Origin of the sequence: Pseudarthrobacter phenanthrenivorans (assembly GCF_000813845.1) — a bacterium.
Classification (GTDB): Bacteria; Actinomycetota; Actinomycetes; order Actinomycetales; family Micrococcaceae; genus Arthrobacter; species Arthrobacter phenanthrenivorans_B.
The window spans coordinates 1-56,739 of sequence record NZ_JWTB01000025.1; the positions used below are offsets into that span (position 1 = coordinate 1).

Genomic DNA, 56,739 nt, shown 5'->3' on the forward strand with positions numbered 1-56,739 from the left:
GTGGCGATGGTGTGCGCGAAGGTCATGCCTGCGGCGGGGGTTCCCTTGAACCCGCCGGTCCCCCAGCCGCAGTTCACGAACATGTTCTCCACCGGTGTCAGGCCCACGATCGGGGACGCGTCCATGGTGGTGTCCACGATGCCGCCCCAGGTCCGGAGCACGTGGGCCCGGGCGAAGATGGGGAAGAGCTCGACGGCGGCCGCCATCTGCTGCTCGATCACGTGGAAGGAGCCGCGCTGGCCGTAGCCGTTGTAGGCGTCGACGCCGGCGCCCATGACAAGCTCGCCCTTGTGCGCCTGCGAGACGTAGACGTGGACGTGGTTGGACATGACCACCGTGGGGTGGACCGGTTCGTGCAGTTCGGACACCAGTGCCTGCAGCGGGTGGGACTGGATGGGCAGCTCGAAGCCTGCCATCCCGGCCAGGACCGAGCTGTGGCCGGCGGCGCACAGGCCCACTTTTTCGGTGTTGATGGTGCCGCGGTTGGTCTTGACGCCCACCACGCGGTCGCCGTCCTTGAGGAAGCCGGTCACTTCGCAGTTCTGGATGATGTCCACGCCCATCTCGTCGCACTTGCGGGCGAAGGCCCAGGCAACGTGGTCGTGCTTGGCGATGCCTGCGCGCGGCTGGTAGGTGGCGCCCATGACGGGGTAGCGGATGTTGTCGCGGATGTTCAGGATGGGGCAGAGTTCCTTGACCTGCTGCGGGTCCAGCCATTCGGCGTCCACGCCGTTGAGCTTGTTGGCCCCCACGCGGCGGATGCTCTCCCGCACGTCACCGAGGGTGTGGGCCAGGTTCATCACGCCGCGCTGGCTGAAGAGGAAGTCGTATTCGAGTTCCTCGGGCAGGATCTCCCACAGCTTGAGGGCGTGCTCGTAGATGGCGGCGCTCTCGTCCCAGAGGTAGTTGGAGCGGATGATGGTGGTGTTCCGGGCCATGTTTCCGCCGGCCAGCCAGCCCTTTTCCAGGACGGCGATGTTGGTCATGCCGTGGTTCTTGGCCAGGAAGTAGGCGGTGGCCAGGCCGTGGCCGCCGCCGCCGACGATGACGGCGTCGTAGGAGGACTTGGGCTCCGGGTTGCGCCAGAGGAAGTCCGGGTGCTCCGGAAGGTGATGGGTGCTCACTTGGCGGCTCCAATCAGGTCTGCCTCAGCACCGGCCAGGGTGGCGTCGTCGTTGAGGTGCGGGTAGAGGGGGAATTTTTCGGCCAGGGCCGTCACGCGTTCGCGGAGTTCGACGGCGGTGTCCCCGGGCAGGGTGCCGCTCCCGGCGGAGGCGATCAGCGCCGTGGCGATGATGTCGGCAACCTCGGTGAATTCGGCGGCGCCGAAGCCGCGGGCGGCGAGGGCGGGGGTGCCGATCCGGAGTCCGGAGGAGACCATCGGCGGGCGGGGATCGAACGGGACGGCGTTGCGGTTGACGGTGATGCCGATCTTGTGGAGGGCGTCCTCGCCCTGCTGGCCGTCGAGTTCGGAGTGGCGCAGGTCCACCAGGACCAGGTGCACGTCGGTGCCGCCGTTGACCACGGAGATGCCGGCGGCTGCAACATCATCCTGCAGCAGGCGTTCGGCCAGCAGCTTGGCGCCCTGCAGCACGCGTTCCTGGCGTTCCTTGAATTCGGGGGCTGCGGCCAGCTTGAAGGCCACGGCCTTGGCGGCGACCACGTGTTCCAGCGGTCCGCCCTGCTGGCCGGGGAAGACGGCGCTGTTGATCTTCTTGGCGTACTCTTCCTTGGCCAGGATCACGCCGCCGCGGGGGCCGCCCAGGGTCTTGTGGGTGGTGGTGGTGACCACGTCCGCGTAGGGGACGGGGTTGGGGTGCAGCCCTGCGGCCACCAGGCCGGCGAAGTGGGCCATGTCCACCATCAGGTAGGCGCCCACGAGGTCCGCGATGCGGCGGAATTCCGCGAAGTCCAGCTGCCGGGAGTAGGCGGACCAGCCGGCCACGATCAGCTTGGGCTTGTGCTCGAGGGCCAGGGCCTCCACCTCTGCCATATCGATGCGGAGGTCTTCTTCGCGGACGTGGTAGGGCACCACGTTGTACAGCTTGCCGGAGAAGTTGATCTTCATGCCGTGGGTGAGGTGTCCGCCGTGGGCCAGGGACAGGCCGAGGATGGTGTCGCCCGGGTTCAGCAGGGCGAACATGGCGGCGGCGTTGGCCTGCGCGCCTGAGTGCGGCTGGACGTTGGCAAATTCGGCGCCAAAGAGGGCCTTCACGCGGTCGATGGCCAGCTGCTCGATAACGTCCACGTGTTCGCAGCCACCGTAGTAGCGCTTGCCCGGGTAGCCCTCGGCGTACTTGTTGGTGAGGACCGATCCCTGGGCCTCCATCACTGCGGACGGAGCGAAGTTCTCCGAGGCAATCATTTCCAGCGTGGACTGCTGGCGGTGCAGTTCCTGTGCAACGGCGGCGGCGACGTCGGCGTCCACCGTGGCGAGCGAGGCGTTCAGTACGTCCTGCATGGTTCTCCTTCTAGGCCCTTTCGGAGTTACTGATCCATAACTGATCTGTAACTGATATATTAGAACTGACGTAATAGTATGTTGCAGATCACTAAGCAGTCAATAGCTACCTCGGGAAGGCTCGAAATGAGCGTCACACTGGAGAACCACCTCGCCGGGGACGGGGACCTCTCGCTCGCCGAGCAGGCCTACCGGCACCTTCGGGACCGCCTCATCATGCTGGACATCCGGCCGGGCGAGGCCATCAATGACGGCAAGCTCGCCGCCGAACTGGGCATCGGCCGCACGCCGGTCCGGGAGGCCCTCAAGCGCCTGGAAAGCGACCACCTGGTGGTGTCCTACCCGCGCCGCGGGACGTTCGCCACCGTCGTCGACATCACCGAGCTTGCTGATGTCTCCGAACTCCGCGAATCGCTGGAACCCCTGGCCGCCCGCCGCGCCGCGAAGCTGGCCACCCCGGCGATCCGGGCGGAGATCCGGGAAACCGCCAAGGCGATCGCCGCAATGGACCCGGACGGCGACCCCTACGACCTCATGCGCTATGACATCAATGTGCACCGGCTGATCTACAAGGCGGCGGCCAACACGCACCTCGAAGACGTGCTGATCCGCTATGACAACCTGGCCACCCGCATCTGGTGCATGGTGCTTGAAAAGGTGCCCTCCGTCGCGGAGCATATCTCCGAGCACGTGGAGCTGCTGGAGGCAGTGGCCGACGGCGATTCCGAACGGGCAGGCAAGCTCGCCCTGGAGCACGTGACCAGTTTCGAGCAGGCCATCCGAAGCGTCCTGTAGGCCGCAGCCCCGTCACGATACCCCCAGGGCGCCCCGTCAGGAGCGCGCAGCCCTGGGATGGAAGGACGTTGGTTCCTGCCTGATCCGCGCCAGGGCGGACTCCACAGCACCCCGGACCACAGCTTCTGCCCCGAGGCGGCTCGCCACGAGGGCCGGAACCGGAAGGCCGGAGTCCGTGGGCAGCAGGCTGCGCGCGTGTTCCAGGACCGGCTCGATGGCACGTGCTATTCCGCCTGCTATGACGACGCGCTCGATGTCGAGAAGACTGGAAAGCACCACCGCGATCCGTGCGAGCCGTTCACCCAGCCTGGCGATGATATCCATGGCAAACGGGTCTCCCCTGCGGGCCGCGTCGAAGACGTCCTCCGCCTTGATGCCAGCTTCCGGCACCTGCCGCAAAACGGTGGGTCCGTCGTAGGCATGGATCCGGGCACGCGCCCATTTCCGCGCAAGGGCCCCCAACCCGTCCGAGCCCCCCTCATCGGGTACGAGCTTGTTATCCACGGCACCCAGGAACCGCATCTCACCGGCGCCACCCCGGCTTCCCCGCATCAGTCGACCATCCACGATCAGGCCGGCACCAAACCGCTCCCCGGACAGCAAGGTGGCCACGTTGGCCGACGGCTCCTGCGCCTGCTCGGCAATTGCGGCGAGGTTCGCGTCATTTTCGACAACAACCCTGCCGGGAAGGAGCGGGGCGAACCCGGAGTTCATCAAAGTCCAGAATTCCCCTCCGCCAGGGGACATCCCATCCACATCCACCGGCGCGGGAACGCCAACCACCGTGACCAGGACGTCGCCGGCGTCGCAGCCGGCATCCTCGAGTGCCCGGCTGACCAGCTCCTGCGCGCGCACCCCGCGGCCGGCCCTGCCCAGCACGTGCGAGTCAATGCCGAGACGCCGCTTGCCAAGCTCACGGCCGCGAAGGTCGGCCACCATGGCGGTGAGGTGGCTTTCGCCGGCGTCCAGCCCGACCACCACACCCGCTTCCTCACGCAGCTGGTAGCGGCGGGCCGGGCGCCCCTTGTTCGTCCGTGCGGCATTGTCTCCGTCGGTCACTTCCTCCAGCCAGCCCGCGTCGACCAGGCCGTCGCAGACGCCGAGCACGGTGGCGCGGGTCAGCCCGGTTGCGTCCATGGCCGACCCTGCGGTGAAGATTTCCTCCTGGAGGGCGTAACGCAACAGTGCATCTGAGTTTATTTGCCGCAGCAGCTGGGTCGAACTTGCGGTGGCTTCCTTCATCTCTTGACGATATCCCCATCCTCGGGCATCCTCATTTAGGTCCTAAATATAAGATCCAAATAAATCTAGTTCGAGAGCTTCAGGAGCCGATGTTGCCACCTTTGCCGTCCGTCGGGACGCCACTCTCCCGACGTACTTTCCTTGCCGCGGCCGGAGGTGCGCTTACGGCTTTAGGCTTGGCCGGATGCGCCACGGCTGAATCCAGGCCAACCATTACGTTCCACCAGTCGAAACCGGAAGCAGTCCCGTACTTCCGCGACCTGGCAGCGAAGTTCACGGCATCGCAGGACCGGTTCCGCGTCCTGCACGATATGGCAACGAACCTTTCCGCCAGTTTCGTCCGCAGCAGTCCCCCGGACCTGGGCTGCCTCAACTACAACCTGGAGATGGCCCGGTTCATGGAGCGCGGCGCCCTTTCGGACCTTTCCGATCTCCCCGAAGCGGATTCCATCCGGGACGACGTACTCGACCTCACCAATTGGTATCCCACCTACGCAGGCCGGACCAGCGTCATCCCCTACTCGGTCATGGCCGCGTCCGTGATCTACAACCGCCGCATTTTCGAAGAGCACGGCCTGGCCGTCCCAACCACGTGGAACGAACTGATCGAGGTGTGTGAACGGCTCAAGGCGGCTGGCATAACCCCCATCTACGGCACATTCCGGGACCCTTGGACCGTGGCGCAGGGCATGTTCGACTACACGGTCGGCGGCATGGTGGACGTCCGGGCCTTTTATCAGAAGATGCACGGAACCGGCGAAAACGTCGGCCCGGGTTCCGAGGTGTCTTTCCAGAAGACGCTGCTGGAACCGGTGCGGCGCATGGTCCAGCTGACCGGCTACGTCAATCCCGATGCGTCCAGCCGCGGCTACGGGGATGGAAACACCGCCATGGCACAGGGCCAGGCCGCAATGTATTTCCAGGGGCCATGGGCCTTCGGGGAAATCGAAAAGGCCGGCACGGACGTAGACCTCGGCACGTTCCCGCTGCCCATGACCGATGACCCCGCCGACCTCAAGGTGCGCGTGAACATCGACCTCTCGCTCTGGGTTCCGGAAGCCGCGAACGGACAGGAGGGCGCACGTGCCTTCCTTCAATACCTTCTGCAGCCGGAAATCCAGGACCCGTACAACGCCAAATTCCTGGGGTTTGGCACGGCCAAGGACGCGCCGCCGGTCGCGGACCCCCGGATTGTCGAGATGCAGAAGTACTACGACGAGGGCCGGTTCTACATGGGCGCCTCACAGTTCATCCCGAACACCATTCCCGCCGCCAACTACATCCAATCGATCATCGGTGGCGCCGATCCCGAGAGCACCCTGCGTCGGATGGACGCTGACTGGGCCAGCCTGGCGTTCCGGGCGTAATCACAATTCCCTATCCGATGCACGAAACGAGGATTCACCCATGTCATCAATGACGAAACCCGCCACCCGGGCGGTGGTGACGGACCCGGCAGGGATGAAGGCGGCCAGCATGCGCAAGAGCCGGGTCGACCCGCTCTACTACTTGTTCCTCTTCCCTTCCCTGCTGATCTTCACCCTCGCCGTCACGCTCCCCGCTGTGCTCGGATTCATCTACAGCTTCACGAACTCCGTTGGCTTCGGTGACTTCGGTTTCATCGGCGTCCGGAACTTCATCGCAGTCTTCCGCGACGAAGGAATCCTCGGTGCCTACGGATTCACGCTCGCCTTTTCGCTGGTGACAGTCATCGTCGTGAATGTCCTGGCCTTCCTCCTGGCCCTGGGACTGACGGCACGTGTCCGCTTCCGCACCGCCCTCCGCACGGTGTTCGTGATCCCGATGGTGATCTCCGGCATCGTCATCGCCTTCGTCTTCCAGTACCTTTTCTCGAATTCGCTGCCCCTGCTGGGCAAGGGCCTGGGGATCGAACCCCTTGCTTCGAGCATCCTCGCCAACCCGGACCTGGCCTGGCTGGGCATCGTGTTCGTCACCGCGTGGCAGTCCGTCCCGAGCGCCATGCTGATCTACATCGCCGGGCTCCTGACGGTCCCGCCGGAGGTCTATGAGGCGAGCTCCATCGACGGCGCATCCCCCTGGCACAACCTGCGCCACATCACCCTGCCGCTCGTTGCCGGGTACGCCGTGATCAATACGGTGCTCGGCTTCAAGAACTACCTCAACGCCTATGACATCATCGTCGGCCTGACGGACGGCGGCCCCGGGGTGGCGACCCGCAGCGTCGCGATGGCGATCTTCCGTGGCTTCGAAGGCGGCGATTACGCCTACCAGATGGCCAATGCCGTGATCTTCTTCCTCATCAGCGTGGCCATCGCGCTCATCCAACTCCGCTTCACCCGTGGCAAAGGAGGGATCGCAGCATGAGCACGGCGACCCGCACCGTCCCCGCAGAACCAGTGACCCCAGGATCAACCACCTCAGGCCAGCGCCGGCCCCGTACCGGCCGGGAGCGCACCAATTGGCCCGCCACCGTCATCCTCATCGTCTGCACCCTTGCGGTGCTGGTTCCCCTGTACGTCACCATCAGCATGGCGTTCAAGACCACCGGCCAGGCTGTGGACGGCAATGCCTTTTCGCTGCCCGGTCCACTGACCCTCGACAGTTTCGCCCAGGCCTGGACGCTCACGAACTTTCCCCGCGGGTTCGCGATCTCGGTGTTTGTGTCCGTGACCGCAGTCATCGGCGAGATCGTCGTTTCGGCGCTGGCGGCCTACGCAATCGTCCGCAACTGGGACCGGCGCCTCTTCCGCTGGTCCTTTTTCTACCTGCTCGCGGCCATGTTCATTCCGTTCCCCGTGGTGGCGCTGCCGCAGATCCAACTCACCGGCCTCGTCGGACTGGACAATCCCCTCGGCGTCGCAATCCTGCACATCGTCTTTGCCCTGGCGTTCAACACGATGCTCTTCACCGCTTTCCTGCGCTCGATCCCGCTGGAGTTGGAGGAAAGCATGCGGATGGACGGGGCCGGCACCTGGCAGGTGTTCTGGCGGCTCATCTTCCCCCTGCTCGGACCCATGAGCGCCACCGTGGGCATTTTCGCCTTCATCGGATCCTGGAACGACTTCATGATGCCGTCACTGATCATTTCCGATCCTGAACTCCAGACCATTCCCGTGCTGCAGAAGATCTTCCAGACGCAGTTCAGCAACAGCTACAACGTGGCTTTCGCCTCCTACCTGATGGCCATGGCACCGGCGATCATTGTCTACCTGTTGACCCAACGCTGGGTCATGTCCGGCCTCACCCAGGGCGCAGTCAAGTGACCCAGCCACGTGGACAGGCAGTCATGGAACTGGGCGTCCCGTCCCCCGCGGCCGTCGTCGACGCTCCGGGTGGCCCGGATGTCCTGATCGGAATCGACGTCGGCGGAACGTGGATCAAAGGGGCCGCCATCGACCTGGGCGATGGCAGGCCTGCCGGTGGGGTCCGGCGCCTCCCGACGCCACCGGCAGGGTTGATGATGTTGCGGAAACGCTGGAGCATCTCATCCGCGAACTCGAGGGCGACAGCCCGGAGCAGCGCGGCCGCGCTGTCGGCGTCGCCGTTCCCTCGATAATCCAGCGGGGAGTGGCCCGGTCCGCGGCGAACATGGACGGCGGCTGGATCGGGTTGGATGTCCAGTCTCATCTGCAGTCCCGGCTCGGCAGGCCCGTTTGCCTGGTGAACGACGCCGACGCAGCCGGCATCGCAGAAGCCCGGTATGGCGCGGGCAGAGGTAAGCACGGCGTCGTCCTGGTCCTGACCCTGGGGACGGGTATCGGATCGGCGCTCATCGTTGACGGCAGGCTGGTGCCCAACATCGAGTTGGGCCACTTGGAGATCGAGGGCCGCAAGGCGGAGTCCGGGACATCGGCCGTGGCCCGCGAAACTGAAGGCCTCAGCTGGCAGGCGTATGCCGGCAGGCTGCAACGGTACCTGGCCCATGTGGAGTTTCTCTTCTCGCCCGATCTGATCATCATCGGCGGCGGAATTTCAGCGTGCAGCGACGAGTACCTCCCGCGCCTTGCACTGCGGACCCCGATCATTCCTGCACGCCTGGAGAACGCTGCAGGCGCCGTAGGCGCCGCCCTGCACGCCGGCGGTATGATCACGGCCGCAGGCAGCGAAAGTGACGTGGAATACTTCGGTACAGATACCGCAGGATGCGCCCGCGGTGGGCGGAAGGGGCTGTTGCATGCAGGGAACGGTTAACGAAGACGAAGAGGCGCGCCGGCATGTGCTGTCCGCTGTAGTACGGGAACGCGAACTCGGCCTGCGTCCGGACGCGGACTTTGACCGGCGCCTCGAAGAGCACTTCCCCACCCTCCGCAGCCTGTTCCACTCCCTGTACGGCGCACGCCGGGACTGGCTGGACCAGCTCTCCGCCCTGGTGGTCCAGAGCGCACGGTCCTGGCAGGAGCGCCCCCAGGATTTGAAGGCCCTCGACGCGGAACGGGAAGGTAACCCTGACTGGTTCCAGTCCAACCGCATGCTCGGCGGCGTCTGCTATGTGGACCGCTATGCCGAGAGCCTGGAGGGGGTGCGGGCCCGCATTCCCTATTTCAAGGAGCTGGGCCTGACCTACCTGCACCTCATGCCCCTGTTTTTGGCGCCCGAGCCCCACTCGGACGGCGGTTACGCGGTCTCCAGCTACCGCCAGGTCAACCCGAAACTGGGCTCCATGGAGCAACTGCGCAGCCTCGCCGCCGAACTGAAGGCCAACGGGATCAGCCTGGTGGTGGACTTCATCTTCAACCACACCTCCGATGAACACGAGTGGGCCCGCAAGGCGGCAGCCGGAGACCCGGAGTACAGCGACTACTACTGGATCTTCCCGGACCGCACCATGCCCGACGCGTTCGAGGCCAACGTGCGCGAGATCTTCCCCGAGAACCATTCCGGGTCCTTCATCCAGATGGAGGACGGCCGGTGGGTCTGGGCTACGTTCCACACCTACCAGTGGGACCTGAACTACTCCAACCCGGACGTGTTCCGGGCCATGGCAGGAGAAATGCTGTTCCTGGCCAACCAGGGCGTGGACATCCTCCGCATGGATGCCGTGGCCTTCATCTGGAAGCAGCTGGGCACCCCCTGCGAGAACCTGCCCCAGGCGCACACCCTGCTGCGGGCCTTCAACGCCGTGTGCCGGCTGGCAGCGCCGTCGCTGCTGTTCAAGTCCGAGGCCATCGTGCACCCGGACGAGGTGGCGCTCTACATCGACCCCAAGGAGTGCCAGCTTTCCTACAACCCGCTGCAGATGGCACTCATCTGGGAGTCCCTGGCCACCCGGGACACTTCGCTCCTGGCCCAGGCACTGGAACGGCGGCACAACATCCCGGACGGTACCGCCTGGGTGAACTACGTCCGCAGCCACGACGACATCGGCTGGACCTTCGCGGACGAGGACGCGGCGGAGCTGGGCATCAACGGCTTCGACCACCGACGCTTCCTGAACTCCTTCTACGTCAACCGGTTCCCCGGCAGCTTTGCGCGCGGCGTCCCCTTCCAGGACAACCCAAAGACCGGGGACTGCCGGATTTCCGGCACGACGGCGTCCCTGTGCGGCATGGAGGTCAACCCGGCCGAGGCGGTGGAACGGATCCTCCTGGCCCACTCGGTGCCGTTCAGCACCGGCGGCATCCCGCTGCTGTACCTGGGCGACGAGGTGGGGCAGGTTAACGACTACGGGTACGCCTCCGAGCCGGGCCATGAAGAGGACAGCCGCTGGGTGCACCGCCCCCACTTCCCCGCTGACCAGTACGCCCGGCGGGAAGACCCTTCCACGCCCGGGGGCGCTGTCTACGCAGGACTGAAGCGGATGATCGAGGTCCGCAGCGGCACCCCCGAACTGGCAGGCACCACGCTGGTCGATTTCGCCACCCACAACCGGTCGGTGCTCGCGTACCAGCGGCCGGGCGAGGTGGAGGGCGGCAGCACCATCCTGGCGCTGGCGAACTTTAGCGACTCCGCCCAGGCCCTGCCGGCGGAAACCTTCGGCGGTTTCGCTCCTGCCGCCGTCGACCTTCTCTCCGAGGCAACCCTGACGCTGGACGACGGCGTGACGCTCCTCCCCCGGCAATACCTCTGGCTGCGCGTCACTCCGCGGTAATCGGGAGCCGGCGATTGGGACCTGGCACCGGGGCGTGAAACCATACGGATCATGGCCTCCAAGATTGCGTACCAGGGTGAGCCCGGCGCCAACTCCAATATCGCGTGTCAGCAGATGTTCCCGGACATGGAAAGTGTGCCGTGCGCCAGCTTCGAGGACGCCTTTGAGCTGGTGACCACCGGCGAGGCGGACCTGGCCATGATCCCCATCGAGAACTCCATCGCGGGCCGGGTCGCGGACATCCACATCCTGCTGCCGCAGTCCAACCTGCAGATCGTGGGCGAGTACTTCCTGCCCATCCATTTCGACCTGCTGGGTATCCCGGGCAGCACCATCGAAGGCGCCACCGAGGTGCACAGCCACATCCACGCACTGGGCCAGTGCCGGAAGCTGATCCGCGAGCACGGCCTCAAGCCCGTCATCGCCGGCGACACCGCAGGGTCCGCCCGCGAGGTGGCCGAGTGGAACAATCCCCGCAAGCTTTCCCTCGCTCCCCCGCTGGCCGCGCAGATCTACGGTTTGGACGTGCTGGCCTCGCGCGTGGAGGACGATCCCTCCAACACCACCCGCTTTGTGGTCCTGGCCCGGGAAACGGCACTGCCGGCCCGGGATGAACTTCCCGGACCGGCAGTCACCAGCTTCGTGTTCCGCGTCCGCAACGTGCCCTCCGCCCTGTACAAGGCACTGGGCGGCTTCGCCACCAACGGCGTGAACATGACCCGCCTGGAGAGCTACATGGTGGGCAATGAGTTCGCCGCCACCATGTTCATGGCCGACGTTGAAGGCCACCCCGGGGACCTGCCGCTGAAACTGGCCCTCGAGGAACTGGACTTCTTCACCACCGAGGTGCGGATCCTTGGCGTGTATCCGGCGGCCGACTACCGGGCGGCGGCTGCCACGGCCTGACGCGGCTTGGCCGGCGTGGCCTGCAGTACCGGTGCAAAGAACGCGCCGAGTTCCGCGGTTGCCGTCAGCGGCAGGACGTTGGCAACGTACTGGTCCGGGCGGACCACCACCACCACACCGTTGCGGTCCAGTCCGCGCAGGTCGAAGATGTCCGCCGTGGGATCCGTGGCGTAGACCTTTTCGTAGTCGGTCAGCTTGAACGGGCCCACCAGCGGTTTGAAGACGGCCGGCACCGAGCTGATATCGACGGCGGTGTGCGGCTGCTGGTAAATGACCTTCAGGTCGAACCACGCGTCCGGGTCGGCGCCGGCAGGGGTGGCGGCCAGCGGAGACTCGGGCGAATTGGCAAACCACTCGGCGAGCATGTCCGTGGCGGAGCCTGTGCCGGGCAGGGCGGAATCGGCGAACACGTAGATCCGCCAGCGCCCGTCAGCGGTGGCGTGGTGGCCAAGATGGATCGGGTTGGTATCGCCCACGCGGACCACGGGCGCCGATTTGAAGCGCTTCCCCACCGGGAAGCCGGTGGCCAGGTCCTGGTGGTCCGCCGGACCAACGATCAGGGAGGGCGTGTACTGGGTCATGAAGCCGGCAGGGAATTCCGCGGTCTGCACGTAGAAGTCCTCGAGGTCGGACGGGTGCTCGAACTCCTCTGGCTTCTTGGCCATCATGGTGGACCATTCCTTGTCGAAGTCGATCAGGTTCTTGGCCACCACCTGGCGTTCCTCGGAGTAGGTGGTCAGCAGGCTTTCCGGGCTGCGGCCCTCGAGGACGTGGCCCAGCTTCCAGGCGATGTTGAAGCCGTCCTGCATGGAGACGTTCATGCCCTGGCCGGCCTTGGCGCTGTGGGTGTGGCAGGCGTCGCCGGTGATGAACACCCGGGGAGTCCGGGTGCCGCGCTCCTCCGGCAGGACGTCGTCGAACCTGTCCGTGAGGCGGTGGCCCACCTCGTACACGCTGTGCCAGGCGATGTTCCGGACGTCCAGGGTGTAGGGGTGGAGGATCGCGTTGGCCTTGGCGATGATCTCCTCGATGCTGGTATTGCGCACCGAGTGCTGGCTGGCGGGATCGACCTCGCCCAGGTCCACGTACATGCGGAAAAGGTGGCCGCCTTCGCGCGGGATGAGCAGGATGCTGCCCTCGGCGCCCTGGATGGCGCACTTGGTCCGGATGTCCGGGAAGTCCGTGACCGCCAGCGCGTCCATGACGCCCCAGGCGTGGTTGGCCTGGTCGCCCGCCAGCGTGCAGCCGATGGCCTGGCGCACCTTACTGCGGGCGCCGTCGGCACCCACCACGTACTTGGCGCGGACGGTGCGCTCCTGGCCCTCGCTGGGTCCGGCCGTGTGGCGGAGCGTCACGGTGACCGGGTAGTCGCCCTCCCGGGCAACGGTCAGACCCTGGAATTCGTAGCCGTAATCGGGCTTGAGGCGGGTGGGCGAATTTGCGGCGAACTCAGCGAAGTAGTCCAGCACGCGGGCCTGGTTCACGATGAGGTGCGGGAATTCACTGATCCCCATCTCGTCATCTACCGCGCGGGCAGTCCGGATGATGTTGGCGTGGTTGGCAGGGTCCGGCTTCCAGAAGGCCATTTCGGTGATCCGGTAGGCCTCGGCGATGATGCGCTCGGCGAAACCGAAGGCCTGGAAGGTCTCCACGCTGCGCGCCTGGATGCCGTCGGCCTGCCCGATGGCGAGCCGGCCGGGGCGGCGTTCGATGATCCGGGTGGTGATGTTGGGGAACATGGAGAGCTGCGCGGCGGCAAGCATTCCGGCGGGGCCGGTGCCGACGATGAGCACGTCCACTTCCTCCGGAAGCTCTTCGGGGCGGTCAAGGCCAACGCCTGCCGCGGGCTGGACACGGGGGTCGCCGGATACGTATCCGTGGTGGTGGAACTGCACGGGATGTCCTCACTTCGTCGTGGCTGGAACTCGATCACTAGTTGTTCTATATCAGAACATCCGATTCGATAATCGAAACATAGGTCTTGGCATCCACTGTACGCCTCCTGTGATCCAGGCGACAAGTACTCCGGGCGGGTGGCCGGGGAGAGGCGGAAATCCAAGGGTTGACGGACGTCGATGGATGGGTAATAGTGATCGTATACGATTTCGTACCTGATGAGGAGAAGGCTTTGGAGCAGGTCAACGGCGACACCCTGGCAGCAGCACGCAAGGTGATCGCGGTGCACATCAACTACCCCAGCCGGGCTGCCCAGCGCGGCCGTACCCCGGCGCAGCCGTCCTACTTCCTCAAGCCTTCCAGCTCGCTGGCACTGACGGGAAGCCCAGTTGAGCGCCCGGCCGGCTGTGAACTGCTCGGCTACGAGGGCGAGATCGCCCTGGTGATCGGCAAGGCCGCCCGCCGCGTTTCGATTGAGGACGCCTGGAGCCACGTCGCCGCCGTCACCGCCAGCAACGACCTTGGCGTCTATGACCTGCGCTGGGCGGACAAGGGCTCCAACCTCAGGTCCAAGGGCGGGGACGGGTTCACGCCGGTGGGCCCGGCACTTCTTCCGGCAGACGCCGTCGACCCTTCCCGGCTGCGGATCCGCACCTGGCACAACGGTGACCTGGTGCAGGACGACACCACCGCGGACCTGCTCTTCCCGTTCGCCCGCCTGGTGGCGGACCTGTCCCAGCTGCTCACCCTCGAAGAAGGGGACATCATCCTCACCGGCACGCCCGCCGGGGCATCCGTAGCAAAGCCGGGCGACGTGCTGGAAGTCGAGGTCGGTACCGTTGACGGCACCCTCACCACGGGCCGGCTGGTCACCACCGTTGAGGAAGGCACGACGGCGTTCGCGGACTTTGGTGCCCAGCCCAAGGTTGACGACCTGCAGCGGGAGGAAGCGTACGGGTCCCGGGAAGCTGCCGGCCTGGCGGCCCCTGCGGGTGTTCTGTCCCCGGAGTTGAAGGCCAAGCTTGAGTCCGTGGCCACCGCCACCCTGTCTTCCCAGATGCGCAAGCGCGGCCTTAACAACGTCAGCATTGACGGGCTGCAGGCCACCCGCCCGGACCGGCGCGTGGTGGGCGTGGCCCGCACCCTGCGGTATGTCCCCAACCGGGAAGACCTCTTTAAGACCCACGGCGGCGGCTTCAACGCCCAGAAGCGCGCCATCGACTCCGTCAACGAAGGTGAAATCCTGGTCATGGAGGCCCGCGGCGAGAAGGGCACCGGCACCGTGGGCGACATCCTGGCCCTCCGCGCCCAGGTCCGCGGCGCCGCCGCCATCATCACCGACGGCGGGGTCCGCGACTACTCCGCCGTGGCAGACCTTGAGATGCCCACCTACTTCGCCAACCCGCACCCCGCGGTGCTGGGCCGCCGCCACATCCCGTGGGACACCGACATCACCATCGCCTGCGGTGGTGCCACGGTACAGCCCGGCGACATCATCGTGGCCGATTCGGACGGCATCCTGGTCATCCCGCCGGCCATCGCCGAAGAGCTGGTGGAGGACTGCATCCAGCAGGAAAAGGAGGAGGCGTTCATCTTCGAGATGGTCAAGCAGGGCAACAGCGTGGACGGCCTCTACCCGATGAACACCGAGTGGCAGGAACGCTACAAGGACTGGGCAGGAAAAAACGATGACTGAGACAGCCCTTACCGAGGCGGCCGCCACCCCCGGCAGCAAGTCGGAACAGGCGTACCAGGCCGTCAAGGGCCGGATCGTGGAGGGCACCTACACTCCCGGCTACCGGCTGGTGCTGGGTTCCATCGCCAAGGACCTGGGCTTCAGCGTGGTACCGGTCCGGGAAGCCATCCGCCGGCTCGAAGCCGAGGGCCTGGTGACGTTCGAACGCAACGTCGGCGCCACCGTCGCCGGGATCGACCCCACCGAATACCTCTACACCATGCAGACCCTGAGCATCGTGGAAGGCGCCGCCACCGCCCTGTCCGCGCCGCTGATCGACGCCGCCGCCATCGCCCGGGCCCGCGCCGTGAACCAGGAGATGCGTGACTGCCTGGACCACTTCGATCCGGTCCGGTTCACCCAGCTCAACCAGGACTTCCACTCCGTCCTGTTCGAACACTGCCCCAACCCGCACATCCTGGACCTGGTGCACCGCGGCTGGAACCGGCTCGCTTCGCTCCGGTCCTCCACCTTCCGCTTCGTCCCCGGCCGTGCCCGTGACTCCGTGGAGGAACACGAAAACCTGCTGAAGCTCATCGAAACCGGAGCCGACGCAGAACAGATCGAAAAAGCCGCCAGGCTCCACCGTTCCGCCACCCTGGACGCGTACCTGGCCCAAACCAACCACTGACCCACTGACATCCACCCAGTTAGGACTTCAACGATGACGACCTCGGTAGAAACCAGCAAGCACTACATTCCCGAAGACCTGCCCACCCACATCCAGCACTACATCAACGGCCAGTTCGTCGACTCCGTGGGCGGCAAGACCTTCGATGTCCTGGACCCGGTCTCCAACCGGAACTACGCCACCGCCGCGGCCGGCCAGAAAGAGGACATCGACCTCGCCGTCGCCGCCGCCCGCGACGCCTTCACCAACGGTCCGTGGCCGAAGATGAAGCCCCGCGAGCGCGCCCGCGTCCTGAACCGGATCGCCGACGCCGTCGAAGCCCAGGAAGCACGGCTGGCCGAACTGGAGACCTTCGACACCGGCCTGCCCATCACCCAGGCCAAGGGCCAGGCCCTGCGCGCCGCCGAGAACTTCCGTTTCTTCGCGGACCTGATCGTGGCCCAGTTCGATGACGCCATGAAGGTCCCCGGCTCGCAGATCAACTACGTCAACCGCAAGCCGATCGGCGTGGCAGGCCTGATCACGCCGTGGAACACGCCGTTCATGCTGGAGTCCTGGAAGCTCGCCCCGGCGCTGGCCACCGGCAACACCGTGGTCCTCAAGCCCGCCGAGTTCACCCCGCTGTCCGCCTCGCTGTGGGCCACCATCTTCAAGGACGCGGGCCTGCCCGACGGCGTCTTCAACCTGGTCAACGGCCTGGGTGAGGAAGCCGGCGACGCGCTGGTCAAGCACCCGGACGTTCCGCTGATCTCCTTCACCGGCGAGACCACCACCGGCCAGACGATCTTCCGCAACGCAGCCGCCAACCTCAAGGGCCTGTCCATGGAACTCGGCGGCAAGTCCCCGTGCGTGGTGTTCGCCGACGCGGACCTGGACGCCGCGATCGACTCCGCCCTGTTCGGCGTCTTCTCCCTCAACGGCGAACGCTGCACCGCCGGCTCCCGCATCCTGGTGGAGCGCGCCATCTACGACGAATTCTGCGAAAAGTACGCCGCCCGGGCAAAGAACATCGTGGTGGGCGATCCCCACGACCCCAAGACCCAGGTGGGCGCCCTGGTCCACCCGGAACACTACGAAAAGGTGGCCTCCTACGTGGAAATCGGCAAGTCCGAAGGCCGGCTGCTGGCCGGCGGCGGCCGCCCCGGCCATCTGCCCGAAGGCAACTACATCGCACCCACGGTGTTCGCCGACGTCGCCCCCGACGCCCGGATCTTCCAGGAGGAGATCTTCGGACCCGTCGTGGCCATCACCCCGTTCGAGAACGACGACGAGGCCCTCGCCCTGGCCAACAACACCAAGTACGGCCTGGCCGCCTACATCTGGACCCAGAACCTGACCCGCGCCCACAACTTCTCGCAGAACGTCGAGGCCGGCATGGTGTGGCTGAACAGCCACAACGTCCGCGACCTGCGCACCCCGTTCGGCGGCGTCAAGGCTTCCGGCCTGGGCCACGAGGGCGGCTACCGCTCCATCGACTTCTACACCGACCAGCAGGCCGTGCACATCACCCTCGGTACCGTCCACACCCCCAAATTCGGCGCCTAAGCCAGCCGGCCGCCGTCGTACCTTCCAAGCCCCTTTCAAAGAAGAGAGACTCCAATGACCAACTTCGTCCCCACCCCCACCGTCCCGGCACCGGACATCGTCCGCTGCGCCTACATGGAAATCGTGGTCACCGACCTCGCCAAATCCCGTGAGTTCTACGTGGACGTCCTGGGACTGCACGTCACCGAGGAAGACGACAACGCGATCTACCTGCGCTCCCTGGAGGAGTTCATCCACCACAACCTCGTGCTCCGCAAGGGCCCGGTGGCCGCCGTCGCCGCTTTCGCCTACCGGGTCAAGTCCCCCGCGGAGGTTGACGCCGCCGAGGCCTACTACCGCGAGCTCGGCTGCCGGGTGGAGCGCCGCAAGGAAGGCTTCACCAAGGGCATCGGCGACTCCGTCCGCGTGGAGGACCCGCTGGGCTTCCCCTACGAGTTCTTCTACGACGTGGAGCACGTGGAGCGCCTCACCCAGCGCTACGACCTCTACTCCGCCGGCGAACTGGTCCGCCTGGACCACTTCAACCAGGTCACCCCGGACGTCCCGCGCGGCCGCAAGTACCTTGAGGACCTGGGCTTCCGCGTCTCCGAGGACATCAAGGATGCCGACGGCGTCACGTACGCCGCCTGGATGCACCGCAAGCAGACCGTGCACGACACCGCCCTGACCGGCGGCAACGGCCCGCGCATGCACCACGTCGCGTTCGCCACGCACGAGAAGCACAACATCATCCAGATCTGCGACAAGATGGGCGCCCTGCGCATCAGCGACCGGATCGAACGCGGCCCCGGCCGGCACGGCGTGTCCAACGCCTTCTACCTCTACATCCTGGACCCGGACGGCCACCGCATCGAGATCTACACCCAGGACTACTACACCGGCGACCCCGACAACCCCACCATCACCTGGGACGTCCACGACAACCAGCGCCGCGACTGGTGGGGCAACCCGGTGGTCCCGTCCTGGTACACCGAGGCCTCCCTGGTCCTGGACCTGGACGGCAACCCGCAGCCCGTGATCGAGCGCGAGGAAAAGTCCGAAATGGCCGTCACGGTGGGCGCCGACGGCTTCTCCTACACCCGGAAGGACGGCGCGCCGGAAGGCGACCGGACGGGATTCAAGCTGGGAGTGCAGGTCTAACAAATGCTGGAGCCAACGACGATTGAGGCCATCGCGGACGAGCTGGTGGAAGCCGGCCGCACCCGCACCCCTGTCCCCCGCCTGACCGCCCGCTATCCGGACATGACCGTGGAGGACTCCTACGCCGTCCAGCAGTTGTGGCGCCGCCGCAACGAGGAGGCCGGCCGGACCCTGGTGGGGCGCAAGATCGGCCTCACGTCCAAGGCCATGCAGGCCGCCACGGGCATCACCGAACCGGACTACGGCGCCATCTTCGATGACATGGTCCTGGACACCGGCTGCTCGGTGGAATGGGAAGAGTACACCCACCCCCGGGTGGAGGTGGAGCTCGCGTTTGTGCTCAAGGATGGGCTCAAGGGCCCGGGCGTGACCATCTTCGATGTCCTGAAGGCCACCGACTACGTGGTTCCGGCCCTCGAGATCCTTGATTCCAGGATTGAGATGGAGGGCCGGACCATCGTGGACACCATCTCGGACAACGCCGCGATGGGTGCCATGGTGATCGGCGGCAACCCGGTCAAGCCGGACGCCGTGGACCTGCGCTGGGTCTCCGCCATCCTTTACAAGAACCAGACCGTGGAGGAGACCGGCGTGGCCGCCGGCGTCCTGGACCACCCGGCCAACGGCGTCCACTGGCTGGCCAACAAGATCGCGGCCCACGGCGATTCGCTCAAGGCCGGGGACATCATCCTGGCCGGCTCGTTCACCCGCCCCATGTGGGTGTACAAGGGCGACACCGTCCACGCCGACTACGGACCCCTGGGGAGTGTCACGTGCCGCTTCGAATAGAGGACACCTTCCGGTCCGCGCTGGCTGAGGCGGACCGGCCGCTGGCGGGCATGTGGGTCTGTTCCGGCAGCCCGCTGATCGCAGAACTGTGCGCGGGGGCGGGGCTGGACTGGCTGCTGGTGGACGCCGAACACAGCCCCAACGGGCTCGAATCCATCCTCGCCCAGCTCCAGGCCATCCATGGCTACCCGGTCCACGCCATGGTCCGGCCGCCGGTTAATGACACTGTGGTGATCAAGCAGTACCTGGATCTTGGCGTGCAGAACCTGCTGATCCCCATGGTCAACTCCGTAGCCGAGGCGGAAGCCGCGGTGGCAGCCACTTGCTACCCGCCTGAAGGCGTGCGGGGCGTCGGTTCGGCGCTGGCCCGGGCTGCCCGCTGGAACCGGGTCCCTGACTACCTGGCCCGCGCCAACGACACCATCAGCGTCACCGTCCAGATCGAATCCACCGCCGCGGTGGATGCGGTGGAGGACATCCTTGCGGTGGAGGGCGTGGACGCCGTCTTCATGGGCCCCTCCGACCTCGCCGCCTCCATGGGCCTGCTGGGACAGCAGGAACACCCCGAGGTGCGTGCCGCGGTCAAACACTGCCTGTCCGCCGCCAAAGCGGCCGGCAAGCCCGCCGGCGTCAACGCCTTCAACCCCGACACAGCCCAGCACTACCTCGCCAACGGCGCCGCGTTCATCCTGGTGGGCGCCGACGTCGCCCTCCTCGCACGCGGCTCAGAAGCCCTCGCCGCGACATACATTCCCCAGGCCGGCAGCGACAGCCGCGCCAGCTACTGACCACTTTAAGGACATCTTCGATGACAGTTACTACTGCGCTGCCCACCGCCCTTTCACCCGCGGCCGTTTCACCGGAGCGTGAGGCCGCGCTCCTCGCATCCGTGCCCACCGGCCTGCTGGTCAACGGGCAGTGGGTGGACGCGTCCGACGGCGGCACGTTTGATGTGCACGATCCCGCCACCGGGGAAGTGCTCGCCACCCTCGCCTCCGCCACCAGCCAGGATGCGATTGCCGCGCTGGACGCGGCCGACGCCGCCCAGGCCTCCTGGGCACGCACCGCACCCCGGACCCGCGCAGAGATCCTGCGCCGGGCCTTCGAGCTGGTCACCGAACGCGCCGAGGACTTCGCCCTGCTCATGACTTTGGAGATGGGCAAACCCCTGGCTGAAGCCCGCGGCGAAGTCACCTACGGCGCCGAGTTCCTGCGCTGGTTCGCCGAGGAAACCGTCCGGGACTACGGCCGCTACCTCACCACCCCCGAAGGCAAAAACAGGATCCTCGTCCAGCACAAACCCGTCGGCCCCTGCCTGCTGATCACCCCGTGGAACTTCCCGCTGGCCATGGCCACCCGTAAGGTGGCCCCCGCCGTCGCGGCCGGCTGCACCATGGTCCTCAAGCCCGCCAAGCTCACACCGCTCACGGCACAGTACTTCGCCCAGACCATGCTCGACGCCGGCCTCCCGGCCGGGGTCCTGAACGTCGTCGCCTCCTCCTCCGCGTCCGGGATCTCCGGGCCGCTGCTCAAGGACTCCCGGCTGCGGAAAGTCTCCTTCACCGGCTCCACCCCGGTCGGGAAACGACTGATGGCCAACGCCGCGCAGAACGTCCTGCGGACCTCGATGGAGCTCGGCGGGAACGCCCCGTTTATCGTGTTCGAGGACGCCGACCTGGACGCCGCCGTCGAAGGGGCCATGGCGGCGAAGATGCGGAACATGGGCGAAGCCTGCACCGCCGCCAACCGGTTCCTCGTCCACGAAACCGTCGCCCAGGAATTCACCCAGAAGTTCGCCAAAGCGATGGGCGCCCTCACCACTGGCCGGGGCACCGAACCGGACACCAAGGTGGGCCCGCTAATTGACGGCGGCGCCCGCGACGACGTCCACGCCCTGGTATCAGCGGCTGTTGACGCCGGAGCCGTCGCCGTCACCGGCGGCGCCCCGGTGGACGGGCCCGGCTACTTCTACCAGCCCACCGTCCTGGCCAACGTCCCCAACGACGCGGCGATCCTGGGCCAGGAAATCTTCGGCCCCGTTGCCCCCGTCACCACCTTCAGCACCGAAGAAGACGCCATCAAACTCGCCAACGCCTCCGAGTACGGGCTCGCCTCCTACCTCTACAGCCGCGACTTCAACCGCCTCCTGCGCGTGGCGGAACAGATCGAGTTCGGCATGGTCGGGTTCAACGCCGGCGTCATCTCCAACGCAGCAGCACCCTTCGGCGGCGTCAAACAATCAGGCCTCGGCCGCGAAGGCGGCTCCGAAGGCATCGCCGAATACACCACCACCCAGTACATCGGCATCGCCGACCCCTACGCCGGCTGACGGGTTCGCCGAACTGGCCCAGTTTCGAGCAGCGGGACCCGGGAAACACCCGGGTCCCGTGGTACATAATCCCCAAAACCGGGCCAATACGGCACTGCGCCAATTACGCGCGCAGTCAGCAGAAGCACCTGCCGCCCCTGGTAAAACGGGGAGGCAGGTGCTTTCTAGTGCTGCTCAGGCGGCAGGGCGCGGCTGGTCCCGGTCGCCCCCGCCGCCGGCGGCGGGAAGAGTCACGTAGGTGCCCTGCGGCCTGATGCCATGTCCGGAAACGGCTCCGGGCAGTGAGACATAGCTTCCCTTCGGCTGCGGCGGCACCTCCGGGCCGGCCGGCAGCGTGACGTAACTGCCCTCCGGCTGCGGCGGCACTTCCGAACCGGGAGGCAGGGTGACGTAGGTGCCCCCTCGGGAGTGGTGGGTGGCGGCTGTTGCGGGCGCTTCGGTGAGCTCGAACTCCAAGGTCATGATGTCTCCTGCTGGTCGGGGGCATCGACGGCGCACAAGACCCAGCACCTGTGCACCGTGGCGCAACAGGAGCGGTGCTGTCCGCTGCTGGGGTTTGGCGGGGTCGTATGCCTGGTTCCGGGGAGGAGTTACCCGGCGGTTCTCGAGGGCTTCGCCGGCCTGAACCGATTCTAGGGCTTATTCTGACCAGTTCACAATAAGGGGCCGAAATTTTTACGCCGTTCCCTCAACGTCAACGGTCCTGCACCCAAAGACAAGAGTGGGGACCGCGCTCCCGCCCAGACTGGGAAGTAACCCGCTACGCCGACCGGCTGGCGTCCTTGCCTACTCGAAGTGGAGTACCCCTTGGAAACCTACGATGCGCTCCTCGCGTCCATTGCCCCCGCCCCCGGCACCGGACGGACCATCTTTGACCCGGCCACCGGCGGGGCCGTGGGCGAGGCCCCGGTCCACGATCTCGATTACCTGGAACGAGCCGTAGCGGCGGCCGTTGCCGCGCAGCCGGCCTGGGCTGCCCTGGGCCACGACGCCCGTTCCGCCGCGCTCCTGAAGGCAGCCGACGCCGTCGAACGCTCCGCCGAGGAACTCGCTCAGCTGCTCTCCCGCGAGCAGGGCAAACCCCTCAACGGCCCCAACGCCCGGTTTGAGGTGGGCGCCTGCGTGGCATGGCTGCGTGCCACGGCCGGCCTGCCGCTGGAGCCGGAAACCATCGTGGACGACGGCGAGACCCGCGCCGAACTGCACTACCGGCCCATCGGCGTGGTCGGCGCCATCGGTCCGTGGAACTGGCCCATGATGATCGCCGTCTGGCAGTTGGCCCCCGCGCTGCGCATGGGCAACGCCGTGGTGGTCAAGCCCTCCGGCAACACCCCGCTGTCCGTCCTGGCCCTGGTCAAGGTCCTCAACGAGGAACTTCCGGAGGGCATCCTGTCAGTGGTGTCCTGCGGCCGCGAGGTCGGCGCCCGCCTCACCGACCACCCGGCGATCGGCAAGATCATGTTCACCGGCTCCACCGCCGGCGGCCGCGCGATCATCAAGTCCTCCGCGGACACCGTCAAGCGGCTCACCCTGGAACTGGGCGGCAACGACGCCGGCATCGTCCTGCCGGATGCCGACCCCAAGGCCATCGCCCAGGACGTTTTCTGGGGTGCGTTCCTCAACACCGGCCAGACCTGCGCCGCCCTCAAGCGCCTCTACGTCCACGACAGCATCTACGACGCCGTCTGCGGGGAACTCACCGCTGTCGCCAAGGCCATGCCGATGGGCAACGGCCTGGATGAAAACAACGTCCTGGGCCCGCTGCAGAACAAGGCACAGTACGACGTCGTGGCGAACCTCGTGGAGGCAGCGAAGGCTTCCGGAGCACGCGTCCTGCTGGGCGGGAACCCGGACGCCAGCCAGCCCGGCTTCTTCTACCCCACCACCCTGGTGGCGGACATCGACAACGACAACCCGCTGGTCGCGGAGGAACAGTTCGGTCCGGCCCTGCCCATCATCCGCTACAGCACCATCGATGAAGCGGTGGAAAAGGCCAACGGCCTTGACGTCGGCCTGGGCGCCTCCGTCTGGTCGGCGGACCTGAAGGCTGCCCGTGAGGTCGCTGCCCGCATCCAGGCCGGCACGGTGTGGATCAACCGGCACGGCGCCGTCGACCCGCGCATCCCCTTCGGCGGGGCCAAGCAGTCCGGCTACGGCGTGGAGTTCGGCGTCGAAGGACTTAAGGCCCTCGGCGTACCGCAGGTCATCAACGGCTGAACTTGATGCGGGAGCCCGGCGCGCAGGTCCCCAGCGCCGGGCTCCCGGGGCTTTGCAGGGCTACCCCAGGGCCGGGACGGTGGACGTCCGGCCGGAGAACTGCCGGCGGGCCCAGCGCGCGAGCTTCTTGCCTTTGCCCTTCCACCAGTTGTCCTCGTCCTGGTTGTGGTGGAAGCGGAAGACGATGGCAACGAGCACGAACATGCCCATCACCACGTCCACCCAGGACGACACCACCAGGGCGATGAAGACCGTCATCGCGTTGGCCATGATGGACGGGATGGCGAGGGTCCGGAAGACGGTGCTCGCCACGTACCGGCGGTGCGACCTGGGCACGGACAGTTCCCGCACCATGTCGAAACACACGCACACCACCACGATGGTCTGCCCGATGGCCAGCAGGACCTGGCCGGGCAGGGAGCTGCTGAAGGCAGCCACGGACTCCATTCCCGGGCTCATGACCGGGCCTTGCTGCTGAGAACCTTAAACACGGAAAACCCCCAGAACTTGTGGAACCACCGCCGCTGATCCGGCGATGGCTCCATTCAAGTTCCAGGGGCTTTTTCGGTCACGAGTAGCGGGTACTCATATTTGCCCGGGGGCGCCGGCAGCACTACCTGCTGCCGGGTCCCATTACTCCCTCATGGCGCTACTTCCCAATGGCGCGGGGCCGCCACAGCATGACAGCCTGGGACCGTGGCCGGGGCCGCTGTCCTCGGGCCAGGCTCACCACGTCGCCTGCCGTGCCGGCGGCGAAGATCCGTGAATCCACGGCCCTCGGCCTTCGCCCGAGTTCCTCGGTCAACTCTGCAATCCGGCTTTGCAGGGCAGCCACCTGGTTTTCGAGTTCCAGGATCCGCTTGATGCCCTCCAGCGAGACCCCTTCCTGCGACAGCCGCTGCACCTCGCGCAGCATGTTGACGTCGCGCTGGGAGTACCGCCGGGATTTCCCCGGGGCACGGCTGGGCTTGACGATGCCCAGCCGGTCGTACTGCCGCAGGGTCTGCGGGTGCATGTCCGCGAGTTCGGCCGCCACGGAGATCACGAAGATCGGCTGGTCGGCGTTGATGTCCACGGCTCACCTCCGCCCTAGAGCCGGGCCTTGGCTGCCAGGCCCTCGCGGACGTCCGCCGACGACGTTGCCTCGGCGAACGCCTTGACCGCAGCTTCGGCGTCCTTGTTGAGATTCTTGGGAACTGCGACGTCGATGGTCACCAGCAGGTCGCCGGCGCCTTTGGACGTCTTCACGCCCTTGCCCTTGACCCGCAGGGTACGGCCGGACGGCGTGCCCGCCGGAACCCGGACCTTGACCCTGTCGCCGTCGATGGTGGGCACTTCGATGTCCGCTCCCAGGGCGGCCTCGGGGAAGGTGACCGGGACGTGGATGCGCAGGTTGTCGCCGTCGCGCGTGTAGAAGGCATGGGGCTGCACCGAGACGGACACCACCAGGTCGCCGTTGCCCGCGGCACCCGGCTGGCCCTTGCCGCGCACCCGGACCTTTTGGCCGTCCTTGATGCCGGCCGGAACCCGGACGTCGATCACTTCACCGCTGGGCTCGCGCAGGCCGATGGTGGTGCCGCGGATGGACCCGGCAAACGAAATGCTGGTGGACGCGGTACGGTCGGCCCCCTTTTGCGGCGTGCGCTGGAACCCGGGCGCCCCGCCGAAGCCGCCGAACAGATCCGCGAATTCGGGCGGAATACCGCCGGAGGACGGGTTGAAGCCGCCGGCGTGGCGTCCCGTGTTTCCGGTGAACAGGCCGCCGAACATGTCCTCGAACCCGCCGTTGCCGCCGGCGGCGCCGCCGGGGGCAAAACGCGCCCCGCTGCCCATGGCCCGGATGGCGTCATACTGCTGGCGCTCCTCCGGATCCGAGAGCACCGAATAGGCCTCCGAGATGTCCTTGAACTTCTTCTCGGAAGCAGTGTTACCGGCGTTAGTGTCAGGGTGGTGCTGCCGCGCAAGCTTCCGGTAGGCCTTCTTGATGTCGGCGTCGGAAGCGTCCTTGGCAACACCAAGGATCTTGTAAAAGTCCTTGTCCACCCAATCCTGGCTAGCCAATGGCGTTTCCTTTCTTGTTCAAACCTTCGTGCCCCGGCTGGGCAACGCTCCGCTGGATAGGGGGCCGTGCCCGCTCCGCGGTGCCCGCCACGCCGCGGCCCCCTATCCAGCTGCGCTTCGCTTGCTCCCACCTTAGGCGAGACGAGCGCTGAGCGACGGACGGATAAGGGGGCCCGGGAGTGGCATCGGGCCTGCCGGAGCTGGGTGGCTGACGATCGCAGATCGTTAGCCACCCAGCGTAGGGGCGGGGCCCCCTTATCCGTTCGGCGCGACTTGAGCACCGCCCCATATCCGGCGTAGCGCCTGGTGACCGACTAGGCCGGGACGGCCACGATGACCTGGGCGGCGCGGAGCACGCGGTCTCCTGATTTGTAGCCGGAGCGTAGGACCTGGCTGACGGTGTCAACCTCGATGTCCTCGCCGGGCTGCTGGATCAGGGCCTCGTGGATCGTGGGATCGAACTCCACGCCGATCTCGTCGATGCGGACCAGGCCGTAGGTCTTCAGTGCGTTCTCCAGCTTGGTGGCGATCGCTGCGAAGGGGCCGTCGGCCAGGTCACCGTGCTGCCGGGCGGCGTCGACGTCGTCCAGCACCGGAAGCAGGGAGTTCAGGACGCCGATGACGGCCATCTCCCCTGCCACGGCGCGGTCGCGTTCAACGCGCTTGCGGTAGTTGACGTACTCGGCCTGCAGGCGGAGCAGGTCGTCGCGCAGCTCGGCGGCCTCGGCGTTGCCGGAACCGGCCTTGACGCCCTGGGCCACGGATTCCTCGGCCGGCACGTCCACGCCGTTGAGAATCTCCTCGGCCTGGGCCAGCGCGTCGCCGTCGGAATCCGCTGCTCCGGCCTGGGAGCCGGCCCCCGAGGGCTGGCCGCCCTCGGGGTGCCGGGCCTGCCCGGTCACCGGGTCAACCTTGCGGTTGTCCCGGATGACCGGCTCCTGGCCGTTGCCCTGCGTGTTCTGCTGGCCCGCGGATGTGTTGTGCTCTTCCTCGTTACCGTGGTGCGGCATGGGTTACTTCTTCGCTTCGTCTTCGTCGATGATCTCGGCGTCGACGATGTCCTCGTCGGAGGAACCCGCCGAAGCGCCTGCGGCACCCTCGGCACCTGCGGCACCTGCGCCGTCCGGCGAACCGGGCTGGGCGTAGATGGCTTCGCCGAGCTTGGTCTGGGAAGCCTGCAGTTTCTCGAACGCGGACTTCACGGCGGCGTCGTCGGTGCCTTCAAGGGCCTTCTTCAGCGCGTCAACGTCGCCCTGGACTTCGGTCTTGACCTCTTCGGGCAGCTTGTCCGCATTGTCGGCGATCAGCTTGTCCACGGAGTAGGCCAGCTGCTCGGCCGTGTTGCGGGTGTCGGTTGCCTCGCGGCGGGCCTTGTCCTCGGCTGCGTGCTCCTCGGCGTCGCGGATCATCCGGTCGATGTCCTCCTTGGAGAGGCTGGAGCCACCGGTGATGGTCATGGACTGTTCCTTGCCGGTGCCCTTGTCCTTCGCGGAGACGTGCACAATGCCGTTGGCGTCGATGTCGAAGGTGACCTCGATCTGCGGAATGCCGCGCGGCGCCGGGGCGATGCCGGTGAGTTCGAACGTGCCCAGCGGCTTGTTGTCGCGGGTGAACTCGCGTTCGCCCTGGAAGACCTGGATGGCCACGGACGGCTGGTTGTCGTCAGCGGTGGTGAAGGTCTCGGACCGCTTGGTGGGGATGGCGGTGTTGCGTTCGATCAGGTGCGTCATCACGCCACCCTTGGTTTCGATGCCGAGGGACAGCGGGGTGACGTCGATCAGCAGCACGTCCTTGCGCTCACCCTTCAGCACACCTGCCTGCAGGGCTGCGCCGACTGCCACGACCTCGTCCGGGTTGACGCCCTTGTTCGGTTCCTTGCCGCCAGCCAGTTCCTTCACCAGCTCGGACACGGCGGGCATACGGGTGGAGCCACCCACCAGCACGATGTGGTTGATGTCGGAAAGCTTGATGCCGGCTTCCTTGATCACATCGTGGAACGGCTTCTTGGTGCGCTCCAGCAGGTCCTTGGTCAGGTCCTGGAACTTGGCGCGGGTGAGCTGCTCGTCCAGGTGCACCGGGCCGTCGGGGGTGACGGACAGGTACTGCAGCGAGACGTTGGTGCTGGTGGAGGAGGAGAGCTCCTTCTTGGCCTGCTCGGCTGCTTCGCGGAGGCGCTGCAGGGCGATCTTGTCCTTGGACAGGTCGATGCCCTTGACCTTGAGCTGGTTCAGCAGGTAGTCAACGACGCGCTGGTCCCAGTCGTCGCCGCCGAGGCGGTTGTCGCCGGCGGTGGCGCGGACCTGGATGGTGGAGAAGTTGTCTTCGTCCTTGCCGACTTCCAGCAGGGAGACGTCGAAGGTACCGCCACCGAGGTCGAAGACCAGGATGAGTTCGTCTTCCTTGCCCTTGTCCAGGCCGTAGGCGAGGGCTGCGGCGGTGGGCTCGTTGACGATGCGCAGGACGTTCAGGCCCGCGATTTCGCCCGCTTCCTTGGTGGCCTGACGCTCGGCGTCGTTGAAGTAGGCCGGGACGGTGATGACGGCGTCGGTGACCTTTTCACCCAGGTAGGACTCGGCGTCGTTCTTCAGCTTCATGAGGATACGCGCGGAGATTTCCTGCGGGGTGTACTTCTTGCCGTCGATGTCCACCTTCCAGTCAGTGCCCATGTGGCGCTTGACCGAAGCGATGGTGCGCTCGATGTTGTTGACGGCCTGGCGCTTGGCGATCTCGCCAACCAGGACCTCGCCGGACTTGGAGAATGCAACGACCGACGGCGTGGTGCGGCCACCCTCGGCGTTGGCAATAACGGTGGGCTCGCCACCTTCGAGAACGGAGACGACGGAGTTGGTGGTTCCGAGGTCGATACCTACTGCACGTGACATGTGTTGCTTCCTTCTTTCCTTGGAAACTGGTTGGCGCCCTAAGCATTGAGCGTTCTGCACTCAACTTTACTCAGCCGCCAAAGGATGTCAACACAAGTTGAGTGAACTACGCTCAACTTTGCTCAGGGCGTACAGCAGCGCACGACGGCGGCACGCGCCGGCGGGGAGGAGGCGTCAGTCCGCGCCGGGCGCGTCCAGGACCGCGGCGAGCAATCCGGGGAACCGGGCATCAAGGTCCTCGGCGCGCAGGGTCAGCCTGCGGCCGCGCCCGTTGGCCTCGTTCCGGATGATGCCTGCCTCGCGGAGCACCTTCATCAGGTGGGACTTGGTGGACTTGGGCATCTCCGGATTGCCGAGGGTGCATTCGGCCATATCGAGGGGGCCGGCACGGAGCTGGCGTGCGATTTCCAGCCGGTCGGGATCGCTCAGGGCGAAGAGCACACTGGGCAAGTGGAGGTCCGCGCGTTCGGGATGGGTGAGGTTCGCCGGTGTAGCCACGGTTCGACTTTAGTTGAACCATCGCGGATATGCCAGTAGTCTGAGGTTTCGATTATTTTCGAACCAACCACACCCCCAATGCAGAAGGCGGCATGTTGTGACACACCCACCCGCAGTCCGGCCCGGAGAGTCGCACCGGCGGCTGGGTTTCGTCCTCATTGCCGCCGCCACGGCAGCCATGATGGCCGGAGCCAGCGCGCCGTCCCCGTTCTACCCCACCCTGCAGGAGCAGCTGCACCTGCTGCCGGTAGCCACCACCGGGATCTTCGCTGTCTACGCCGTGGCCCTCCTGGCGGCCCTGCTGGTCTTCGGCTCCATCTCCGACCACCTCGGCCGCCGGCCGGTCATCAGCGCGGCATTCCTCCTGCTGGCCGGCAGCGTCGTGACCTTCCTGGCAGCCGATTCGCTGGCGATGCTGCTGGCGGCCCGCGTCCTCCAGGGGGTGGCCAGCGGCATCCTCCTCACCACGCTCTCCGCGGCCATCGCCGATCTGGAACCGGAGGATGACCCGGGCTCCAGCGCCGCCTGGAACACGGTGGCACCCCTGGGCGGCCTGGCCCTGGGCGCGCTGGCATCGGGCCTGCTGCTGGACCTCCTTGCGGAGCCCCGCGTGCTGGTGTTCGTCTCGCTCTCGGTCCTGTACGTGGCGTTCGCCGCACTGGTGTGGGCCTGCCCGGAAACCTCACCCCGCACGGCCGGGGCGGCTGCTTCACTCAAGCCGCACCTGACCCTGCCGCCGGCCGCACGCCGCGCATTCCTCACCGGCGCCCCGGCCGTTTTTGCCGGCTGGGCCACGGGCGGGCTGTACCTCTCCCTTGGCGCCGCGATCGTGCACACCACTTTCGGCGTCCGGGAGCATCTGTGGCAGGGCATGGTGATCACCATCCTGGCCGGGACAGGAGCCGCGTCGGCGGCCTGCCTGCACCGCTTTGGAGCCCGCACCATCACCATTTTCGGCACCACGGCGCTGGCCGTGGGGACCGCACTGTCGCTGCTGGCCCTCGGCCTGGATTCGTTTGGCCTGTTCCTGGCCGCTGTGGTGGTGGCAGGCGCCGGTTTCGGCACTGCCTTCATGGGCGTCATCCGGTCCATCAGCCCCCTGGTGGAGGATGATGAACGCGCCGGGACTTTTGCTTCGCTCTTCGTCGTGGCCTACACGGCCTTCGGCGTTCCGGCGGTACTGGCAGGCCTGCTGGCCCCCATCCTGTCCCTCCCGGTCACCACCTACGCCTATGGCGGCCTGGTGACGGTTCTGGCTGCGGTGGCAGCCATCAGCCGCGCCCGCAGCAAGGACGCCCAACCCGCCAAGGAGGACAGCCTGGTGGCGGCGGACGCCGCCGGGTAAGGGGACCCCCGCGGGTGCCTACCGGCCGGAGTCGGGGCGCCCATGGAGCGGTCCGCGCTCCTCATCGGTCGCCTGGACCTGGCCGTCGGTGAGGCCCTCGCGGACGGCACGCTCCGTCCGGGCGCCTCCGGAAGTGCCGGCGTCGCCGTAGTCGCCTTCCTCGTATTCGCCGTCCGCGGCATCCCGGTCGGGTTCGTTGATGGTGCCGGCGTCCCCGTAGTCGCCGTCCACGTACTGCCCGCCTTCCCCTTCCAGTCCGGGGGCGCTGCTGCCCTTGCGGGGCTCCTCGGCTGCAACTTCAGGGTTTTCAGTCATGGTGCATCTCTCCTTTGAGGCTCCGCGTCCGTCCGGGCGCACTGGCAGTCTATCGACGGGGCGGGCGCACCAACAGGCCTCAAACCCGCCCCGTCAGGAGGGCTGCACCGGCAGGCCCGCGGTCCCCGCCAGGACGGCGAGGTGATGGTCGAAGAGTTCATGCGGCGCCCGGAAGGTGTCCGGCCCGTACTGGCTGAACACTTCGAAGCTGACGGCACCGAAAAGGGAGCTCCACACCAAAACGCCCCGCGCCACCAGCTCGTCCGGGATGGCCAGCCCGAATTCCCGGCGGATGGCCTCCAAGTCGGCGGCCAGCGTGGGCGGAAGCTGCGGGGATGGTCCCACAACCGCCAATTGCCCCGCCCGGGAGGCGGCGTCCAGGATGCCGATGAGGCTGACGATGACGCGCGTGCCGGGACCCGTGGTGCGTTCGGCCGGGGCGTTGTAGCCGGGAACCGGGCTGCCGAAAAGGAGCGCATAGCTGGCAGGCTCGCGCAGGGCCCAGGTTCGGACTGCCCGGCCCAGCGCCATGAACCGGCCAAGATGGTCACCCTCCGGGGCCGCCGCAACGGCCGCGTCCACCTCGTCCCCCAGTTCACCGAAGGCATCGATCAGCAAGAGGGTGAGCAGCTCGTCCCGGCTCTCCACATAGCGGTAGACGGCGGAGGACACCACTCCCAGATCCCTTGCCACGGCCCTCAGGGAGAGGGCGGCCGCACCGTCGGTGGCCAGATGGTGCCGGCCCAGCCGGACAATGTCCGCCACCGTCTGCGACCTGGCCCGTTGCCGGGGCGTCAGGGGCCGGGGCTGGTCAGCGGTTGATCCGCGGGCATCATCCATGACCCCAGCATGCCATAAACGAGAGCGCGGGCAGCTAAAGAGAGCGCTGCTCTTGACTCTGCCCCCCTGTACGCGCATCCTTGTTTTCGAGAGCACTGCTCTCAATTACTGAAAGGGAGACAAAGTGCCTGACATATATGTGGTGACCGGAGCAGGCCCCGTGGGGTGGACGGTAGCGGAACAATTGGCAGACCGGGGACGGCAGGTGCGCATCCTGACCCGGTCGGGCAACGGCCCGGAGCACGCCCTGATCGAGCGCATCAAGGGCGACGCCAAGGATCCGGCAGTTCTGCGCACTGCCTTTGCCGACGCCAAAGCCGTCTTCCACTGCATCCACGGCTCGGCATACACCGCGGCCGCGTGGCGGGCAGAGCTTCCTGCCGCCGAGCAGGCAGTCCTCAGCGCCGCGCAGGAGGTGGGCGCCGTCGTCGTCTTCCCTGAAAGCCTCTATTCCTACAGCGAGCCGGACCGCCTGATCACGGAGGCCGGCCCGCGCCGGGCCACCGGGGGCAAGCGCGGTGTGCGGACGGACCTGCTGCAGGCGCGCGAGGCCTCGGCCACGCCCACAGTAAGCGTGGTGGCCGCCGACTTCTTTGGGCCGCGCGTCCGGATGGCGCACGCCGGAGAGCGGATGGTGGGCCCCATCCTCGCGGGCAGGAACGTCAGCGTGTTGGGAAGCGCCCGCCAGCCGCACTCCTTCACCTACGTACCTGACTTGGCCGGCGCCATGATCGCGGCCGCGGACCAACCGTCCGCCTGGAATGCCGTGTGGCATGCCCCGACGGGGCCGGCGCGCACGCAGAAGGAACTTGTAGCGGCCTTCGCTGCGGCGGCGGGACGGCCCACCCCGAAGGTGCGCGTCCTTCCCGGCTGGGTACTCCGGGCGGCGGCGGCATTCTCCCGTGATGCCAGGGAGCTGGCGGAGATGCTGTACCAGTTCGAGCGGCCGTTCGTCATGGATTCCGCAGCATCCGAAGCCGCCCTAGGGGTCACGCACACTCCCCTGGAAGCGGCTGTTGCCGCCACCGTGGACTGGTGGCGGCAACAGGGTTAGGGCCTGAACAGGCTCAGCGGCTGGGAACCTCTTCCAGGGGTTCGACGCCGGGCTCCCGCGGCTGCACCGCATTCCCGCTGTCCGTGCGGCCCAGTTTGCTGGGCCACCAGATCTTCGGCCCGATGTCGTAGGCCAGTGCCGGCACCAGCAGCGAGCGCACCAGCACGGTATCGAGCAGGACGCCGAAGGCCACGATGAAGGCCAGCTGCACCAGGAACATGATGGGGATGACCCCGAGTGCGGCAAAGGTGGCGGCAAGGACCACACCGGCGGAGGTGATCACGCCGCCGGTGACCACCAGGCCCCGCAGGATGCCGGCCCTGGTGCCGTGCTTGAGCGATTCCTCGCGGACCCGGCTCATCAGGAAGATGTTGTAGTCCACGCCCAGGGCCACCAGGAAGACGAAGCCGAACAGCGGAACGGTTGCGTCGGCTCCCGGGAACCCGAAGAGGTTGTTGAACACGAAAGCCGAGACGCCCAGAGCGGCCGCGTAGGACAGCACCACCGAGAGCACCAGCAGGACCGGGGCCACGATGGAGCGCAGCAGCAGCATCAGGATGAAGAGGATGACCACCAGGACCACAGGGATGATGACCAGCAGGTCGCGCTGGGCGGTGGTGTTGGTGTCCAGTGCCGTGGCCGTCACGCCGCCCACCAGGGCGCTGGAATCAACGGCCTTCACCTCGGTGCGCAGGGCCTTAATGGTCTCCTCCGCTTCAAGCGAGTCGGCGGCATTCTTCAACGTGGCATTGATGAGGACCTTCCCGTCCCGGACGTCGGGTGCGGTGGGGGCGCCCGGGGCTCCGGTGACCGGCACGCTGCCGCGGCCCAGCAGGTAAGCCTCGCCCACGCCGTCGTCCGCTTTCACCTTGTCCAGCACTTCCGCCGCCTTGGCCTGGTCGGCGACCACGACGGCGGGGCTGCCGCTGCCGGCGTCGAAGTGGCGGGCCAGCGCGTCCTGCCCGTCCACTGCGTTCGAGGCGGTAAGGATGACATCCGTCTGGGGTACGCCGTTGGCCTTGAGCTGGAAGAGACCGCCCGCGGCGACGAGCAGCAGGAGGACCGACGCCACCCACACGGTCCTGGGCCGCCGGGAGACCAGTGAGCCGGTGGCACGCCACAGGCCCTTCTGGCCTTCGAGGCCGGTGACCAGCTCCGGTTCGCGCTCATCCGCGGGCAGGAGCTTGGGCCGGAAGGGCCAGAAGGCGGCCCGGCCCAGCAGCGCCATCAGGGCGGGCAGCAGGGTGAGCGCTGCGAACAGGGCGCACAGGATGCCTGCCGCAGCAACGGGCCCCAGGGCCTTGTTGGAGTTGAGGTCGGAGAAGAGCAGGCACAGCAGCGCGATGATCACGGTGGCACCCGAGGCAAGGATGGGTTCGAAGGATGCCTTCCACGCGGTCAGGACGGCCGCCGTCCGGTTGGTGGTGTGCGTGAGCGCTTCGCGGAACCGTGCCACGAAGAGGAGGGCGTAGTCCGTGGCTGCGCCGATCACCAGGATGGAGAGGATGCCCTGGCTCTGGCCGTTGAGCTGGATCCAGCCCGCCTTGGCCATGCCGAACACCAGCAGGATGGCCGCACAGAGGGCAAACACCGAGGTCAGAAGCACCATGATGGGCAGCAGCAGGGAACGGTAGACCACCAGGAGAATCACGAACACGGCGGACAGGGCCACCAGCAGGAGGATCCCGTCAATGCCACCGAAGGCGGAGGTGAGGTCGGCCGCAAGTCCGGCGGGGCCGGTAACGAAGGTCTGCGTGCCCTCCGGGGCCGCCTCCTTGACCGTGTCCCGCAGTTCCTTGACGGCGTCCTTGACTTCAGCCGAGGAGCCGATGGGGACCACGAACTGGACGGCTTTCGCATCTTTGGACGGGATCGGGCCAATGACGGTGCTGCCGAGCTTGAGGTCTTCGAGGCTGGCCTTCAGCGATGCCAGCCCGCCCAGCTGCTGGGGCGTGAATGCCTCGCTCTTCTCGATGACGATGATGCCCGGCACCTCGTCCGAGTCGCGGAACTTGGCCTGCCAGTCCTGGGCCTCGGTGGCCTCTGCGCTGGCGGGCAGGAAGGACGCCTGGTCGTTGGACGAGACCTCCTCCAGGCGGCCAAACGTGGGCCCGCCCACGCCGGCGAGCGCCAGCCAGGTCAGCACCAGGACCACAGGGACCAGCCAGCGAAGCCAGAACGGGACGCGTTCCCTGGCAACTTTTGTGCGATTCATGATGCCTTCCATCGGTGAGCAGGTGGAGTAGTATTTGTTCCAGCATAGATTATCTCCATGACAGAGATAAGTGCCAGTCAAGCTTTTTTGGCCGAAGTCTCCGGTTGCCTGCCGCGGAGCCCGGGAGGCGCGGACCCTGGAGTAATATCCGTCAGGACGCCGGAGCAGAAAACGAGCGGAAACCAACGACAGGGAGGTGGAAATGGCAGGCACGGAGCCTCCCCAGCCATCCCCCGTCGGGCAGGCGGGGCCGGAGTTTGGCCATCCGCTGCTCAGGATCCTGCAGGAGTTCACCATTGAGGCGAACCGGTATGTGGATGCTGCCGGGGACCGCAAGGACATGCACCGTACGGATATGAATGCGCTGGCAGTGATCATGCGGCATACGGCCCGGGGCAATGTGGTGACGCCTGGACTGCTGCGGAAGGAGCTGAACCTGAGCTCGCCGGCCACTACAGCCCTGATTGACAGGCTGGACAGCTCAGGCCACGTGGTCCGGGAGCGGCACAGCACGGACCGGCGCCAGGTCCAGTTGAAGATGACGCCCAAGGCCTTCCGGGAAGGCGGGGCCATCTTCGCCCCCCTCGCCCAGCACATGGGCAGCGCCATGGCCGGCTTCTCCGAGGAAGAGCTGGACACCGTCACCCGTTTCATGACGGCGATGATCGAAGCCACCGTGGCGGCAAGGACGGAATCCGCATAGCCTCCCCCGGACAGGGGTAGCGTTTGGTTATGAGTGCGCAGCAGCCTGAAGAAGACGTCTACACGCACGGCCACCATGAATCGGTGGTCCGCGCCCATGCCGCCAGGACCGCCGAGAACTCGGCGGCGTTCGTCCTCCCCTACCTCACGCCCGGGGCCTCGCTGCTCGACGTCGGCTGCGGGCCCGGCACCATCACCTGCGACTTCGCCGCCCTGGTCAGCCCGGGAACGGTCACCGGCCTGGACCGCTCACCGGACATCATCGCCCAGGCCAAGGCCCTGGCTGTCGAGCGCGAAGTGCCGAACGTGGAATTCGTCGCGGGCAACATCTACGACCTCGACTTTGCGGACGGAACGTTCGACGTCGTCCACGCCCATCAGGTGCTTCAACACCTGACCGACCCCGTGGAGGCCCTCCGCGAAATGCGCCGCGTCGCTAAGCCTGGCGGCATCGTCGCGGTGCGCGACGCCGACTTCCACGGTATGAGCTGGTACCCCGCCATCCCGGAACTGGACGAGTGGATGGAGCTGTACCAGCGGATCGCCCGCCGCAACGGGGCAGAGCCCGACGCCGGGCGGCGGCTGGTCAGCTGGGCGCAGTCCGCCGGTTTCACCGACGTGGCACCCTCCAGCAGCAACTGGCTGTACGCCACGGCGCAGCAGCGCCGGTGGCAGGCGCGCGTTTGGGGTGAGCGGGTGCTGCACTCGGCCTTCGCTGAACAGGCCCTGGAATACGGGTTCGCCGACGCCGCTGACCTGGCCCGGATCTCGGCCGGCTGGCACCGCTGGGGCTCCACGGACGACGGCTGGTTCCTGATTCCCAACGGCGAAGTGATCGCCAGGGCGTAGGACCGCCACCGCCCGCTTCTGCCGCGTGCCTGGACCACTGGGCATTCGCCGCTGGGCACTCGAAGCATCGGTGATGCGGTTGGCGGGGGTCCCTTCATGCCCCCGTACGATTGATGAGTGCAATTTTCCCTGTGGCTGGCCCTTGCGGGTGCCGGCGCCCTCATCAGCTTCACCCCCGGCGCCGGGGCCATCAACACCATGAGCAACTCCCTGAACGCCGGGTTCCGGCGCTCCATCTGGGGGATCCTTGGCCAGCAGGCAGCCCTTATTGTCCACGTCCTGATCGTGGCCCTGGGCGTCGGCGTACTCGTGGCCAGCTCGCCCGTCGCCTTCAACGTGATCCGCTACGCCGGAGCGGCCTACCTGGTCTACCTGGGCATCCGCCAGTTCCTCAGCAAGCCCGCCGCCGCACAGGAGCAGGCCGCCGCGCTCAGCAACGAGCCTGCATGGTCCATCTTCCGCCGTGGCTTCTGGGTGAACCTGCTCAACCCCAAGGCGATCGTATTCTTCCTTGCCTTCACGCCCCAGTTCATCCGCCCCGACCAGCCACTGGTCACGCAGTATGCCGTGCTGACGGCGACGATCGTGGCCATCGACATCCTGGTGATGTGGTTCTTCTTTGCTGCCGCGGCGAAGTCTTTCCAGCGCTTCACCACCACGGACCGGGGGCAACTGGTCCTCAGCCGGGTGTTCGGCGTCCTGTTCGTGGCGGTCGGCATCCTGCTGGCCCTGATCCATTGAGCGGCACCAACGTGGGACGTACCCATATCAGGCGCAGTCATGCATCTTTACAAGGCTGTAAAACAATGTGAACCCACGGCTAGCCAAGAGTGATCGGATGCGCGCATGCTTGGAGGCATGGACTCAACGTCGAGCGCATACCGCGTCATCACCGTCTGCACGGGCAACATCTGCCGGTCCCCCATGGCCGAACTCATGCTCAAGGCGGCGCTTGAACGCGAGGGCCTCGACGGGCTGGTGGAAGTGGACTCCGCCGGCACCACGGGCTACGAGGCCGGCCGCCCGATTGATCCACGCGCCGCCCGCCGGCTCGCCGCCACCCAACTGCCGTCCGACCACCACGTGGCCCGCGAATGGGAGGATGGCTGGTTCCGCGAGCGCGATCTGATCCTGGCTTTGGACATCGACCATTACGCCTGGCTCAGCGAAGCGGCACCGGACCAGGAGTCCCTGGACAAGATCCGGATGCTGCGCAGTTTTGATCCCGCCATGGCAGGCAGGGACCGGCTGGACCAAGGCATCGAGGACCCCTGGTACGGCGGCCACGCCGACTTCGACGCCGTCTGGCACCAGATCCACTCCGCCCTTCCCGGCTTGGTGGAACACATCCGGACGGCAGTCCGGCAGAACACGCAGCTCCAGCCGCATTAGGGGGCCGGCCGACCGGAATTGCAGTGCAATTGCCCGGCAGCAGGAGTATTTTGCATTGCATGCACGCCGCATCCCGCCCCGGCAGGTACACCCGGTTCCTTGCGAAGCTCGAGGAAGCACACCCTTTGGACGCTGCCGTCACGGCGGCCGAGCCGCTGGCGTCTCGGCTGATGCCGGGACGCAGAATCCCGTCCATCATCCGCGGCGACACCACGGGCATCCCGCTGCACGTCATCCTCACCGATGCACCTTTCGGCGCCTGGTGGTCTGCGGTGTTCCTGGATCTTTTTGAGGACGAGGGTTCCCGGCGTGCGGCCCGGCGGCTGGTGGGCCTCGGCGTGCTGGCTGCGGTGCCCACGGCCCTGTCCGGATGGGCCACCTGGTCCGGCAAGGACCGTGCCATTAAGCGCGTAGGCATCGTGCATGCTGCCGCCAACGCCGCGGCAACCATTGTCTACGGTGCCTCTTGGGCGGCCCGGACACGCGGGCGGCATCGGCTGGGCGTACGGCTGTCGCGGGCGGGAGCGGTGCTGCTGCTGGTGAGCGGGTTCCTGGGCGGGCACCTGAGCAGCGGACGTCACGCATCCGGGCAGGGCGTACCCCGTGGGTGAAAGCGTATGGAGGAAAACGGTACGCTCTAGTCCATGAGTCCAGCCCCCGTCATCATCGCCGTCGACGGGCGCTCCGGCGCAGGGAAGACCACCCTCGCCGTCGAGCTTGCGGCCGCGCTGCGCGCCCACCACAAGGTCTCCCTGTTCCACCTCGAGGACATCTACCCCGGCTGGGACGGCCTCACGGCGGGCATCGAGCGCTACGTTTCCACCGTCCTGGCGCCCCTGGGCCGCGGCGAGGCAGCCACCTGGACCAGCTGGGACTGGGACAACCACTACGACGGCGACACCCGGGTAACGCTGCCCGCCGAGATCGTCATCGTGGAGGGCGTGGGGGCTGCTGCGGAAGCGGCACGTCCCCTGCTGAACGCGGTGATCTGGGCGGAATCCCCGGATGATGTCCGGCGGACCCGCGCCCTGGACCGGGACGGCGCCACCTATGAGCCCTACTGGGACCAATGGGCCGCCCAGGAGGAAGAGTGGCTGGGCCGCGATGACGTGCCCGGCCATGCGGACCTGCGCGTGCAGAACCTGGCCGACGGCTCGGCCCCGGCGGACATCCTGCGGCTCCTCCCCTTCCTGCCCGCCCTGGCCCCGGTACTCGCCCCGGAATCATCGGCGCGCCAGGCACTCCGCCTCCGTGCCGAACGCCTCACGGCCGTACCGGATGCGCCCGGACTGTTCCACCAGCTGTACGGACACTCGGCCAACGCCGTCTGGCTGGACTCCTCCAATGCGGGCAGCGCAAAAGACGGTACAGACCCGGCCGCACGGACGGCCGCGGAACGCAGCCGGTTCAGCATCATGGCGGACGACGGCGGCACGTTCGGGCAGTTCGTCGCGCACCGCGGCGGCGTCAGCCGGATCAGCGCAGGCTCATCGACGGCCAAGGTCGCGGGCCCCTTCTTCCGCTGGCTGGACACTGTCTGGGGCCGGCCGGCCGTCCGCACCCCGGACGGCTATCCCGGCGGGTTCACCTTGGGCTGGCTGGGTTTCCTGGGCTACGAATTGAAACGCGAAACCGGCGGCAGCGACCTGGCCGCACCCACCCCCGATGCCGCGTTGATCTTCGCCGGAAGGGCCGTGGTCCTGGACCACGCCGACGGCACCGCCTGGCTCCTGGCGCTGGAGGCACCTGACGCGGATGATTGGCTGGCTGAGGCGCGGGCAGCGGTCCACGCCGCGGCGGACGCCGCCGCCCCTAAGCCGGAGCCGGCAGCGGAAGCCGGCGGCAGCACCGGCGTCGTACTTCCCGCAGCACCCGCCTTCCGCAGCAGGGATTCGGGCGCCCAGTACCGGGAAAAGATCACCGCCGCCCAGTACGAGATCACCCAGGGCAACAGCTACGAGGTCTGCCTGACCACCACCCTTGAAGCCCGGCTCGGGGCAGGTTCGCTGGATCCCTGGACCACCTACCTGGCGCTGCGCCGCAGGAACCCGGCCCCGTTCGCCAGCTACCTGCGGCTGGGCAGCCTGGCCGTGGCCAGCACGTCACCGGAGCGGTTCCTCAGGATCGCGTCCGACGGCGGCATGCGCGCCGAGCCGATCAAGGGCACCAGGCGCCGGGCTGCTGATCCGGCGGAGGACCACCGGCTGCGCACGGACCTGGCCACGTCGCTGAAGGACAGGGCCGAGAACATCATGATCGTGGACCTGCTGCGCAACGACCTCAGCCATTTTGCCGAACCCGGTTCGGTCACGGTCAGCCGGCTCTGCGCCATCGAAAGCTACGCCACGGTCCACCAGATGGTCAGCACCATCGACGCCCGCCTGGCCCCCGGGGCGCCGCGGGCCGAGGCCGTGGCGGCCTGCTTCCCCGCCGGATCCATGACCGGGGCCCCCAAGATCAGCACCATGGCCATCCTTGACCGGTTGGAGGCCGGACCCCGCGGGCCCTACTCGGGTGCCATCGGCTACTTTTCGCTGAACGCTGCGGCTGATCTTGCCGTCGCCATCCGGACCCTGGTGATCGACACGGCAGGCGACGGAACGGCGGAAGTGTCGCTCGGCGTCGGCGGTGCCATCACATCCGACTCCGATCCGGACGATGAATACGAGGAAATCCGGACCAAGGCATACGGTGTGCTCTCCACCCTGGGCGCCGCGTTCCCGGAAGACTGACGCCGTTTAGGCGCACGGCCCCGGGGGTAGGCTCCAGAGCGTCAGCTGAACCGCTCAAGCCACGCGGCGGGAATCCCCAGCGCCACGAGTGAGGTTTGCCGCGTGACGGATCCTTCCCATTCCCACAAGCCCGGCAATAAGGCACCGCGCAGCATCAAGTACGTCCTGATGCTCGGCGCCCTGGCCGCGCTTCCTGCCCTCACCACGGACATGTACCTGCCGTCGCTGCCCGCGGTGGAGGCCGACCTCAACACCACCCAGACCGCCGCCCAGCTGACGTTGTCCGGAACCCTCGTCGGCGCCGGGGTGGGCCAATTGGTCGTTGGCCCGTTCTCGGACCGGTTCGGACGGCGCCTTCCGCTGGTCATCGGCATCTCGCTGCACGTGGCCATCTCCCTGCTCTGCTCCATGACGCCGAACATCGAAACGCTCACGGGCCTGCGCGTGCTGCAGGGCTTCTTCAACGCATCCGCGGCAGTGGTGGCACTCGCCGTGATCCGCGACCGCTTCGTCGGGTCCGCCGCGGCTCAGCTGCTGTCCCGGCTGATGCTGGTGATCGGTGTGGCACCCCTCCTGGCTCCCACCGTGGGCCAGGCCATCGCGGGCGCCTGGAACTGGCGCGCCGTCTTCTACGCCCTGGCGCTCATCGGGGTGGTCCTGGTGGCCATCGTCCTGCGGTTCATGCCCGAGACCCTGCCGGAGGACAGGCGCAGCCCGGGCCACCCCAGGCATGTGGCCGGGGCCTACTGGTCCCTGCTCAGGGACCGGCATTTCATGGCGCTGGCCGTCATCCCTGGACTGGGGCTGGCGCTGATCATGAGCTACGTGGTGGGCTCGCCCTTCGTCTTCCAGAACGAATACGGCCTCACCGCCCAGCAGTTCGCCCTCGTTTTCGCCCTCAACGGCGCCGCGCTGGTCCTCTCGGCCCAGCTCAATGCCGCCCTGGTCAGGAAATTCCCGCCGGTCCGCCTCCTGCGCACCGCCCTCCTGGTCCAGCTGGGCCTTGCCCTGCTGCTGCTCGCGGTGGTGGCCACGGGCGCCGGCGGCGCATTCGGCCTGGTGGCCGCCCTGTGGCTGGTCCTGTCGGCCCAGGGCATGATCCCGGCCAACGCCTCCGTGCTGGCCCTGCACAACTACGGCCATATGGCGGGGACGGCGGCGGCGGTCATTGGCGCCCTGCAGTCCGGCGTCGCGGGACTGGTAAGCCCCCTGGTGGGAATCCTGGGCGGCAACTCACTGTCCATGGCCAGCGTCATGATCGGCAGCTGCGCCCTGGCGGTGACGGTGCTCGCGCTGGGGACGCCTGCCTACCGGAACGGCGGCTGGCCCGAGCATGCAGGGCACGACGGCGGCCAGCGGGTGGGCGCCGAAGAGTAGCCGGCGCGGGCGTTGGGTTCCGGCTGTTGGGCGGGCTGTCGCAAGCGCTTGCCGCGCTGGTTATTGGACAGCTACTGGACGGCTATTGGACGGTGGCCGTCAGCCGGGCCACGTTATCCACGTACCGGGCGGCGAGCGGCCGGTTGAGCCAGTCCGCGAGCTTGAGCTCATGGGAGATGTCCCGGTAGGTGTCCTCCACCGCCCGCATCTTGTTGACGATGTCCTCGCCCAGGAGCATCACGGAGACCTCCAGGTTCAGGGAAAACGAGCGCATGTCCATGTTGCTGGACCCCAGGACGGCCACCTCGTCGTCGATGGTGAAGTGCTTGGCGTGCAGGACGAACGGGGCCTTGTAGAGGTAGATCCGCACGCCGGCTTCCAGGAGTGCCTCGTAATAGGACCGCTGGGCATGGTGCACCAGGAACTGGTCACCCTTTTCGGAGACGAACAGCTCCACGTCCACGCCCCGCTGGGCGGCGGTGGTGATGGCGTAGAGCAGGGAGTCATCCGGAACGAAGTAGGGGCTGCAGATGGAGATCCGGTGCTGCGCGGAGTAGATCAGCGTATTGAAGAGACGCAGGTTGTTCTCCGTGATGAACCCGGGACCGCTGGGCACCACCTGGGCGGTGACGTCGCCCGGTTCCGGGTTCGCCGGCAGCTGCAGCTGGTGTTCCAGGGACTCATCGGTTTCGCTGAGCCAGTCGGTGGCGAAGACGACGTTCAGGGTGGTCACGATGGGACCGCGCAGGCATGCCATCAGCTCCACCCATTCGCGGCCCGCCTTCCGGTGCCGGGGGTTGTTGTAGGAGGGCTCGATCAGGTTCTGCGAGCCCGTGAAGGCGATTTCGCCGTCGACCACCATGATCTTGCGGTGGTTGCGCAGGTCCGGCCGGCGCCACTGGCCGTGGATGGGCAGCAGGGGCAGCATCCGCTTCCACTGGATCTTGCCCGCCCGGAGCCGCCGGAGCAGCTTCCGGTAGCCCTTGATGCGCAGCGTGCCGATGTGGTCGAACAGCAGGCGCACGTCCACGCCGCGTTCCGCGGCTTCCTCCATGGCCGTGAGCAGGTCATTCGTGACATGGTCCGAGCTCATGATGTAGAACTCGGCGTTGACGAATTTCTTCGCTTTCCGGACCGCGTTGGTCATGGCCAGGATGGAGTCCGGGTATCCGGGAATGAGGTCCACGGAGTTGCCGTCCACCATGGGCAGCGAGCCCAGCGTGCGGTTGAGCTCGGCGGCGGACTTCACCCATTCGGGGCCCGGGTAGTCGCTTTCGGCTTCGGAGAGGGCGCTGATTCCCGACCGCACCCGGTCGTTGACCTGCTCCTGCTGCGCCCGCCGCCGGCTCGAAAGCTGGAAGTTGCCGAACAGCAGGAACAGGACGATGCCCACGAACGGGATGAAGAAGATGCCGAGCAGCCAGGCCATGGCAGTGGTGGGACGCCGGTTGCCGGGGATGATTCCGAGCGCCAGGACCCTGATGACAAGGTCGGCGAAACCCAGGAGCACCACAACCCACGTCGGCGCGGTGCCGGCAAGCGAAAAAGGCCACAACACGTCAATAACTCCCGGGGAGGTTTGGCTCCGGAGGACGGTTTCCGGCCGGGGCACTCCGCCCAGCTTATCCGCGGTGCCGCACTAAGCTGGTGCCATGACCTCTCCAGCCCCCGTGGTTCTCGTTTTCCTCGACCCTGCTTTCCCTGACGGCCGCGTGGAGGATGCCGCCAAGCCCCAGCTGCTGGTCACGGACCTGGGGGTCACCCGGGGCGACGGCGTCTTCGAAACCATGCTGGCCGTGGGTGGCGAGGTCCGGAAGATGCAGGCCCACCTGGACCGGCTCGGAGCCTCCGCCGAAGCCCTTGACCTGGACATCCCGGGCCAGGACGCCTGGCGGCGGGCCATAGCTGCCGCTGTTGTCCGGCACCGCTCGGAGAACCCGCCGGCGGACCCGGCCACGGACGAGCTAGTGGTGAAGCTGGTGGTGACCCGCGGCGCCGAGGGCGCTCCAGCCCCCACCGCGTGGGTCCAGGCTTCTCCGGCGGGTGCGGCCGGCCGGCGGCAGCGGGAGACGGGCATCGACGTGATCTTCCTGGACCGCGGCTATGACAGCGACGTTGCCGAGCGGGCGCCCTGGCTGCTCCTGGGTGCCAAGACCCTGTCCTACGCCGTGAACATGGCAGCCCTCCGCTACGCGCACAAGCAAGGTGCAGACGACGTGATCTTCCTGTCCTCGGATGGCCGGGTCCTGGAAGGCCCCACGTCCACCGTGCTGCTGGCCCACGTGGAAGAGTCCGACGGCGGCCCGCGGGTCAAGCGCCTGATCACGCCGCAGCTGGACAGCGGCATCCTTCCGGGGACGTCCCAGGGAGCGCTCTTCACCGCAGCGAAGGCAGCGGGCTGGGAACTGGGCTACGGCCCCCTGGAGCCGCAGGACCTCCTGGACGCCGACGCCGTCTGGCTGATCTCCAGCGTCCGCCTGCTGGCGCCCGTCAACACGATCGACGGCAAGCAGATCGGCACGCCGTCGCTGCAGAAGGAACTCACAGCCGAGTTGGGTGCACTTTTCGCCGGTATCCGTTAGGCGCGCGACAGGGTACGCCGTCCCTTTTCCCGCTGGGGCATCACCCGTAAGGTGTGGACCATGGACTCGCAAAACGTGCCGATCGAAAAACTGTCCTTTGACGACTGCTGGGAACTCCTCGCCGACGATATCGTGGGCAGGCTCGCCATCGTCGTGGACGGCCATCCCGAGATCTTCCCCGTCAACTACGTGGTCCATCGGCGCAGCATCGCATTCCGAACGGCGCCGGGATCCAAGCTTTGGGGAGCCGCAATGGAACGGGCCGCGGCACTGGAGATCGACGGGTACGATCCCGCCACCGAAGTGGCGTGGAGCGTGGTGGCACGGGGCGACACGGAGATCATCGAGGACCAGGCGGAAAAGGACGCGGTGGACAACCTTGGACTGGAGCCCTGGCAGCCCGGCGAAAAGGCCCATTACGTGCGGCTCAACGCCAAGGCGCTGACCGGCCGCCGGTTCAAGGTCAACCGGCCGGACGTCTGGAACACCCGGGCCCAGGACCGGCGGCGGGCGACGTTCGAGTAGATCGTGGCGCCGGCCCGGACATGGACCGTCCGCTGCCGTCAGGCGCGGGAGGCCTGCCGGGTCAGCTGTGCTTCCAGGCCGGACAGCAGGATGGTCAGGCCCTGGTCGAGCTCCAGGGCGCCGTCGTACTCCGCGAGCGCCGGTGCCAGCGTGCGGAGCCTGGGGAACTCCTTGGCCGGCAGGCGGTGCAGCCCCAGGCGCAGCAGCACCTCGTTCTCCTCCGGGTCCACCACGTACTCCTGGAGTTCGTTCAGGATGTGCCCGTACAGGAAGCCGTAATACGCCCGGTACACGTGAAGCGCATCTGACGGTTCGAATCCCGCCGCCGCGAGCAGGGTCAGAATCTGCTCCAGGGGCCGCAGCGTGCCCAGCGGGCGCAAACCCAAGGGCGTGGAAAGCGGACGGGTGACCAGCAGCGGCACCACATTGGGGTGCTTCAGCGCCAGCTGGCGGAGGTTGTGGGCGATGTTCCGCAGCTGCGCCTTCCAGTCCGGATCCTCCGGGTGGATGGTGAGCTGGTTCAGCACCAGCTCGGACACGCCGTCCAGCAGGGCAGCGCGGTTTTCGGCGTAGCGGTAGAGGCTCATGGGATCCCGGCCGAGTTCCGTGCCCAGGCGGCGCATGGTCAGCGCATCCAGTCCTTCGGCGTCCACGATTTCCAGGGCTTTTGCCAGCACCACGTCCCGGCTCAGCCTCGCCTTGCCGCTGACTGGTGTGTCGGTTTTTGGGGAAGCCATGGTGTCCATCCTGAATGCCGGCGGGTCACGCAACCAGTTACTCCAGTCGCTTGCCGTATCTGTAGTCTACAGGTAAAGTCTACAGCGTAGACACGCGGTGAGAGCGTCCCTGTTCCGTCCATGTGGACGGCAGGGTGTTTATGAACCGCCGTCCGCGTGCAGGACGGCGGGATTACGCTGCTGTAGCCGAACGGTGGCACCGAGCACTGAGCGAAGGGAAGCCGCAATGGCACATTCGCAGTTCGACATCTTCCTGCAGGAAGCCACCCACTTTGACCAGGTCTCGGGCTCCAGCCTGGACCGCGACCGCCTCTACGGGCTCTACACCAGCTGGTGCTTTATCAACCAGCAGGCACCCGGCACGGAATCGAGTTTCTGGGCAGCCATGAAGCACAAGGTTTCACCGCGCCGCAACGGTCTCCGGATGAAGGGTCCCGCGGCGGCCGACTACATCCTGAGCAGCTACCCGCGGCTGGCCTGATACTCCGGCCAAATCCGTAGGGACTCCGGCGGAGCCGGACCACGATTAAATGCTGTGGCACGGGCGTGCCACAGCATTTTTTGTGCCCTGACGGCGGGGACCCACGTCCTGCAGACCGGCCTCAGGTGGGGATGATGCGGAAGAGGAACCTGGTGCGCACCATCACCCAGAGCAGCCCCAGGACCACGGCATAGGCAGCCGTGTTCAGGGCGATGCTTTGCTGCTGCAGGGCCGGAATATTGGCCACGACGGCGATGAGCACCACGTGCATGATGAACACGTAGAGCGTGGCCCGGCCCAGCGGGATCAGGAACCAGCCCAGGGCCCGCTGCACCGGCTTCCAGTAGGCGCTGAGGAAGGCATAGGCGGCCACCACCAGGACCAGGACGTTGAGCAGGCGGCCCGGGGCCAGGTAGGTCCGGCCGAAGAGTGCGTCATACATGGCCCGGTACGCGGCATCCGGGATCAGCGCCAGGCGAACGTCGTAGTTGTTGGAGAGGTACGGGTTGCCCCAGGACAGGAAGGCCAGCGCGAAGGCTGCCACGGTGCAGGCAACCACCACCCAGATGTGCCTGGTCAGCCAGGCCACGATGCTGCGCCGGTGGTATCCGGCCACCATCCCGACAACGAACAGCACCTGCCACACCAGCAACGGGAAGGAGTCCTCGAACTGCGAGGGCAGGATCCTGAACCTGGTCACGTTGCCCACGGCGTACACGGCAAGGGTCACCAGAAGCACCCAGGCGGCTTTGCCGCGGTTCAAGGCGGCAAGGATCAGCGGACTGACAAGCAGCAGGACCACGTAAAGGCCCATGACGTTGAACTGCCAGGGCCCGAACTGCAGCAGCACGATGGCCGGCAGCACCTGCGGGGGCACGGGGAACTGGAACAGCGAGGACATGCCGGCATACAGGTCGTACGTGCGCCCCGCCCCTGTGTGCCCGGCGCCCCCGGTTCCCTGGTCCACGAAGGTGGTCAGGGCTTCGGTGTTGAAGAACGGAAGCAGGGACAGCAGGAAGACGCCGACCAGGACGGCCAGTGCCGTGACGTAGAGCTTTCCGGCGCGGCGCGAGGTGAGGTCCACCACCTGGCCGAAGTCCTCCTTGGCTTTGGGCCCGTACACCATGCCCACCACCAGTCCGGAGAACAGGACAAAAAGCTCAGCGCCGGAGACGAAACCCACGGCCTCCTGCGTAAGCAGCTGGAACAGCGAGGCCATGCCAAGGTGGTTGACCACCACGAAGACGATGGCCATGCCGCGCAGCAGGTCAACCCTCGAGTCCCTGCTGGAGGGGTCCTGGTAGCTCCAGGCAGTCGCCGCGCTGATCCGTCGCGGTATCTGCCATAGAGCCACCAGGAGGATGGCCATGGCGGCAGCAACACTCCAGGCCGCCGCGCCGGACAGGGTGCTGGCACGGACGTAGGTGCTTCCGGACGCCACATCGGTGACCGGGCCGGTGACGATGGGGGAAGACTTCAGCCTGTCCAGTGCTGCTTTGGCGATCTCCGGGCTCCCCGTGAGCAGCCAGCTGATGCTTGCCACCCCCGTATCCCTGGTGCTGGTCCGTTCGTCCCATACGACGGCCGCCGTCGTGGCGAAGTCAGGGGAGGTGGCAGTCCCCACCACCTGGTCCCACCAGCCGGCCTTGATGTCGGACTCTGCCGCGCCGCCGGCTGCAGGGCTGTAAAAGGCGGATGTCTGGAGGAGGAAGGGCTTGCCGTGCCGCTGTGAGTAGGTGCCGTAGAAGTTCTCGCCGCCGGACGCGGTGAGCATGTCCTTCAGTTCATCGGTTCGGGGAGCCGTGTTGACGGCCGTCCCGCCGGCGGTGTCGTCGTGGTAGGCGGCCAGGCCCACCCAGTCCACGGCGTCATCCCCGGGATAGTAGGGGGCGTAGGCGCTGTCGCGCCCATCCCAGGTTCCATCACCGTTGGTGTCCAGGAGCGAAAACCCTTCACTTCCCGGCTGCGGGGCACTCCGGTTCCTGTCAAAGGGGTAGTCCTTGCCCAGGTAAGGGGCCCACACCATGGTGGCCCGGCCGCCGTCGTACTTCCTGAAAGCTGCCGTTACGGCCTGGAAGGCCTTGCGGTAGGTGGCTGGCTGCTGCCCCCAGGCCACCCAGCTTGCGTTCATGTCGGGGGCAAAGCGGATCATCAGCTGCCCCTTGAAGCCGGAGGCCAGGTCGCGTACCTGCTGCGCGAAGGCCTCGGCCTCCTGGGCACCGAGCTGGTCCAGCGGCACCGACGGCCTCACGGTGAGCAGCGCATGGGCGCCCCTGCCCGCCGCCTGCTGCAGGAATCCGTCGAGATCGTTCCGTTCCGCCTCGCGGTACGGCATGGTGATGTCGTGGCCGAAAACCGCGGGGTCGGCGCCCAGCCGGTCACTGAAACCGGCAGCGGTGTCCTCGCCCCATTCGAGCACCACGCCCAGCCAAGGTTTTCCCGGGTCCGGGGCGGCTGCTGCGGACTGGGCGGCACCTGCTTGGGCTGCACTGGCCTGGGCGGCACTGGCCGGGCCGACCAGGGCCAGCAGGCTGATCAGGAGCCCGGCCACCACGGCGGCGACGGAACGTGGACGGCTGCGGCGGACCGCTTGGTGGTGCGACGTGTTTCCCCGCATGCTGACAAGACCCCCCCGGCACTCATTGCTCTGACGTCGGGGCGGCGCCCCACGGTAAGAACCCTATCGCCTCGGGTGGCTGCTGAATTACGGAACATGACGACGGCGGCGATGCGCGTTTTCGCGGCAGGTGTTACGTTTTTGGGGAGTAATGAGTACCGGTGTGAAGCCCTGACTGGCCGGTCGGCAACCCTCCCTTTCGCGGCGGGGTGCCTCAGGTGAATACTCGGCATATCGACCGACTCGAGCTGCAAGCGTGAAAGAAGGAGATCCGTCATGTCTGACGCACCTGCCCCCGACGAGAGACTGTCCTACCGCCTCATCAGCGGCCCGGACAACCGTGAATTCTGTGAGCGGATCTCCAACGCCCTGGCCGAAGGCTACGTGCTGCACGGCAGCCCGGCGGCAACCTTCAACGGCACCAGCGTGATCGTGGCGCAGGCGATCGTCCTTCCGGCAGCCATCGCTTCCGCGGACGCCGCCGTGGCTACCGCCGTGGACCAGCTCGACGCCGGCGGGGACCTCGAATTCGACGGCGAGGGCCACGCATGAGCTACGCAGGAGACCTGACCCCCGAGGAAGCCTGGGCCAAGCTGGAGCAGGGCGCCATCCTGGTGGACGTGCGCACGGAGGGCGAATGGGCCCACATCGGCATCCCGGACACCAAGGCCACGGACAACGATCCCCTGTTCATCCCGTGGACCTTCCCCGGCGGCATTCCCAACCCGCGCTTCGTCCAGGACCTCAAGGAACAGGCGCCGGAAGACCCGGCCGCGGAGCTGGTATTCCTGTGCCGCTCCGGCCAGCGCTCCATTGCCGCCGCCACCGCCGCCACCCAGGCCGGCTTCACGTCCTACAACGTGCTGGAAGGCTTCGAAGGCGAACCGGACCGTTACGGCGAACGCACCGTCAATGGCTGGAAGAACCGCGGCCTGCCCACCAACCTCGGAAAGAACTAAGTGAGCTTCAACCAAGACGCCCCCGGCTGGAACCCCGACACGCAGGCCGTCCGCGGCGGCCTTGACCGCACAAACTTCCAGGAAACGTCCGAGGCCATCTTCCTGAATTCAGGCTTCGTCTACGAGTCCGCCGCTGCAGCCGAACGCGCCTTCACCGGCGAGGACGAGCGCTTTGTCTACTCGCGCTACGGCAACCCGTCGGTGGCCACGTTCCAGGAGCGGCTCAGGCTGCTGGAAGGCACCGAAGCATGCTTCGCGACGGCGTCGGGCATGTCCGCGGTGTTCACCGCCCTGGGTGCCCTGCTGGCTGCCGGCGACCGCGTGGTGGCCGCCCGCTCACTGTTCGGCTCCTGCTTCGTGATCCTGAACGAGATCCTGCCGCGGTGGGGCGTGGAGACCGTCTTCGTGGACGGACCCGACCTGGACCAGTGGCGGGAGGCGCTCTCCACGCCCACCACCGCCGTCTTCTTCGAATCCCCGTCCAACCCCATGCAGGAGATCGTGGACATCGCCGCCGTCAGCGAACTGGCGCACGCGGCCGGTGCAACGGTGGTGGCGGACAACGTCTTTGCCACTCCCCTGCTCCAGCGCTGCGGCGACCTCGGTGCCGACGTCATCGTCTACTCCGGCACCAAGCACATCGACGGGCAGGGCAGGGTGATGGGCGGCGCCATCCTGGGCACCAAGGAGTTCATCGACGGCCCCGTGAAGCAGCTGATGCGCCACACCGGCCCCGCACTTTCGGCGTTCAACGCCTGGGTCCTGACCAAGGGCCTGGAAACCATGGGCCTGCGGGTCAACCACTCCTCGGCCACTGCCCTGCGGCTGGCGGAGTGGCTGGAGGAACAGCCCGCCGTGAGCTGGGTGAAGTACCCGCTGCTGAGGTCGCACCCGCAGTATGCCCTGGCGGCGAAGCAGATGAGCGCCGGCGGCACGGTGCTCACGCTGGAGCTGGCTCCTTCCGCGGGGCGCTCGGCGAAGGAAGCGGCGTTCGCGCTCCTGGACGGGCTGCGCATCATCGACATCTCCAACAACCTGGGCGACGCCAAGTCACTGATCACCCACCCCGCCACCACGACGCACCGCGCCATGGGGCCTGAAGGGCGGGCGGCCATCGGGCTTAGTGACGGCGTGGTCAGGCTGTCCGTGGGGCTGGAGGATCCGGAAGACCTTATCCGCGACCTGGAACAGGCACTGAAGCAGATCTAGCCGCGCGGTCCGCGGTCTCATGGCCCGGCGTTCCCCGACGCGCAGCCTTCTATCCGACGCGGGAATTCCTCTTCGCTGCCCGGATAGGGGCCGCGGAGAGGAATTGGCGCGTCGGGGATGAATCTGCGCAGCGGGAAACGCAGTTGCGCGGCCGTCTCAGGCCTGGCGCACCCTCAACAGCTCGGGTGTTGTCTCCACCTCTGACAGGTCCAGCGAACCGCGCATGGTCACGTGGACGGCCTGGCGGACCACGGCGCCGAACCCCATGTCCTCCGGCGGCGGCCCGGCGATGGCCTTGTCGCGTGCACGCCGCTGTTCAGCTGCCCCTGTCCCGCGGGCGATGATGTCCTCCACACCCTGCCGGGCCAGGGCCAGCTCGCCTTGTTCCTCCAGCACCGGCGCCAGGTAATCCACCAGCGACCGGACCACGTCCGCAGCGGGCGTGGGCCGGAAGTTTCCGAAGTCCAGCAGCTCGCCGCTGAGCCCTTCGCTGCTGGCCTGCCAGGACGCCATCCGCAGCAGGACCGTGGGCACGGGTGCCGGATCAACGTCCTCGCGCCACTCCCGGCTGGCGGATTCCACCAGCGCCCGGACCAGCACCGCAATCAGGGCTGCGTCCTCGGCCCGAAGGCAGACGTCCGCCACCCGCACCTCAACCGTGGGGTGGTTGCGGGACAGCCGGGCGTCGAAGTACAGCATGCCTTCATCGAGCATCACGCCGGTGTCCAGCAGCCGGGTCACCACCCGCCGATAGGCAGGATAGGTTCCGTAGATGCCCGCCGGTCCGGCCGTCGGCCAGCGGTTCCAGGCCTGGGTGCGGTAGCTTTCGAATCCGGTGGGCACGCCGTTCCAGAACGGCGAATTGGCGCTCAAGGCCGTCAACACTGCCAGCTTGTCGCGGATCCGGTCCAGGACCGCCACGCCTTCCTCCGGCGACTCGATGTAGGTGTGGACGTGGAACCCGCAGGTCAGCTGCTCCTGGGCAGTAAGGCCGAAGCGTTCCAGCATCCTGGCGTAGCGCGGGTCCGGAGTGGTGTGGCTCGGTGATGCCACCGGCGAGGTTGCGAGCGCCGCGACCCGGGCCCCGTGCTTCCTGGCAGCCTGGTCCGCCAGCGCCCGGCCCGCGCGGATCTGTTCCAGCAGGCTGCCGTACTCGCGGCAGGGCCGGGTCTGGGTCTCGATCTGCTCAAGCTTCAGCTCGGCACTCAGGCCCATCTCGTCGTCGTAATCCGCCTGGTTTCCCGCGTGGTGGACGGTTGAATCCGGGGGGAGGTCATCCGCCGCCACGTGGTGTCCGGCCAGGAGGGCATCCGCCAGGGCGAGCGGCTCTCCGGACTCCGGATTAACGATCAGCAGCTCTTCCTCTACGCCGAATGTACGCATACGAACATTCTGCTGCAGCAGCGGGTCATTGGAACTGTGGCCCGCCGTTCATGACGAAGCGTGAATGCTCAGCCCTGGAAGTACTCCACCTTGGCGCCGATGGTGTTCAGCCGCTCCGCCAGGTCCTCGTAACCGCGCTCGATCACGTAGATGTTGCGCAGTTCGGAAACACCGCGGGCCGCCAGCATGGCCAGCAGCAGGCACGCGGCAGGCCGGAGTGCCGGCGGGCAGCCCACCTCGGCGGCGCGCCACTTGGTGGGCCCGTTGACGTAGATCCGGTGCGGATCCAGCAGCTGCACCTGGGCGCCGAGCCGGTTCAGCTCGGTCAGGTAGATCGCCCGGTTCTCGTAGACCCAGTCGTGGATCATGGTCTGGCCGTGGGCGTTGGCAGCAATGACGGCGAAAAACGGAAGGTTGTCGATGTTCAGCCCGGGGAACGGCATGGGATGGATCTTGTCCTCGGGGGCCCGGAGCTCGGAGGGCTTGGTGGTGACGTCCACCAAACGGGTGCGGCCGTTGCGGGCCATGTACTCGCCCGAAACCTCGAGCTGCTGCCCCATCTGGCCCAGGGTGGCCAGTTCGATCTCCATGAACTCGATGGGCACACGCCGCACCGTGACCTCTGAGTTGGTGACGATGCCCGCCGTGATGAGGCTCATGGCCTCAATGGGGTCCTCGGACGGGAAGTACTCGATCTCGGCGTCGATTTCCGGCTTGCCCGTGATTTTCAGGGTGGTGGTGCCCACGCCCTCGATGGTGACGCCGAGCATCTGCAGGTAGAAGCACAGGTCCTGCACCATGTAGTTGGGGCTGGCGTTGCGGATCACGGTAGTCCCGGCCCGGTGGGCTGCCGCCATGATGGCGTTCTCGGTGACGGTGTCCCCGCGCTCGGTGAGGACGAACGAGCGGTCCCGGGTGTCGGCCGGCGGTGCCTGCACGGTGTAGAAACCGGCAGTGGCCTCCACCGAAAGGCCGAACTCACGCAGCGCCTGCATGTGCGGTTCCACGGTGCGGGTGCCAAGGTCGCAGCCGCCGGCGTAGGGCAGCCGGTACTCCCGCGACTCGTCCAGCAGGGGGCCCAGCAGCATGATGACGCTGCGGGTGCGCCGTGCAGCGTCCACGTCCATGGCGTCCAGGTCCAGGACCGCGGGGCGGCGGAGGCGCAGGTCGGTGTCGTTGAGCCAGGTGCACTCCACGCCGATGCTGGTCAGCACCTCGACGATGCGGTTGACTTCCTCGATCCGGGCCAGCCGGCGGAGCACGGTGGTGCCGCGGTTGATCAGGCTGGCGCACAGCAGGGCGACGCCGGCGTTTTTGCTGCTGTTGACGTCCACAGCACCGGAAAGGGTGCGTCCGCCCTCCACCCGGAGGTGCGTCATTTGCGGCTTGCCCACGTTGACGATGCTCCGGTCAAAGATGTTTTCCAGCCGTTGGATCATCTTCAGGCTCAGGTTCTGCTTGCCCTGTTCCATCCGGGCGACGGCTGACTGGCTGGTGCCGAGCTCGGCGGCCAGCTGGCCCTGGGTCCAGCCCTTTTCGGTCCGGGCGTCCTTCAGCATGGCGGCAACGTGTTCAGCGGTTTCCTGCGTCATACTCCCGAATATATCATAAATGAGTTATTTGCCCGGATAGCCGGTCGGGGCGCGCGATCGCGGAAAGGCTTTACCCGCTATGTGCGATACGGCACGTCGACGTGTCGGATCAGCTGCCCAGCCACACCATGTTCCAGGTCCCTGCCGCAAGCGCCGCTGCCAGGGCAAGCCCGGCCATCAGCACGCCACCCGCCAGCACGCCCAGGTCCAGGCCACTGAAGGTGGATTCACGCGCCCAGGTCCTGCTGCCGCCGCCGAATCCGCGCGCTTCCATGGTCACGGCAAGCCGGGACGCGCGGCGGATCGCCTGCACCAGGAGCCCGAAGCTCTGCCCCAGCGTCGCTTTCACCCGCTGGGGCAGGCTGCCGCGCGAGCCGACGCCGCGTGCCCGCCGGGCCATCCCGATGGTCTGCCATTCCTCAGCCATGAGCCCCACCAGGCGCATGGCGGCCAGGGTTCCCAGGACGAACCGGTGCGGCAGCCGCGCCTTCTGCGCCAGCGCATCCGCGAGGTCCGTCGGGTCGGTGCAGCTCATCAGCAGGACCGCCGGCAGTGCAATGGCAAAGCCGCGCAGGAGGAAGCCGATCCCCAGCTGCAGCGAGCCTTCGCTCATGGTCCAGATGCCGACGTCGAGCAGGATCCTTCCGCTGTCCGGCGCCAGGATGGAGGTGCTCCACCCGCCCACGGCGGCGGCGAGGATCAGCGGCCACCCGCGCTGCCACAGCAGGGCCAGGGTGAGCCCGGCCAGGGGAAACAGCAGCAGTTCGAAGACCAGGGCCACGGAGGCCGACACCCAGTCGATGGACAGCGCCAGGACCGCGGTAATGAGCACGACGGCGGCAAATTTGCTCAGGGGGTTGGCGCGGGCCAGGAGGGCGCGGTTGCCGGCCAGGGTGAGTTCCTGCCTCATGGCGCCACCGGTTCCGACGCGGCCATCCGAAGCTCTGCCCCGCCCAATGCCGCCGTGAATTCGGCGTCGTGGGTCACGGACACCACGGCGGTGCCTGCGTCCAGCAGCTCGGAGAGGAACGAGGCCAGCTCCGCCCAGGTGTTGGCATCCTGGCCGAAGGTGGGCTCATCCAGGACCAGCACCTGGGGGCTGGCGGCGAGGACGGTGGCAACGGAAAGCCGCCGTTTTTCGCCGCCGGAGAGCGTGTAGGGGTTGGCGTCCACCAGCTGGGTAAGACGCAGCCGCTCCAGCAGTTCGTCAACCCGGTCCTCGCCGTGGCCAAGGTGCCGGGGACCGAACAGCAGCTCATCGAGCACCTTGCCGGTGACGAACTGGTGCTCCGGCTCCTGGAACACCGTCCCCACGCGCGAAATCAGTTGCTCGGCCTTCCAGGTGTAGGGGTCGATCCCCGCGCCGCGGCTGAGGTCCAGCGTGGCGGAGACCTTCCCGGAGACGGGTTCCAGCAGCCCGGCAAGGGTCAGCGCGAAGGTCGATTTTCCGGCGCCGTTCGGACCGGTGATGGCAAGGGCCTGGCCTGCACGGACCTGGGCCGCGAGCCCTTCCTGGACCGGGACGGCCGGAATCCTGCGAAGGCCCTTGCGGCGTGGACGTTCGCGGGAGACAGCAAGCCGTTCGGCGGCCAGCAGGAGATTCCCGGTTCCGGGGGCGGGAACCCCGGCACGGCCACGGGTGGCCGGCACGTAGCCCGGCACCCACACCCCGGCGGCGGTGAGCATGGCGCGCGCCTCGCGAAGCACCTGGTCCGGCGGCCCGTCCAGGAGTACGGCCGGATCGGACGCGGAGCCCGGCTGGAGCACCACGATCCGGTCCACCAGGTCCTTCCACACGGAAACCCGGTGCTCCACCACCACCAGGGTGGCCCCGGTCTTGTCCAGGCAACGCGCGACGGCGTCCCGGACCTCCAGCACGCCGTCCGGGTCCAGGTTGGCCGTGGGTTCGTCCAGCAGGATCAGCCCCGGGCGCATCGCCAGGATGCCCGCCAGCGCCAAACGCTGCTTCTGCCCGCCGGACAGCGCCGACGTCGGGTGGTCCAGCGGGAGGTGGGACAGGCCGACGTCGGCAAGCGCCTCGTGCACGCGCGCCCAAATGGCCTCCCGGGGCACCGCAAGGTTTTCGGCACCGAAGGCGACGTCGTCGCCCACCCGGGACAGGACCACCTGGGTTTCCGGGTCCTGCTGCATCAGCCCGGCGTGCCCGCGCCGGGCGCGGGGCACGGCGCCGTCAATGAGCAGCGAACCTGACTCGTCGGCGTCGCCTGCCTCGCCGTCGTCGTTGATGTCGCCCAGCACCCCGGCAAGCGCATGCAGCAGCGTGGACTTCCCGGCCCCCGAGGGGCCGAGCAGCAGCACCCGCTCGCCGGGGCTGATGTCCAGGTCGAGGGCACGGACGGCAGGCTTGGCCCGTCCGGCATGCCGCCAGCCCCAGCCGCGGGCGGCCACGGCGGCGGGGCGGACCGTGCCGGCGGCGTCCTGGGGAGCCATCAGGAGAAGACTGGCTCCGTGGCGGCCTTGCGGGACGCGAAGGAGCTGAGCACGCCGGTGCGCGCCAGGCCGCGGGTGGCGAGCCAGGACAGGGCGCCGGCGATAACTGCGCCTGACAGCATGCAGAACAGGATGTAGGCCAGCTTGTCACCACCGGAGTAGGCGATGTTCCAGCCCCACGGCGC

Annotated in this window: 51 protein-coding genes, 1 pseudogene and 1 riboswitch (1 of these 53 only partly in view); of the genes and pseudogenes, 30 read left to right on the forward strand and 22 right to left on the reverse strand. The window is 67.2% G+C overall.

The features are described from left to right. Window positions 1–1,124: sarcosine oxidase subunit beta family protein (locus RM50_RS13605; RefSeq protein WP_043453602.1), on the reverse strand; the 1,124-nt coding region annotated here is incomplete at its 3' end. Beyond that, window positions 1,121–2,461, reverse strand: coding sequence for a serine hydroxymethyltransferase (gene glyA / locus RM50_RS13610; RefSeq protein ID WP_043453607.1), 1,341 nt, complete (start codon window positions 2,459–2,461; stop codon window positions 1,121–1,123). The genes glyA and RM50_RS13605, both read right to left, overlap by 4 nt. Before the next feature lie 126 nt (window positions 2,462–2,587). Here glyA and RM50_RS13615 point away from each other — a divergent pair, with 126 nt between their 5' ends. Next, on the forward strand, window positions 2,588–3,256 hold the full coding sequence (locus RM50_RS13615; protein WP_043453611.1) for a GntR family transcriptional regulator: 669 nt from the start codon (window positions 2,588–2,590) through the stop codon (window positions 3,254–3,256). 36 nt (window positions 3,257–3,292) lie between these two features. On the opposite strand, the gene RM50_RS13620 is transcribed toward RM50_RS13615, so the two are convergent. Then, entirely contained in the window at window positions 3,293–4,498 is a 1,206-nt protein-coding gene (locus tag RM50_RS13620; RefSeq protein WP_043453614.1) for an ROK family transcriptional regulator, read from the reverse strand. A gap of 89 nt (window positions 4,499–4,587) precedes the next feature. Here RM50_RS13620 and RM50_RS13625 point away from each other — a divergent pair, with 89 nt between their 5' ends. The 6 genes and pseudogenes from RM50_RS13625 (at window position 4,588) to RM50_RS13650 (ending at window position 11,474) form a co-directional block, all read left to right on the forward strand. Beyond that, entirely contained in the window at window positions 4,588–5,865 is a 1,278-nt protein-coding gene (locus RM50_RS13625) for an ABC transporter substrate-binding protein (protein WP_205622269.1), read from the forward strand. Between the two features lie 49 nt (window positions 5,866–5,914). Beyond that, window positions 5,915–6,844, forward strand: coding sequence for a carbohydrate ABC transporter permease (locus tag RM50_RS13630; RefSeq protein ID WP_205622272.1), 930 nt, complete (start codon window positions 5,915–5,917; stop codon window positions 6,842–6,844). Beyond that, the gene (locus tag RM50_RS13635) at window positions 6,841–7,743 is read left to right on the forward strand and encodes a carbohydrate ABC transporter permease (protein ID WP_043453621.1); all 903 of its coding nucleotides are present in this window, start codon (window positions 6,841–6,843) and stop codon (window positions 7,741–7,743) included. The genes RM50_RS13630 and RM50_RS13635 overlap by 4 nt, the downstream gene beginning before the upstream one ends. 23 nt (window positions 7,744–7,766) lie before the next feature. Continuing rightward, window positions 7,767–8,551, forward strand: a pseudogene (gene ppgK / locus RM50_RS13640) (polyphosphate--glucose phosphotransferase); the annotation flags it as partial. Between the two features lie 103 nt (window positions 8,552–8,654). Further along, a complete protein-coding gene (locus RM50_RS13645; protein ID WP_043453623.1) occupies window positions 8,655–10,568 on the forward strand; it encodes an amylosucrase in 1,914 nt (637 codons plus the stop codon). 51 nt (window positions 10,569–10,619) lie between these two features. Beyond that, a complete protein-coding gene (locus tag RM50_RS13650) occupies window positions 10,620–11,474 on the forward strand; it encodes a prephenate dehydratase (protein ID WP_043453626.1) in 855 nt (284 codons plus the stop codon). Here RM50_RS13650 and RM50_RS13655 read toward each other — a convergent pair. Further along, on the reverse strand, window positions 11,447–13,369 hold the full coding sequence (locus RM50_RS13655) for an FAD-binding monooxygenase (RefSeq protein ID WP_043453630.1): 1,923 nt from the start codon (window positions 13,367–13,369) through the stop codon (window positions 11,447–11,449). The two genes, RM50_RS13650 and RM50_RS13655, sit on opposite strands and share 28 nt — an antisense overlap. 233 nt (window positions 13,370–13,602) lie before the next feature. Between RM50_RS13655 and RM50_RS13660 the strand changes: the two genes are divergently transcribed. Genes RM50_RS13660 through RM50_RS13690 form a run of 7 tightly spaced genes read left to right on the forward strand, consistent with a single transcriptional unit; the run spans window position 13,603 to window position 21,539 of the window. Continuing rightward, window positions 13,603–15,066, forward strand: a complete 1,464-nt coding sequence (locus RM50_RS13660) for a fumarylacetoacetate hydrolase family protein (RefSeq protein ID WP_043453741.1) — start codon at window positions 13,603–13,605, stop codon at window positions 15,064–15,066. Continuing rightward, on the forward strand, window positions 15,059–15,736 hold the full coding sequence (locus RM50_RS13665; protein ID WP_043453633.1) for a GntR family transcriptional regulator: 678 nt from the start codon (window positions 15,059–15,061) through the stop codon (window positions 15,734–15,736). The genes RM50_RS13660 and RM50_RS13665 overlap by 8 nt, the downstream gene beginning before the upstream one ends. A gap of 33 nt (window positions 15,737–15,769) precedes the next feature. Next, window positions 15,770–17,281 carry a 5-carboxymethyl-2-hydroxymuconate semialdehyde dehydrogenase gene (gene hpaE / locus RM50_RS13670; RefSeq protein WP_043453636.1) on the forward strand — a complete coding sequence of 504 codons (1,512 nt, stop codon included), beginning with the start codon at window positions 15,770–15,772 and terminating at the stop codon, window positions 17,279–17,281. Window positions 17,282–17,335: 54 nt separating this feature from the next. After that, window positions 17,336–18,421, forward strand: a complete 1,086-nt coding sequence (gene hpaD / locus RM50_RS13675) for a 3,4-dihydroxyphenylacetate 2,3-dioxygenase (RefSeq protein WP_043453638.1) — start codon at window positions 17,336–17,338, stop codon at window positions 18,419–18,421. Window positions 18,422–18,424: 3 nt separating this feature from the next. Next, on the forward strand, window positions 18,425–19,210 hold the full coding sequence (gene hpaH, locus RM50_RS13680; protein ID WP_043453640.1) for a 2-oxo-hept-4-ene-1,7-dioate hydratase: 786 nt from the start codon (window positions 18,425–18,427) through the stop codon (window positions 19,208–19,210). After that, window positions 19,195–19,998 (forward strand): HpcH/HpaI aldolase family protein, encoded by an 804-nt coding sequence (locus RM50_RS13685; protein WP_205622270.1) that lies wholly within the window; start codon window positions 19,195–19,197, stop codon window positions 19,996–19,998. The genes hpaH and RM50_RS13685 overlap by 16 nt, the downstream gene beginning before the upstream one ends. A 20-nt stretch (window positions 19,999–20,018) precedes the next feature. Then, window positions 20,019–21,539, forward strand: a complete 1,521-nt coding sequence (locus RM50_RS13690) for an NAD-dependent succinate-semialdehyde dehydrogenase (protein ID WP_052260230.1) — start codon at window positions 20,019–20,021, stop codon at window positions 21,537–21,539. Between the two features lie 174 nt (window positions 21,540–21,713). Here the strand turns inward: RM50_RS13690 and RM50_RS13695 are convergent, their stop codons facing one another. Beyond that, the gene (locus RM50_RS13695; RefSeq protein ID WP_052260233.1) at window positions 21,714–22,001 is read right to left on the reverse strand and encodes a hypothetical protein; all 288 of its coding nucleotides are present in this window, start codon (window positions 21,999–22,001) and stop codon (window positions 21,714–21,716) included. A gap of 345 nt (window positions 22,002–22,346) precedes the next feature. Here RM50_RS13695 and RM50_RS13700 point away from each other — a divergent pair, with 345 nt between their 5' ends. Next, window positions 22,347–23,756, forward strand: coding sequence for an aldehyde dehydrogenase family protein (locus tag RM50_RS13700; protein ID WP_043453642.1), 1,410 nt, complete (start codon window positions 22,347–22,349; stop codon window positions 23,754–23,756). Window positions 23,757–23,816: 60 nt separating this feature from the next. Here the strand turns inward: RM50_RS13700 and RM50_RS13705 are convergent, their stop codons facing one another. From RM50_RS13705 to RM50_RS13730, 6 genes are all read right to left on the reverse strand, one after another. After that, window positions 23,817–24,203 (reverse strand): hypothetical protein, encoded by a 387-nt coding sequence (locus RM50_RS13705; RefSeq protein WP_043453749.1) that lies wholly within the window; start codon window positions 24,201–24,203, stop codon window positions 23,817–23,819. A gap of 202 nt (window positions 24,204–24,405) precedes the next feature. Next, window positions 24,406–24,831, reverse strand: coding sequence for a heat shock protein transcriptional repressor HspR (locus RM50_RS13710; RefSeq protein WP_043453643.1), 426 nt, complete (start codon window positions 24,829–24,831; stop codon window positions 24,406–24,408). Window positions 24,832–24,845: 14 nt separating this feature from the next. Continuing rightward, window positions 24,846–25,817, reverse strand: coding sequence for a DnaJ C-terminal domain-containing protein (locus RM50_RS13715; protein WP_205622271.1), 972 nt, complete (start codon window positions 25,815–25,817; stop codon window positions 24,846–24,848). Between the two features lie 314 nt (window positions 25,818–26,131). Then, window positions 26,132–26,827: a nucleotide exchange factor GrpE gene (locus tag RM50_RS13720; RefSeq protein ID WP_043453646.1), complete on the reverse strand. Its 696-nt coding sequence runs from the start codon at window positions 26,825–26,827 to the stop codon at window positions 26,132–26,134. A 3-nt stretch (window positions 26,828–26,830) separates the two neighbouring features. Further along, on the reverse strand, window positions 26,831–28,699 hold the full coding sequence (gene dnaK, locus RM50_RS13725) for a molecular chaperone DnaK (RefSeq protein WP_043453647.1): 1,869 nt from the start codon (window positions 28,697–28,699) through the stop codon (window positions 26,831–26,833). Window positions 28,700–28,873: 174 nt separating this feature from the next. Then, window positions 28,874–29,197 (reverse strand): ArsR/SmtB family transcription factor, encoded by a 324-nt coding sequence (locus RM50_RS13730; protein ID WP_043453649.1) that lies wholly within the window; start codon window positions 29,195–29,197, stop codon window positions 28,874–28,876. 97 nt (window positions 29,198–29,294) lie between these two features. On the opposite strand from RM50_RS13730, the gene RM50_RS13735 reads away from it, so the two are divergent. Beyond that, window positions 29,295–30,542 (forward strand): MFS transporter, encoded by a 1,248-nt coding sequence (locus RM50_RS13735; RefSeq protein ID WP_052260235.1) that lies wholly within the window; start codon window positions 29,295–29,297, stop codon window positions 30,540–30,542. A gap of 18 nt (window positions 30,543–30,560) precedes the next feature. Here RM50_RS13735 and RM50_RS13740 read toward each other — a convergent pair whose 3' ends face one another. Then, window positions 30,561–30,857, reverse strand: a complete 297-nt coding sequence (locus RM50_RS13740) for a hypothetical protein (RefSeq protein ID WP_043453651.1) — start codon at window positions 30,855–30,857, stop codon at window positions 30,561–30,563. A 93-nt stretch (window positions 30,858–30,950) separates the two neighbouring features. Next, on the reverse strand, window positions 30,951–31,697 hold the full coding sequence (locus RM50_RS13745; RefSeq protein ID WP_052260237.1) for a TetR/AcrR family transcriptional regulator: 747 nt from the start codon (window positions 31,695–31,697) through the stop codon (window positions 30,951–30,953). Between the two features lie 133 nt (window positions 31,698–31,830). Between RM50_RS13745 and RM50_RS13750 the strand changes: the two genes are divergently transcribed. Next, a complete protein-coding gene (locus tag RM50_RS13750; RefSeq protein ID WP_082007085.1) occupies window positions 31,831–32,751 on the forward strand; it encodes an NAD-dependent epimerase/dehydratase family protein in 921 nt (306 codons plus the stop codon). Window positions 32,752–32,764: 13 nt separating this feature from the next. On the opposite strand, the gene RM50_RS13755 is transcribed toward RM50_RS13750, so the two are convergent. After that, window positions 32,765–34,966, reverse strand: coding sequence for an MMPL family transporter (locus tag RM50_RS13755; RefSeq protein WP_043453760.1), 2,202 nt, complete (start codon window positions 34,964–34,966; stop codon window positions 32,765–32,767). 202 nt (window positions 34,967–35,168) lie between these two features. Here RM50_RS13755 and RM50_RS13760 point away from each other — a divergent pair, with 202 nt between their 5' ends. From RM50_RS13760 to RM50_RS13790, 7 genes are all read left to right on the forward strand, one after another. Next, a complete protein-coding gene (locus RM50_RS13760) occupies window positions 35,169–35,669 on the forward strand; it encodes a MarR family winged helix-turn-helix transcriptional regulator (RefSeq protein WP_043453655.1) in 501 nt (166 codons plus the stop codon). Window positions 35,670–35,698: 29 nt separating this feature from the next. Then, window positions 35,699–36,517, forward strand: a complete 819-nt coding sequence (locus RM50_RS13765; RefSeq protein ID WP_043453658.1) for a methyltransferase domain-containing protein — start codon at window positions 35,699–35,701, stop codon at window positions 36,515–36,517. Between the two features lie 117 nt (window positions 36,518–36,634). Further along, window positions 36,635–37,258 (forward strand): LysE family transporter, encoded by a 624-nt coding sequence (locus RM50_RS13770; protein WP_043453659.1) that lies wholly within the window; start codon window positions 36,635–36,637, stop codon window positions 37,256–37,258. Between the two features lie 117 nt (window positions 37,259–37,375). Next, window positions 37,376–37,909 carry a low molecular weight protein-tyrosine-phosphatase gene (locus RM50_RS13775; protein WP_043453762.1) on the forward strand — a complete coding sequence of 178 codons (534 nt, stop codon included), beginning with the start codon at window positions 37,376–37,378 and terminating at the stop codon, window positions 37,907–37,909. 59 nt (window positions 37,910–37,968) lie between these two features. Then, the gene (locus RM50_RS13780) at window positions 37,969–38,520 is read left to right on the forward strand and encodes a DUF2231 domain-containing protein (RefSeq protein ID WP_043453661.1); all 552 of its coding nucleotides are present in this window, start codon (window positions 37,969–37,971) and stop codon (window positions 38,518–38,520) included. 33 nt (window positions 38,521–38,553) lie between these two features. Beyond that, window positions 38,554–40,641, forward strand: coding sequence for an aminodeoxychorismate synthase component I (gene pabB / locus RM50_RS13785; protein ID WP_043453664.1), 2,088 nt, complete (start codon window positions 38,554–38,556; stop codon window positions 40,639–40,641). 102 nt (window positions 40,642–40,743) lie between these two features. Further along, on the forward strand, window positions 40,744–42,018 hold the full coding sequence (locus RM50_RS13790; protein ID WP_043453666.1) for a multidrug effflux MFS transporter: 1,275 nt from the start codon (window positions 40,744–40,746) through the stop codon (window positions 42,016–42,018). An 82-nt stretch (window positions 42,019–42,100) separates the two neighbouring features. Here the strand turns inward: RM50_RS13790 and cls are convergent, their stop codons facing one another. Continuing rightward, window positions 42,101–43,576: a cardiolipin synthase gene (gene cls, locus RM50_RS13795; RefSeq protein WP_430929412.1), complete on the reverse strand. Its 1,476-nt coding sequence runs from the start codon at window positions 43,574–43,576 to the stop codon at window positions 42,101–42,103. A gap of 94 nt (window positions 43,577–43,670) precedes the next feature. Between cls and RM50_RS13800 the strand changes: the two genes are divergently transcribed. Together RM50_RS13800 and RM50_RS13805 are read left to right on the forward strand one after the other, a co-directional pair. Beyond that, complete coding sequence (locus RM50_RS13800) at window positions 43,671–44,600, forward strand: aminodeoxychorismate lyase (RefSeq protein WP_043453673.1); 930 nt, start codon at window positions 43,671–43,673, stop codon at window positions 44,598–44,600. Between the two features lie 60 nt (window positions 44,601–44,660). Beyond that, entirely contained in the window at window positions 44,661–45,125 is a 465-nt protein-coding gene (locus RM50_RS13805; RefSeq protein ID WP_043453675.1) for a pyridoxamine 5'-phosphate oxidase family protein, read from the forward strand. A gap of 38 nt (window positions 45,126–45,163) precedes the next feature. Here the strand turns inward: RM50_RS13805 and RM50_RS13810 are convergent, their stop codons facing one another. Next, on the reverse strand, window positions 45,164–45,862 hold the full coding sequence (locus RM50_RS13810; RefSeq protein ID WP_043453765.1) for a TetR/AcrR family transcriptional regulator C-terminal domain-containing protein: 699 nt from the start codon (window positions 45,860–45,862) through the stop codon (window positions 45,164–45,166). A 226-nt stretch (window positions 45,863–46,088) separates the two neighbouring features. Here RM50_RS13810 and RM50_RS13815 point away from each other — a divergent pair, with 226 nt between their 5' ends. Next, window positions 46,089–46,343 carry a hypothetical protein gene (locus RM50_RS13815; protein WP_043453676.1) on the forward strand — a complete coding sequence of 85 codons (255 nt, stop codon included), beginning with the start codon at window positions 46,089–46,091 and terminating at the stop codon, window positions 46,341–46,343. A 121-nt stretch (window positions 46,344–46,464) separates the two neighbouring features. Here the strand turns inward: RM50_RS13815 and opgC are convergent, their stop codons facing one another. Next, entirely contained in the window at window positions 46,465–48,960 is a 2,496-nt protein-coding gene (gene opgC, locus RM50_RS13820) for an OpgC domain-containing protein (protein WP_043453680.1), read from the reverse strand. Between the two features lie 147 nt (window positions 48,961–49,107). Further along, window positions 49,108–49,223: riboswitch (SAM riboswitch) on the forward strand. A gap of 13 nt (window positions 49,224–49,236) precedes the next feature. On the opposite strand from opgC, the gene RM50_RS13825 reads away from it, so the two are divergent. The 3 genes from RM50_RS13825 to RM50_RS13835 are packed head-to-tail and all read left to right on the forward strand — an operon-like array spanning window position 49,237 to window position 51,128. Then, window positions 49,237–49,512, forward strand: coding sequence for a DUF1737 domain-containing protein (locus tag RM50_RS13825; protein ID WP_043453681.1), 276 nt, complete (start codon window positions 49,237–49,239; stop codon window positions 49,510–49,512). After that, the gene (locus RM50_RS13830) at window positions 49,509–49,919 is read left to right on the forward strand and encodes a rhodanese-like domain-containing protein (RefSeq protein WP_043453684.1); all 411 of its coding nucleotides are present in this window, start codon (window positions 49,509–49,511) and stop codon (window positions 49,917–49,919) included. Before RM50_RS13825 ends, RM50_RS13830 begins: the two co-directional genes overlap by 4 nt. Beyond that, a complete protein-coding gene (locus tag RM50_RS13835; RefSeq protein WP_043453686.1) occupies window positions 49,920–51,128 on the forward strand; it encodes an O-succinylhomoserine sulfhydrylase in 1,209 nt (402 codons plus the stop codon). Between the two features lie 156 nt (window positions 51,129–51,284). Here the strand turns inward: RM50_RS13835 and RM50_RS13840 are convergent, their stop codons facing one another. From RM50_RS13840 to RM50_RS13860, 5 genes are all read right to left on the reverse strand, one after another. Continuing rightward, window positions 51,285–52,511 (reverse strand): glutamate--cysteine ligase 2, encoded by a 1,227-nt coding sequence (locus RM50_RS13840; protein WP_043453688.1) that lies wholly within the window; start codon window positions 52,509–52,511, stop codon window positions 51,285–51,287. A 68-nt stretch (window positions 52,512–52,579) separates the two neighbouring features. Then, window positions 52,580–54,103 (reverse strand): UDP-N-acetylglucosamine 1-carboxyvinyltransferase, encoded by a 1,524-nt coding sequence (locus RM50_RS13845; protein WP_043453689.1) that lies wholly within the window; start codon window positions 54,101–54,103, stop codon window positions 52,580–52,582. 109 nt (window positions 54,104–54,212) lie between these two features. Beyond that, on the reverse strand, window positions 54,213–55,013 hold the full coding sequence (locus tag RM50_RS13850) for an energy-coupling factor transporter transmembrane component T family protein (RefSeq protein ID WP_043453691.1): 801 nt from the start codon (window positions 55,011–55,013) through the stop codon (window positions 54,213–54,215). After that, window positions 55,010–56,554, reverse strand: a complete 1,545-nt coding sequence (locus RM50_RS13855) for an ABC transporter ATP-binding protein (protein WP_156133887.1) — start codon at window positions 56,552–56,554, stop codon at window positions 55,010–55,012. The genes RM50_RS13850 and RM50_RS13855 overlap by 4 nt, the downstream gene beginning before the upstream one ends. After that, window positions 56,554–56,739, reverse strand: the 3' portion of a protein-coding gene (locus RM50_RS13860) for an ECF transporter S component (protein ID WP_043453695.1). The gene runs 438 nt beyond the window's last position; 186 of the gene's 624 nt are visible here — the last part of the coding sequence; its start codon lies off the right edge, out of view; its stop codon occupies window positions 56,554–56,556. Before RM50_RS13860 ends, RM50_RS13855 begins: the two co-directional genes overlap by 1 nt.

Bases quoted from the DNA above. Each gene is read 5' to 3' on its own strand.
- RM50_RS13755 (WP_043453760.1), bottom strand. From the start codon at position 34,966: ATGAATCGCACAAAAGTTGCCAGGGAACGCGTCCCGTTCTGGCTTCGC.
- RM50_RS13855 (WP_156133887.1), bottom strand. From the start codon at position 56,554: ATGGCTCCCCAGGACGCCGCCGGCACGGTCCGCCCCGCCGCCGTGGCC.
- hpaD (WP_043453638.1), top strand. From the start codon at position 17,336: ATGACCAACTTCGTCCCCACCCCCACCGTCCCGGCACCGGACATCGTC.
- RM50_RS13825 (WP_043453681.1), top strand. From the start codon at position 49,237: ATGTCTGACGCACCTGCCCCCGACGAGAGACTGTCCTACCGCCTCATC.
- RM50_RS13705 (WP_043453749.1), bottom strand. From the start codon at position 24,203: ATGGAGTCCGTGGCTGCCTTCAGCAGCTCCCTGCCCGGCCAGGTCCTG.
- RM50_RS13615 (WP_043453611.1), top strand. From the start codon at position 2,588: ATGAGCGTCACACTGGAGAACCACCTCGCCGGGGACGGGGACCTCTCG.
- RM50_RS13780 (WP_043453661.1), top strand. From the start codon at position 37,969: ATGCACGCCGCATCCCGCCCCGGCAGGTACACCCGGTTCCTTGCGAAG.
- RM50_RS13635 (WP_043453621.1), top strand. From the start codon at position 6,841: ATGAGCACGGCGACCCGCACCGTCCCCGCAGAACCAGTGACCCCAGGA.
- RM50_RS13625 (WP_205622269.1), top strand. From the start codon at position 4,588: ATGTTGCCACCTTTGCCGTCCGTCGGGACGCCACTCTCCCGACGTACT.
- RM50_RS13775 (WP_043453762.1), top strand. From the start codon at position 37,376: ATGGACTCAACGTCGAGCGCATACCGCGTCATCACCGTCTGCACGGGC.
- RM50_RS13650 (WP_043453626.1), top strand. From the start codon at position 10,620: ATGGCCTCCAAGATTGCGTACCAGGGTGAGCCCGGCGCCAACTCCAAT.
- RM50_RS13630 (WP_205622272.1), top strand. From the start codon at position 5,915: ATGACGAAACCCGCCACCCGGGCGGTGGTGACGGACCCGGCAGGGATG.
- pabB (WP_043453664.1), top strand. From the start codon at position 38,554: ATGAGTCCAGCCCCCGTCATCATCGCCGTCGACGGGCGCTCCGGCGCA.
- RM50_RS13620 (WP_043453614.1), bottom strand. From the start codon at position 4,498: ATGAAGGAAGCCACCGCAAGTTCGACCCAGCTGCTGCGGCAAATAAAC.
- RM50_RS13745 (WP_052260237.1), bottom strand. From the start codon at position 31,697: ATGGATGATGCCCGCGGATCAACCGCTGACCAGCCCCGGCCCCTGACG.
- hpaH (WP_043453640.1), top strand. From the start codon at position 18,425: ATGCTGGAGCCAACGACGATTGAGGCCATCGCGGACGAGCTGGTGGAA.
- RM50_RS13830 (WP_043453684.1), top strand. From the start codon at position 49,509: ATGAGCTACGCAGGAGACCTGACCCCCGAGGAAGCCTGGGCCAAGCTG.
- RM50_RS13765 (WP_043453658.1), top strand. From the start codon at position 35,699: ATGAGTGCGCAGCAGCCTGAAGAAGACGTCTACACGCACGGCCACCAT.
- RM50_RS13690 (WP_052260230.1), top strand. From the start codon at position 20,019: ATGACAGTTACTACTGCGCTGCCCACCGCCCTTTCACCCGCGGCCGTT.
- RM50_RS13760 (WP_043453655.1), top strand. From the start codon at position 35,169: ATGGCAGGCACGGAGCCTCCCCAGCCATCCCCCGTCGGGCAGGCGGGG.
- RM50_RS13840 (WP_043453688.1), bottom strand. From the start codon at position 52,511: ATGCGTACATTCGGCGTAGAGGAAGAGCTGCTGATCGTTAATCCGGAG.
- RM50_RS13720 (WP_043453646.1), bottom strand. From the start codon at position 26,827: ATGCCGCACCACGGTAACGAGGAAGAGCACAACACATCCGCGGGCCAG.
- RM50_RS13665 (WP_043453633.1), top strand. From the start codon at position 15,059: ATGACTGAGACAGCCCTTACCGAGGCGGCCGCCACCCCCGGCAGCAAG.
- RM50_RS13850 (WP_043453691.1), bottom strand. From the start codon at position 55,013: ATGAGGCAGGAACTCACCCTGGCCGGCAACCGCGCCCTCCTGGCCCGC.
- glyA (WP_043453607.1), bottom strand. From the start codon at position 2,461: ATGCAGGACGTACTGAACGCCTCGCTCGCCACGGTGGACGCCGACGTC.
- RM50_RS13805 (WP_043453675.1), top strand. From the start codon at position 44,661: ATGGACTCGCAAAACGTGCCGATCGAAAAACTGTCCTTTGACGACTGC.
- dnaK (WP_043453647.1), bottom strand. From the start codon at position 28,699: ATGTCACGTGCAGTAGGTATCGACCTCGGAACCACCAACTCCGTCGTC.
- RM50_RS13810 (WP_043453765.1), bottom strand. From the start codon at position 45,862: ATGGCTTCCCCAAAAACCGACACACCAGTCAGCGGCAAGGCGAGGCTG.
- hpaE (WP_043453636.1), top strand. From the start codon at position 15,770: ATGACGACCTCGGTAGAAACCAGCAAGCACTACATTCCCGAAGACCTG.
- RM50_RS13800 (WP_043453673.1), top strand. From the start codon at position 43,671: ATGACCTCTCCAGCCCCCGTGGTTCTCGTTTTCCTCGACCCTGCTTTC.
- RM50_RS13695 (WP_052260233.1), bottom strand. From the start codon at position 22,001: ATGACCTTGGAGTTCGAGCTCACCGAAGCGCCCGCAACAGCCGCCACC.
- opgC (WP_043453680.1), bottom strand. From the start codon at position 48,960: ATGCGGGGAAACACGTCGCACCACCAAGCGGTCCGCCGCAGCCGTCCA.
- RM50_RS13740 (WP_043453651.1), bottom strand. From the start codon at position 30,857: ATGACTGAAAACCCTGAAGTTGCAGCCGAGGAGCCCCGCAAGGGCAGC.
- RM50_RS13645 (WP_043453623.1), top strand. From the start codon at position 8,655: ATGCAGGGAACGGTTAACGAAGACGAAGAGGCGCGCCGGCATGTGCTG.
- RM50_RS13845 (WP_043453689.1), bottom strand. From the start codon at position 54,103: ATGACGCAGGAAACCGCTGAACACGTTGCCGCCATGCTGAAGGACGCC.
- RM50_RS13815 (WP_043453676.1), top strand. From the start codon at position 46,089: ATGGCACATTCGCAGTTCGACATCTTCCTGCAGGAAGCCACCCACTTT.